This is a genomic window from Burkholderia sp. FERM BP-3421 (assembly GCF_028657905.1).
Classification (GTDB): Bacteria; Pseudomonadota; Gammaproteobacteria; order Burkholderiales; family Burkholderiaceae; genus Burkholderia.
In genome coordinates, this window is the sequence record NZ_CP117782.1 from 453,838 (window position 1) to 511,508 (window position 57,671).

41 protein-coding genes, 1 tRNA gene, 3 pseudogenes and 1 riboswitch (1 of these 46 running past the window's edge) are annotated in these 57,671 nt (G+C 70.1%); of the genes and pseudogenes, 27 read left to right on the top strand and 18 right to left on the bottom strand.

All coding sequences use genetic code 11. The features are described 5' to 3' along the window. Together Bsp3421_RS18280 and Bsp3421_RS18285 are read right to left on the bottom strand one after the other, a co-directional pair. A protein-coding gene (locus Bsp3421_RS18280) for an amino acid permease (protein WP_274002208.1) crosses the window boundary here: on the bottom strand, positions 1–528 show its beginning. Its footprint begins 837 nt before the window's first position; 528 of the gene's 1,365 nt are visible here — the first part of the coding sequence; it begins with the start codon at positions 526–528; the stop codon falls past the left edge of the window. 226 nt (positions 529–754) lie between these two features. After that, the gene (locus Bsp3421_RS18285) at positions 755–3,043 is read right to left on the bottom strand and encodes an FUSC family protein (protein WP_274002210.1); all 2,289 of its coding nucleotides are present in this window, start codon (positions 3,041–3,043) and stop codon (positions 755–757) included. 191 nt (positions 3,044–3,234) lie between these two features. Here Bsp3421_RS18285 and recC point away from each other — a divergent pair, with 191 nt between their 5' ends. From recC to arfB, 4 genes are read left to right on the top strand one after another with little or no spacing between them, the layout of a single operon-like run. Further along, positions 3,235–6,567 carry an exodeoxyribonuclease V subunit gamma gene (recC, locus tag Bsp3421_RS18290; protein ID WP_274002211.1) on the top strand — a complete coding sequence of 1,111 codons (3,333 nt, stop codon included), beginning with the start codon at positions 3,235–3,237 and terminating at the stop codon, positions 6,565–6,567. After that, on the top strand, positions 6,564–10,319 hold the full coding sequence (gene recB / locus Bsp3421_RS18295) for an exodeoxyribonuclease V subunit beta (protein WP_274002214.1): 3,756 nt from the start codon (positions 6,564–6,566) through the stop codon (positions 10,317–10,319). Before recC ends, recB begins: the two co-directional genes overlap by 4 nt. Next, complete coding sequence (locus Bsp3421_RS18300) at positions 10,316–12,709, top strand: AAA family ATPase (RefSeq protein WP_274002217.1); 2,394 nt, start codon at positions 10,316–10,318, stop codon at positions 12,707–12,709. The genes recB and Bsp3421_RS18300 overlap by 4 nt, the downstream gene beginning before the upstream one ends. Continuing rightward, positions 12,706–13,107 carry an alternative ribosome rescue aminoacyl-tRNA hydrolase ArfB gene (arfB, locus tag Bsp3421_RS18305; RefSeq protein WP_274002220.1) on the top strand — a complete coding sequence of 134 codons (402 nt, stop codon included), beginning with the start codon at positions 12,706–12,708 and terminating at the stop codon, positions 13,105–13,107. Before Bsp3421_RS18300 ends, arfB begins: the two co-directional genes overlap by 4 nt. A gap of 87 nt (positions 13,108–13,194) precedes the next feature. Here arfB and Bsp3421_RS18310 read toward each other — a convergent pair whose 3' ends face one another. From Bsp3421_RS18310 to Bsp3421_RS18330, 5 genes are all read right to left on the bottom strand, one after another. Then, positions 13,195–14,475 (bottom strand): sensor domain-containing phosphodiesterase, encoded by a 1,281-nt coding sequence (locus tag Bsp3421_RS18310; RefSeq protein ID WP_274004265.1) that lies wholly within the window; start codon positions 14,473–14,475, stop codon positions 13,195–13,197. 261 nt (positions 14,476–14,736) lie between these two features. Beyond that, a complete protein-coding gene (locus Bsp3421_RS18315; RefSeq protein ID WP_274002222.1) occupies positions 14,737–15,663 on the bottom strand; it encodes a DMT family transporter in 927 nt (308 codons plus the stop codon). A 147-nt stretch (positions 15,664–15,810) separates the two neighbouring features. Continuing rightward, entirely contained in the window at positions 15,811–16,083 is a 273-nt protein-coding gene (locus Bsp3421_RS18320) for a hypothetical protein (RefSeq protein WP_274002224.1), read from the bottom strand. Positions 16,084–16,238: 155 nt separating this feature from the next. Then, positions 16,239–16,451, bottom strand: coding sequence for a glycine zipper 2TM domain-containing protein (locus Bsp3421_RS18325; RefSeq protein WP_274002227.1), 213 nt, complete (start codon positions 16,449–16,451; stop codon positions 16,239–16,241). A gap of 171 nt (positions 16,452–16,622) precedes the next feature. Then, the gene (locus Bsp3421_RS18330) at positions 16,623–17,825 is read right to left on the bottom strand and encodes an MFS transporter (protein ID WP_274002230.1); all 1,203 of its coding nucleotides are present in this window, start codon (positions 17,823–17,825) and stop codon (positions 16,623–16,625) included. A gap of 147 nt (positions 17,826–17,972) precedes the next feature. On the opposite strand from Bsp3421_RS18330, the gene Bsp3421_RS18335 reads away from it, so the two are divergent. After that, positions 17,973–18,581, top strand: coding sequence for a TetR/AcrR family transcriptional regulator (locus Bsp3421_RS18335; protein WP_274002232.1), 609 nt, complete (start codon positions 17,973–17,975; stop codon positions 18,579–18,581). A gap of 53 nt (positions 18,582–18,634) precedes the next feature. Here Bsp3421_RS18335 and thiC read toward each other — a convergent pair whose 3' ends face one another. Beyond that, entirely contained in the window at positions 18,635–20,566 is a 1,932-nt protein-coding gene (gene thiC / locus Bsp3421_RS18340; protein WP_274002233.1) for a phosphomethylpyrimidine synthase ThiC, read from the bottom strand. Positions 20,567–20,724: 158 nt separating this feature from the next. Beyond that, a riboswitch (TPP riboswitch) is annotated at positions 20,725–20,843 on the bottom strand. 158 nt (positions 20,844–21,001) lie between these two features. On the opposite strand from thiC, the gene Bsp3421_RS18345 reads away from it, so the two are divergent. The 4 genes and pseudogenes from Bsp3421_RS18345 to Bsp3421_RS18360 all read left to right on the top strand — a co-directional run bounded on the left by Bsp3421_RS18345 (position 21,002) and on the right by Bsp3421_RS18360 (position 24,760). Further along, positions 21,002–21,280 carry a pentapeptide MXKDX repeat protein gene (locus Bsp3421_RS18345; RefSeq protein WP_274002234.1) on the top strand — a complete coding sequence of 93 codons (279 nt, stop codon included), beginning with the start codon at positions 21,002–21,004 and terminating at the stop codon, positions 21,278–21,280. Positions 21,281–21,435: 155 nt separating this feature from the next. Beyond that, positions 21,436–22,020, top strand: a pseudogene (locus Bsp3421_RS18350) (cytochrome b/b6 domain-containing protein); the annotation flags it as partial. A 14-nt stretch (positions 22,021–22,034) separates the two neighbouring features. Continuing rightward, on the top strand, positions 22,035–22,826 hold the full coding sequence (locus Bsp3421_RS18355) for a molybdopterin-dependent oxidoreductase (protein WP_274002237.1): 792 nt from the start codon (positions 22,035–22,037) through the stop codon (positions 22,824–22,826). Between the two features lie 1,001 nt (positions 22,827–23,827). Then, positions 23,828–24,760, top strand: coding sequence for an EamA family transporter (locus Bsp3421_RS18360; RefSeq protein WP_274002239.1), 933 nt, complete (start codon positions 23,828–23,830; stop codon positions 24,758–24,760). An 85-nt stretch (positions 24,761–24,845) separates the two neighbouring features. On the opposite strand, the gene Bsp3421_RS18365 is transcribed toward Bsp3421_RS18360, so the two are convergent. The 7 genes from Bsp3421_RS18365 to Bsp3421_RS18395 form a co-directional block, all read right to left on the bottom strand. Then, complete coding sequence (locus Bsp3421_RS18365) at positions 24,846–26,045, bottom strand: MFS transporter (RefSeq protein WP_274002240.1); 1,200 nt, start codon at positions 26,043–26,045, stop codon at positions 24,846–24,848. A 352-nt stretch (positions 26,046–26,397) separates the two neighbouring features. Further along, a complete protein-coding gene (locus Bsp3421_RS18370) occupies positions 26,398–27,222 on the bottom strand; it encodes a phosphodiesterase (protein WP_274002242.1) in 825 nt (274 codons plus the stop codon). Between the two features lie 24 nt (positions 27,223–27,246). Further along, positions 27,247–28,275, bottom strand: a complete 1,029-nt coding sequence (locus Bsp3421_RS18375; RefSeq protein WP_274002244.1) for an ABC transporter ATP-binding protein — start codon at positions 28,273–28,275, stop codon at positions 27,247–27,249. Positions 28,276–28,309: 34 nt separating this feature from the next. Beyond that, entirely contained in the window at positions 28,310–29,188 is an 879-nt protein-coding gene (locus Bsp3421_RS18380; protein WP_274002245.1) for an ABC transporter permease, read from the bottom strand. Positions 29,189–29,198: 10 nt separating this feature from the next. Next, positions 29,199–30,026 carry an ABC transporter permease gene (locus Bsp3421_RS18385; protein ID WP_274002247.1) on the bottom strand — a complete coding sequence of 276 codons (828 nt, stop codon included), beginning with the start codon at positions 30,024–30,026 and terminating at the stop codon, positions 29,199–29,201. A 10-nt stretch (positions 30,027–30,036) separates the two neighbouring features. Next, positions 30,037–31,089, bottom strand: coding sequence for an ABC transporter substrate-binding protein (locus tag Bsp3421_RS18390; RefSeq protein WP_443111563.1), 1,053 nt, complete (start codon positions 31,087–31,089; stop codon positions 30,037–30,039). A gap of 35 nt (positions 31,090–31,124) precedes the next feature. After that, on the bottom strand, positions 31,125–32,156 hold the full coding sequence (locus Bsp3421_RS18395; RefSeq protein WP_274002248.1) for a substrate-binding domain-containing protein: 1,032 nt from the start codon (positions 32,154–32,156) through the stop codon (positions 31,125–31,127). A gap of 228 nt (positions 32,157–32,384) precedes the next feature. On the opposite strand from Bsp3421_RS18395, the pseudogene Bsp3421_RS18400 reads away from it, so the two are divergent. After that, a pseudogene (locus tag Bsp3421_RS18400) lies at positions 32,385–32,740 on the top strand (cytochrome P460 family protein); the annotation flags it as partial. A 197-nt stretch (positions 32,741–32,937) separates the two neighbouring features. Here Bsp3421_RS18400 and sbnB read toward each other — a convergent pair. Together sbnB and sbnA are read right to left on the bottom strand one after the other, a co-directional pair. After that, positions 32,938–34,008 (bottom strand): 2,3-diaminopropionate biosynthesis protein SbnB, encoded by a 1,071-nt coding sequence (gene sbnB, locus Bsp3421_RS18405; protein ID WP_274002249.1) that lies wholly within the window; start codon positions 34,006–34,008, stop codon positions 32,938–32,940. Further along, the gene (sbnA, locus tag Bsp3421_RS18410) at positions 34,001–35,002 is read right to left on the bottom strand and encodes a 2,3-diaminopropionate biosynthesis protein SbnA (protein ID WP_274002251.1); all 1,002 of its coding nucleotides are present in this window, start codon (positions 35,000–35,002) and stop codon (positions 34,001–34,003) included. Before sbnA ends, sbnB begins: the two co-directional genes overlap by 8 nt. Before the next feature lie 450 nt (positions 35,003–35,452). Here sbnA and Bsp3421_RS18415 point away from each other — a divergent pair, with 450 nt between their 5' ends. The 7 genes from Bsp3421_RS18415 (at position 35,453) to Bsp3421_RS18445 (ending at position 49,011) form a co-directional block, all read left to right on the top strand. Next, complete coding sequence (locus tag Bsp3421_RS18415) at positions 35,453–35,980, top strand: hypothetical protein (protein WP_274002252.1); 528 nt, start codon at positions 35,453–35,455, stop codon at positions 35,978–35,980. A gap of 67 nt (positions 35,981–36,047) precedes the next feature. Beyond that, positions 36,048–42,803 (top strand): non-ribosomal peptide synthetase, encoded by a 6,756-nt coding sequence (locus Bsp3421_RS18420; protein ID WP_274002253.1) that lies wholly within the window; start codon positions 36,048–36,050, stop codon positions 42,801–42,803. After that, positions 42,800–46,063, top strand: a complete 3,264-nt coding sequence (locus Bsp3421_RS18425; RefSeq protein ID WP_274002254.1) for an amino acid adenylation domain-containing protein — start codon at positions 42,800–42,802, stop codon at positions 46,061–46,063. The genes Bsp3421_RS18420 and Bsp3421_RS18425 overlap by 4 nt, the downstream gene beginning before the upstream one ends. After that, positions 46,060–46,275 carry an MbtH family protein gene (locus tag Bsp3421_RS18430; RefSeq protein WP_274002255.1) on the top strand — a complete coding sequence of 72 codons (216 nt, stop codon included), beginning with the start codon at positions 46,060–46,062 and terminating at the stop codon, positions 46,273–46,275. Before Bsp3421_RS18425 ends, Bsp3421_RS18430 begins: the two co-directional genes overlap by 4 nt. Further along, positions 46,272–47,129, top strand: coding sequence for a formyl transferase (locus tag Bsp3421_RS18435; protein WP_274002257.1), 858 nt, complete (start codon positions 46,272–46,274; stop codon positions 47,127–47,129). Before Bsp3421_RS18430 ends, Bsp3421_RS18435 begins: the two co-directional genes overlap by 4 nt. Beyond that, positions 47,126–48,238 (top strand): asparaginase domain-containing protein, encoded by a 1,113-nt coding sequence (locus Bsp3421_RS18440; protein WP_274002258.1) that lies wholly within the window; start codon positions 47,126–47,128, stop codon positions 48,236–48,238. Before Bsp3421_RS18435 ends, Bsp3421_RS18440 begins: the two co-directional genes overlap by 4 nt. Positions 48,239–48,276: 38 nt before the next feature. After that, entirely contained in the window at positions 48,277–49,011 is a 735-nt protein-coding gene (locus Bsp3421_RS18445; protein ID WP_274002259.1) for a hypothetical protein, read from the top strand. Positions 49,012–49,296: 285 nt separating this feature from the next. On the opposite strand, the pseudogene Bsp3421_RS18450 reads toward Bsp3421_RS18445, so the two are convergent. Next, positions 49,297–49,605: pseudogene (locus tag Bsp3421_RS18450) on the bottom strand (alpha/beta hydrolase); the annotation flags it as partial. A 293-nt stretch (positions 49,606–49,898) separates the two neighbouring features. Between Bsp3421_RS18450 and Bsp3421_RS34455 the strand changes: the two are divergent. The 10 genes from Bsp3421_RS34455 (at position 49,899) to Bsp3421_RS18495 (ending at position 57,564) form a co-directional block, all read left to right on the top strand. Further along, on the top strand, positions 49,899–50,195 hold the full coding sequence (locus Bsp3421_RS34455; protein ID WP_443111591.1) for a DUF1176 domain-containing protein: 297 nt from the start codon (positions 49,899–49,901) through the stop codon (positions 50,193–50,195). A gap of 449 nt (positions 50,196–50,644) precedes the next feature. Then, positions 50,645–50,923, top strand: coding sequence for a hypothetical protein (locus Bsp3421_RS18455; protein ID WP_274002260.1), 279 nt, complete (start codon positions 50,645–50,647; stop codon positions 50,921–50,923). Positions 50,924–50,987: 64 nt separating this feature from the next. Continuing rightward, positions 50,988–51,440 (top strand): hypothetical protein, encoded by a 453-nt coding sequence (locus Bsp3421_RS18460; protein ID WP_274002261.1) that lies wholly within the window; start codon positions 50,988–50,990, stop codon positions 51,438–51,440. A 175-nt stretch (positions 51,441–51,615) separates the two neighbouring features. Continuing rightward, positions 51,616–51,735, top strand: a tRNA-OTHER gene (locus tag Bsp3421_RS18465). Positions 51,736–52,349: 614 nt separating this feature from the next. After that, positions 52,350–52,742, top strand: coding sequence for a DUF3592 domain-containing protein (locus Bsp3421_RS18470; RefSeq protein WP_274002262.1), 393 nt, complete (start codon positions 52,350–52,352; stop codon positions 52,740–52,742). Positions 52,743–52,758: 16 nt separating this feature from the next. After that, positions 52,759–53,328, top strand: a complete 570-nt coding sequence (locus Bsp3421_RS18475) for a hypothetical protein (RefSeq protein ID WP_274002264.1) — start codon at positions 52,759–52,761, stop codon at positions 53,326–53,328. 386 nt (positions 53,329–53,714) lie between these two features. Then, on the top strand, positions 53,715–55,826 hold the full coding sequence (locus Bsp3421_RS18480; RefSeq protein ID WP_274002266.1) for a type VI secretion system Vgr family protein: 2,112 nt from the start codon (positions 53,715–53,717) through the stop codon (positions 55,824–55,826). 195 nt (positions 55,827–56,021) lie between these two features. Continuing rightward, positions 56,022–56,441, top strand: a complete 420-nt coding sequence (locus Bsp3421_RS18485) for a hypothetical protein (protein ID WP_274002268.1) — start codon at positions 56,022–56,024, stop codon at positions 56,439–56,441. Beyond that, positions 56,438–57,004 (top strand): transglycosylase SLT domain-containing protein, encoded by a 567-nt coding sequence (locus tag Bsp3421_RS18490; protein ID WP_274002269.1) that lies wholly within the window; start codon positions 56,438–56,440, stop codon positions 57,002–57,004. The genes Bsp3421_RS18485 and Bsp3421_RS18490 overlap by 4 nt, the downstream gene beginning before the upstream one ends. Continuing rightward, positions 57,001–57,564, top strand: a complete 564-nt coding sequence (locus Bsp3421_RS18495; RefSeq protein WP_274002271.1) for a hypothetical protein — start codon at positions 57,001–57,003, stop codon at positions 57,562–57,564. The genes Bsp3421_RS18490 and Bsp3421_RS18495 overlap by 4 nt, the downstream gene beginning before the upstream one ends. Positions 57,565–57,671: the final 107 nt, after the last annotated feature.

Consider the following 57,671-nt stretch of genomic DNA (forward strand, 5'->3'; position numbering starts at 1 on the left):
GCCGCCGAGCGCCACGCCCGCGACCAGGATCGCGACGCCGCCGCCGATCATCGCGACGATCGCGCCGACCTTCACGATCGACAGCCAGAACTCCAGCTCGCCGAACACCTTCACGTGGCACAGGTTCAGCCCGCAGATCAGCGCGACCACCGCGAGCACCCAGATCCACTGCGGCACGTCCGGAAACCAGAAGCCCATGTAGATGCCGAACGCGGTGACGTCGGCGATCGCGACGATCACCATTTCGAGCGTATAGGTCCAGCCGGTCACGAAGCCCGCGAACGGGCCGAGGTTGTCGGTCGCGTACTGGCCGAACGACCCCGACACGGGCTCGCGCACCGCCATCTCGCCGAGCGCGCGCATCACCATGTAGACGGCCGCGCCGCCGAGGATGTACGCGAGGATCACCGCGGGGCCGGCCAGCTGGATCGCGGTCGCCGACCCGTAGAACAGCCCGGTGCCGATCGCCGAGCCGAGCGCGAGAAAGCGGATATGGCGCGCGCTCAGGTGGCGCTGCAAATTCTTCATGGTGTCTCCTGATGACGAGGATCGCGCGCCGCGCGCCATCGCGCGGCGGGTGCCTCGTTCGAGTTGTCTATACAACTTGATGCGGGAATGATCATATCAATCGGGGCGCGCCGACAATAGTCGGGAATGTCCCGACTGCAACCGGACGCGCGCAGGGCTAACAGGGATAAGGTGGGCGGCCTGGGCGGGGCGATCCGCACGCCACGGATGGCCGCCCCGCGGAGCCTTACTCGGGCAGGCGGATCACGCCGGCGTCCTTGCGGATCAGCAGCGACGACGCGAGCATTTGCTTGCACTGGTGCGCGAGCACCTTGAGGTCGTGGGTCAGGTCGGCGCTCGCCGCGTCCGACTGCTCGGCCGCGACCACCATCGCATCGAGGTCGCGGGTGACGCGCTTGCCGGCGTCCAGGTGGTCCGCGGCGGGGGGCGAACCGGCCTCCGCCTGTTCGAGATTATCCCGGATTGCGGCGAGACAGCGCTCGAGCGCGTCGAGATCGACCCGGGCGTCCTGCGTATACGCATGGCGCAGCAGCGGCGCGGCGGCCGTGATCTGCGCGCCGAGCACGTGGGTCTGCACGAGCAGGTCGTTCAGCTCGGGCACGAACTTCTGGTGCGCCTTCGGCTCGATCATCATGCGCTGGAACGCCTGGCCCAGGTTCGCGAACGCGATGTGCACGTTCTTGCGCGCGAGCCGGTACGGGTAGTCGCCTTCGAGCGGCGGCAGCGCCGCCTCGATCGCGACCGCCACCGCCGGCACGGCCGCCGCGCCGTCCGCCGTCGGCACGACGGGCGCGGGCATGCCGCGCCCGATGCGCGACGCGGCCTCGAAGTACTTGCGCAGCGTCGCGAGCATGTCGCCGACCAGCTTGCCCATCGCGCGGTATTCCCAGTACGGGAACAGCCGGCTCGCGGCGATCGCGATCATGCAGCCGACCACGGTGTCGATCGCGCGTTCGCCGATGATCCGCATGTTGCCCGGCGCGAGCAGGTGGAACATCAGCAGCACGTAGGCCGAGGTGAACACCACGCTCGCGCCGTAGTTGAACAGCAGCAGGCTGTAGCTCATCACCATCGAGCCGAACATGATGATGATCAGCAGGTGCGGCTCCTGGACCGTGTAGATCAGCGCGAGGCTGGCCGCGCAGCCGATCAGCGTACCGATGATCCGCTGCGCGTTGCGCTGCTTGGTCAGCGAATAGCCGGGCTTCAGGATGATGATGGTCGTCATCACGATCCAGTACGCATTGGTCAGCGGCAGCAGCCGGCCGACCCAGAACCCGACCGCGACCGCGATCGTCATGCGCAGCGCGTGGCGGAAGCTCGGCGAGCGCAGGTTCAGGTTCGAGAACAGCAGCAGCGGCGACATGCGCCGGCGCTGCAGGAAGCGGGTCAGCGTCTTGTCGATCTTCAGCTCGGTCTGCTGGCCGTCGGTGCGCTCGGACAGGCTGCGGCGCATCTTGTCGATCAGGCGCGTCGCGCTCCAGATCCGCCGGAACGTGGTGAGCACCGCCGCGTACGCTTCCGCGTTGCCGGCCGGGAAGTTCTTCTTGCGCATCAGCTCGATCTCGTACTCGATCGCGCGCAGTTCCGCCTTGACGCTGATGCGCGTGTGCGGCCGGCGGTTCTCCAGCACCGCGAGGCCGATTTCCTCGAGGTCGGAGGCCGCCTTGCGGATCAGGTCGCGGTAGAAGATCATCAGGTCCGAGCCGCCGAAGGTGTTGCGCACGAGCGGGTAGTCGGTGTGCGCGCCGACGAACAGCTCGTGCAGGTCGACGCTGTTGATGAACAGGTTGAACATCATCGTGCGGCTCGGGTCGAGCTTGCCCTGGCGCAGTTTCGGCAGGTTGCGCAGCACGATGTCGCGCGCGGTTTCCTGGGTCTCCACCGCGGTGATCTGCTTCGCGACCAGGTTGCGGTAGCACTCGTCGAGATCGGAATCGAGATCGTAGAAATCGGCGCGCGCGAGCAGGTAGGTCGCGCACGCGAACAGGCTCTCGGCCAGCGCCTGCTGCTCGATGCGGTGCGCCTGCCAGCGCGACACGAGGGTCGCCCAGTAGGTGTACCAGAGCCCGCCCACGAGGATCCACGAAGCATTGACGAGCGCCTGCAGCGGCGTGAAGCGTTCCTCCAGCGTCATCACCATCATGAACAGCGTGGCGAAGCTGATCTGCGGCCAGCGGTTGCCGTACACGACGATCAGCGACAGCACGAACGTGAGCGGCACGATCGTGAACCACAGCGCGAAGATGTTCGGCGTCGCGAGCCCGGTCGCGAGCGCAGAGAAGAAGCCGATCACGCTGCACGCGAGCATTTCGTTGTGCTTGTACTTCAGCGGGCCGGGCATGTCGACCACGCAGGCGCCGAGCGCGCCCGTCGCGATCGTGAAGCCGAGTTCGCGATTGTCAAATATGATCAGGAACAGCACCGCCGGCAGCGACACCCCGACCGCGATCCGCAGACCGCCGAAAAAATACTGGCTGTAGAAAAACTTCCGGAGTTCGACGGAATAGCGCATCGATGGGATGAATGGCAGACGAGGGGCGCGTGCGCGCGCCGATTGGCGAGGAGTCTATCGTATTTCCACGGCCGCGCCGGACGCAATCGGCGTCAACCCGGCGCGCGCCGGTTCTCGCCGTCCGATGCGTTTGCTATCCTTGGCGCTTCGACCGCGCGGGCCCACCCGCGCGAGACTTTCGCGCAGGTTTCATGCTCCACCTTTTCTATTCGAACCGTCACGAGACGCTCGCCGCCGCGCTGCTCGCCGATCTTGAGTCGGCGCCCGGCGGGCCGTGGGCCGCGCAGCAGGTGATCGTGCCGAGCGCGGCGCTGCGCCGGCGGCTCGAACTCGACATCGCCGGCCTGCACGGCGTCTGCGCGAACGTGCAGTTCACCTATCTCGCGCAATGGCTGTGGGCGCGGATCGGCGAGGTGCTGACCGTGCCGCCGCGTTCGCCGTATGCGCCCGACCGGCTCGTGTGGCGCTGCTACCGGCTGCTGTCGGACGAGGCCGACGCGCCGTGGCGCGCGTCGCCGCGACTGTCCGCCTACCTCGCGGCGGCCGATGCGCCGATGCGTCACGAGCTGGCGCAGCGCATCGCGATGGTGTTCGACCACTACCTCACGTACCGGCCGGAGTGGCTCGCGCTGTGGCGCGACGGCGCGTCGATCTTCGAACGCGAGGGCGCGCCGCGCCACGGCGCGGACGCCGCGCGCGACGACGAGGCGTGGCAGGGCGCGCTGTGGCGCGCGCTGCTCGCGGAGCTGAGCGACAGCGGCGTGCCGCCCGCGCACCGTTTCCTCGACGAGGTGAAGACGCGCGATCCGGCCGCGCGCGCGCCGTGCTGGCCGGCGTCGGTCAGCGTGTTCGCGCTGCCGACCATGCCGCCGCTGCACGTGGCGCTCCTGCGCGAGCTGTCGCGCTGGATCGACGTGCGGATCTACGCGCTCAATCCGTGCCGCGAATTCTGGTTCGACATCGTCACGGCCGCGCGCGCGGAATCGCTCGACGCGGCCGACCAGCTCGACTACCAGCAGGTCGGCCATCCGCTCCTCGCCGAGTGGGGCCGGCAGGCCCAGGCGCAGCTGCACATGCTGCACGAGCTGACCGAGAGCGCGGCGGCGGGCGATGCGTCGCTGTACGTCGACAATCCCGCGCCGACCTGGCTCGCGCGGGTCCAGAACGCGATGCTCGCGCTGCAGCCCGAGGCGGAACTCGGGCCGCCGCCCGCCGAGGCGGGCGTCGAGGTGCACGTGTGCCACAGCCTCGCGCGCCAGCTCGAAGTGCTGCACGACCGGCTGCTCGCGTGGTTCGACGCCGATCCCGGCCTCGCGCCCGCCGACGTGCTGGTCGCCGTCGCGGATCTCGCGGCGGCCGGGCCCTTGATCGACGCCGTGTTCGGCACCTCGGCGCCGCACGACGCGCGCCGCATTCCCTATCGCATCACGGGGCTGCCGCCGTCGCAGGCGAACCCGGTCGCGCGCGTGCTGCTCGACTGGCTCGCGCTGCCCGAGCGCAGCGTCGGCGCGCCGGAGCTGATCGAATGGCTGCGCGTCGACGCGGTCGCGGCCCGCTACGGCATCGACGCGGCCGCGCTCGAAACCGTGCAGACCTGGCTCGCGGCCGCCGGCGCGCGACGCGGGCTCGCGGCCGAGCCGGGCGAGGCGCCCGCCGTGCCCGCGCCGCGCCACACTTTCGCCGATGCGCTCACGCGCCTGTTTCTCGGCTATGCGATGCCCGACGGCGCGGCGCCCGTCGAGTCCTGGCTGCCCGTCGAGGGCGCGGAGGGCAGCGAGGCCGAGCTGCTCGGCCGGCTCGCGCGCTTCACCGACGATCTCGACGGCTTCGCGCGGCGGCTCGCCGACAGCCATGCGCCGCAGGGCTGGAGCGAGCTGTTCGCGGACACCCTCGCGCGTTTCTTCGATTCGGGGCCGGCCTATGCCGACGCGCTGTCGGGCGTGCGCGACGCGCTCGACGCGATGCTCGCGGCGATGGCGGAGGGCGCGCTCGACGCGCCGCTGCCGGCCGCGGTGGTGCGCGCCGGCTTCGCGTCCGCGCTCGACGATCCGGCGCGCGGCGGGGTGCCGTGGGGCGGCGTCACGTTCTCGTCGCTGACGAGCCTGCGCGGCCTGCCGTATCGTGTCGTGTGCCTGCTCGGCATGGACGACGGCGTGCTGCCGAGCCTCACGCGCGCGGACGAGTTCGACCTGATGGCGGTGTTCGCGAAGCTCGGCGACCGCCAGCGCCGCGACGACGAGCGCAACCTGTTCCTCGACCTCGTGCTCGCGGCGCGCGATCGATTGTTGATCGCCTATACGGGGCGCAGCATCCGCGACAACGCGCCGTTGCCGCCGGCCGCGCTCGTCGATGAACTGCTCGACCACCTCGCGGCGATCTCGGCGGGCGAGGGCGCGTCGCCGGCCGAGGTGGACGCCGCGCGCGCGGGCTTCATCGTCGAGCATCCGCTGCAGCCGTTCTCGGCCGACTATTTCAGCGGCGCGCGCGGCGGCGCGCGTGCGCTGTTCAGCTACGACAGCGAACGCGCGACGCTCGCCGCGCAGCTCGCGCTCGACGACGCCCGGCCGGTCGCGCCGTTCTTCCCCGCACCGCTGCCGGCCGAGCCGGCGACGCCCGTCGCGTTCGGCGATTTCGAGCGTTTCTGGCGCCACCCGGCGCGCGCGCTGCTGCGCGAGCGGCTCGGCATCGTGCTGGCCGACGCGCAGGCGGAGTTGCTCGACACCGAGCCGTTCGCGCTCGACTACGCGGGCAGCGACGCGCTCGCCGCGCGCGTGCTGCCGCTGCTCGTCGACACGGACGACGCGGTCGCGCACGACCATGCGCTGCGCGTGGCCGACGCGAGCCCGGAACTGCCGGGCGGCGCGACGGGCGCGGTATGGCGCGACCAGGCGCTCGATGCGCTCACGCAGCTCGCGGGCAAGGTGCGGCACGCGCTCGCCGACGGTGCGACGCGCCTGCCGTTCACGCTCGACGTGACGCCGCGCTGGCCGGACGGCGAGCCCGCGTGGTTCGGCGTGCACGATGCGGCGCTCGCGCGCGACGCGACGGCCGCGCCGTTGCGGCTGCACGGCACGCTGAACCGGCTGACCCCGGCCGGCCAGGTGATCTACCGCTACGCGCGGCCGGGCGCGCGCGACTACCTGTCGGCCTGGCTCGCGCATCTCGTGTATTGCGCGGTCGCGCCCGACGGCCCGCGCCGCACGCTGTGGTTCGGCAGCGGCGAGACATTCGAATTCGCGCCGGTCGCCGCGCCGGGCGGGCAGCTGGCGCCGCTTGCCGCGCTGTTCCGCGCGGGCCGCCGCATGCCGCTGCGCTTCTTCCCGCGCAGCGCCTGGGCGCTCGTCTCGGAAGGCGAGGCGAAGGCGGCGGGCGTGTGGATCAACGAGCGGGTCGCGAGCGAGGCCGACGATCCCGCGCTCGCGATCGCGTGGCGCGGCGCGAACCTGTCGCTCGACGCGCCGTTCGGCGTGCTCGCGCATGCGGTGTTCGATCCGCTCGTCGAGCATCTGCGGAGGCCGGCATGAGCGCGACGCCCCCCTTCGCGCGCGAGCTGGACGTCTTCGCGTGCGCGCTCGACGGCGTCAACCAGATCGAGGCGTCGGCCGGCACCGGCAAGACCTGGAACATCTGCGCGCTCTATGTGCGGCTGCTGCTCGAACAGGATTTCAGCGCGGACCAGATCCTCGTCGTCACCTTCACCAAGGCCGCGACGGCGGAGCTGCACGAGCGCATCCGCGGCCGGCTCGCGCAACTCGCGCACGCGCTCGAGACCGGCGACGACGATGGCGATCCGTTCATCGCGCAGCTGTTCGAGACGACGCTCTCGGCCGACGGGCTCGACGCGGAAACCGCCGCGAAGCGCGTGCGGCGCGCCTTGCGCGCGTTCGACCAGGCGGCGATCCACACGATCCACGCGTTCTGTCAGCGCGCGCTGCAGGAAGCGCCGTTCGCGGCGGCGATGCCGTTCGCGGTCGAGATGGAGGCCGACGACGCCGGCCTGCGCTTCGAGCTGGCGGCCGAGTTCTGGCGCACCCGCGTCGAACCGCTCGCGGCCGCGCATCCGGCGTTCGCGGCGTGGCTCGTCGAGCGCGGCGCGGGGCCGGAGGCGCTCAACGCGCAGCTCGCGCGGCGGCTCAAGAAGCCGCTCGCGCGGCTGCGCTGGGATGGGCTGGAACTGCCGGAGGCCGATCCCGAGGCGGCCGCGCATGCGTGCTTCGCGGCGGCCGCCGCGCTGTGGCGCGAGCAGCGCGACGCGATCGCCGGCTTGCTGGCCGCCGCGCAGGCATCGCTGAACCAGCGCTCGCACAAGCCGGACGCGGTGGCCGAGGCGCTCGACGCGTGGGCCGCGTGCGCCGCGCAGGCCACGCCGCCCGCGAGCTTGCCGCGCGCGACGCTGCGGCTCACCCAGGCGGCGCTCGCGAAGGCCACCAAGAAGGGCGGGGCCACGCCGCAGCATGCGTTCTTCGCGCAGCTCGACGCGCTCGACGCGGCGCTCGCCTCGGCCGAGGCCGCGCAGCGCGCGCGCTGGCTGAGCGTGCTCGCGCAGTGGCTCGACTACGCGCCGGCCGCGCTCGCCGAGCGCAAGCGCACGCGCCGCGTGGTGTCGTTCGACGATCTGCTCGCGAACCTGTACCGCGCGCTGCATGCGCACCCCTGGCTGGCCGAGACGCTGCGCGCGCGCTATCCGGCCGCGCTGATCGACGAATTCCAGGATACCGATCCCTTGCAGTTCGCGATCTTCGACCGGATCTTCGCGCCGGCCGGGCCGCTGTTCCTGGTCGGCGATCCGAAGCAGGCGATCTACAGCTTCCGGGCGGCGGACCTGCATACCTATCTCGCGGCGCGCGACCGCGCGACCGCGCGCTACACGCTCGCGGTCAACCAGCGCTCGACGCCGCCGATCGTCGACGCATGCAATCGCGTGTTCGGCGCGAATCCGCGCGCGTTCGTGCTCGACGGCCTCGACTACCAGCCGGTGCGCGCGGGCGCGCGGGTTCGCCCGCCGCTGTACGACGGTACGGATCCGTCGGGCGGCGATCCGTCGGGCGGCGCTCCGTCGGGCGGCGCGGGCGATTTCCGCGTGTGGTGGCTGCCGGATGGCGAGGCGGCGCTTGCCAAGCGCGACGCGCAGCGCCAGTCCGCGCAGGCCTGCGCGGCCGAGATCGCGCGCCTGATGCGCGGCGCGCGCGAGGGCGCGGTGCGGCTCGGCGACGTGCCGCTGTCGCCCGGCGACATCGCGGTGCTCGTGCAGACCCACAAGCAGGGCAGCCTCGTGAAGCGCGTGCTCGCGAACTGGGGGATCGGCGCCGTCGAACTCGCGCAGGCGTCGGTGTTCGCGACGGTCGACGCGGAACAGCTCGAACGCGTGCTGGCGGCGGTCGACGCGCCCGGCGACTTGCGCCGCCTGCGCGCCGCGCTCGCGGCCGACTGGTTCGGGCTCGACGCGGCCGCGCTGTGGCGGCTCGAACAGGGCGAGGCCGATGCGAGCGACGAGGCGGCGGCCGACGCCGGGACGGCCGCGGCATCGGCTGCCGCAGCATCGGCTGCCGACGCGATGGGCTGGGTCGAGCGCTTCTCGCGCTACCGCCTGTTGTGGCGCGAGCGCGGCTTCGCGGTGATGTGGCGCACCTTCTCGCGCGAGCTGAGGATTGCCGAGCGTCTGATGGCCGGGCCGGACGGCGAGCGCCGCGTGACCGACGTCAATCATCTCGCGGAGCTGACGCAGGCGCGCGCGGCCGCGCAGCCGGGCATCGCGCCGACGCTGCGCTGGCTGGCCGCGCAGCGTATCGACGGCGGCGGCGAGGAGGCCCAGTTGCGGCTCGAATCGGATCGCAACCTGGTGCAGATCGTCACCGTGCACAAGTCGAAGGGGCTCGAATATGCGCTGGTGTTCTGTCCGTTCCTGAACGACGGCGCGTTGCGCGAGCCGCCCGCGTCGGGCCTGCCCGATGCGCGCGAGTATCACGACGACGCGGGCGACGCGGTGCTGCACTACGGCTGCGACGACGCGGCCGCCGAGCATGCGGCGCGGCAGGCGCAGCGCGAGCAGGCGGCCGAGCGCGCGCGGCTCGTGTATGTCGCGCTGACGCGCGCCGTATACCGCTGCTACGTGGTCGCGGGCGCGTACCTGTCGTCGCGCTCGACGCGCGAGTCGCGCCGCAGCGTGCTGAACTGGCTGGTCGCGGGCGCGGGGCAGGCGTTCGACGACTGGCTGAAGGAGCCGCCCGAGGAGGCCGCGCTGGCGGAGCGCTGGGGCGCGCTCGCCAACGGTCCGATCACGCTCGCGCCCTTGCCCGGCGCGACGGCGCGCACCCCGCTCGCGGCGGGTCACGATGCGGCGCAACTGCAAGGCGCGCGTCGCGCGTCGCGCGTGCTGCGCGATGCGTGGCGGATCGCGAGCTTCAGTTCGCTGACGGCGTCGCTGGCGCGCGAGGAGGCGGGCGTCGCGCCGCCGCCCGACGACGCGCTGCGGCCCGATCACGACGCGCTCGCCGCGGCGCCGGCGGCCGACGGCGCACCCGACGCCGCCGGCCCGGCCGAACACGACATCCTGGCGTTCCCGCGCGGGGCGGCGGCGGGCGAATGCCTGCACCGCCTGTTCGAACTCAGCGATTTCTCCGCGCCGGACGGCTGGCCCGAGGCGGCGCGGCGCGCGCTGCACGAGCGGCCGGTCGAGGCGGAGCCGGCGCTGGCCGAGCGCCTGCCCGCGATGATGGACGCGCTCGTCGCCGATCTCGCCGCGACCGAGCTGGTGCCCGGCATGCGGCTCGCGGCGCTCGATCCCGCGCGCCGCCTGACCGAAATGGAATTCCTGTTTCCGGCGCCCGCGCTCGATTTCAATGCACTGCGCCGCCTGCTCGCGGCGCACGGCTATCCGGACGTCGCGTTCGACGCGGGCACGCTGGCCGGTTTCATCAAGGGATTCATCGACATGATCGTCGAGCACGATGGCCGCTTCTGGATCATCGACTGGAAGTCCAACCATCTCGGCACGACGCCCGACGCTTACGGGACGCGCGCGCTCGAGGTCGCGATGGCGCAGCACGCATACCATCTGCAGGCCCTGATCTACACGGTCGCGCTGCATCGCTACCTGGCGCGCAGGCTGCCCGACTACGACTACGACTCGCATATCGCCGGCTACCTGTACCTGTTCGTGCGCGGTGTGCGGCCCGGCTGGCGCAGCGGCGGCGCGCCGGCCGGCGTGCACGCGCGGCGGCCGGCGCGCGCGCTGGTCGAGGCGCTCGACGCGCTGATGCGCGGGGAGGCCGCGTGAATCCGGCGCCGGAACTGTATCCGTTCACGGGCGGGCTGGCTGCCCGGCTGCCCGAACCCGCCGATTTCGGGCTCGCGCTGGCCGAAGGCTTCGCGCGCCGCATCGGTCTGCTCGCGCGGCGCGGCGGCGCGTCCGCCGAGGCCGCGCGCTGGGCCGCGCGCGCCGCGTTCGCGGCGAGCCGGGCAACCGCGGCGGGGCACGTGTGCGTGGCGCTCGGCGCGCTCGCGCAGCGCTACGACGCGCAGCCCGACGAGGTCCGGCAGGCGCTCGCGGCCAGCGGCGTGACCACCTTCGGGCACGGCGCGCGCGGCGCGGAACGGCCGCTCGTCGTCGATCGCGACGACCGGCTCTATCTCGCGCGCTATTTCGACTACGAGTGGCGGCTCGCGCGCGCGCTCGTCGCGCAGGCGCACGCGGGCGAGGCGGGGGACGTCGCGGCCGACGGCTTGCGTGAACGGCTCGGGCGTTATTTCGGGCCGCCGCGCGACGACGGCATCGACTGGCAGCGCGTCGCCGCGATCGTCGCGCTCACGGGCCGCGTGACGATCGTGAGCGGCGGCCCGGGCACCGGCAAGACGACCACGGTGGTCGGTGTGATCGCCTGCCTGCTCGACCTCCACCCGGACCTGCGGATCGCGCTTGCGGCGCCGACCGGCAAGGCCGCGCAACGCATGCAGGAAGCGCTGCATGCGCGCGCGGGCGACTTGCCGGCCGAGCTGGCCGCGCGGCTGCCGCAGACTTCCTATACGCTGCACCGCCTGCTCGGCGGCGGGCCCGGCGGGCGCTTTCGGCACGATCGCGACAATCCGCTGCCCTACGACCTGGTGGTGGTCGACGAGGCGTCGATGATCGACGTCGCGCTTGCCGCGCATCTGCTCGATGCGCTCGCGCCGGGGGCGCGGCTCGTGATGCTGGGCGACAAGGATCAGCTCGCGGCGGTCGAGGCCGGCGCGGTGTTCGCGGAACTCAGCGCGCGGCCCGCGTACAGCGCGGCCGGGCGGGCGCGCATCGCGGGGGCGCTCGGCGTCGAGGTCGCGGCGTTCGAGGCGGCGCTGCCGGCGGCGGCGCGTGTGGAGACGGCGGCCGCCGCGCCGGCGCCCGACGCGGCGACGCCGCCTTCCATGACGTCTGCTTCTCCCACGACATCCGCGATGCTCGCGACATCTGCTGCGCCCGCGACGTCCGCGACGCCTGCCGCGTCCACGTCGTCGCGCAACGGTCGGCGGCGCGCGAAGCGCGTCGATGAGGCCCAGGCTTCGTTGTTCGATTTCGATGACGATGCGGGCGCGTCCGCGCCCGCATCCGTTCCAGCGCCAGCGCTTGTTTCGACACCGATCGAAAACCCGCCGCCGCCCACCCCGGACGAATCCCCCGATGCGTGGATCGACGCGGGCGAACTGGCGTGGCTCGACGACATGCGGCTCGATGCCGACGACGCGGCGCTGGCCGTCGCGCTCGCCTCCCATCCGGCGGGCGACGTGGCCGCGCGCGCGTCGGTGCCCGCGGAGGCGCGCATGCAGGCAACTGTCGCAGCGTCGCCCGTCGATTCCGCCGCCGCGCCCCTGACCGATTGCGTCGTCTGGCTCGAACGCAACTACCGCTTCGGGCTCGATTCGCCGATCGGCCGGCTGTCGCTCGCGATTCGCGCGGGTGCGGCGAGCGAGGCGCTCGATGCGCTGTCGACGGCTCCGGACGCCGCCGCCCGTTTCCACGACGATGCCGGCGACACCCTGTCGACCGCGATGATCGAGCGGCTCGCGCACGGGTTCGCCGCCTACGTCGAGGCGTTGCGCGCCGCGTTCGCCGATCCCGCACCCGGCCCCTTGCCGTTGTTCGATGCGCTGAACCGGTTCCGCATCCTGTGCGCGACCCGCGCGGGCGCGCGCGGCGCGGACCAGGTCAACGCGCTCGTCGCCGCGCAGGTGCGCCGCGCGGTGCGGGTGTCGCTCGGCGTCGGCGCGCAGTGGTTCGCGGGGCGGCCCGTGATGGTGACGCGCAACGATTACGCGCTCGGCTTGTTCAACGGCGACATCGGCATCGCGCTGCCCGATGCGCAGGGCGCGCTGCGCGTGTGGTTCAAGGGCGCCAACGGCCTCGCGCGCGCGGTGTCGCCCGCCGCGCTGCCGCCGCACGACAGCGCGTTCGCGTTGACCGTGCACAAGTCGCAGGGCTCCGAATTCGACGAGGCCGCGCTGATCCTGCCGGCCTCGTTCAGCCGCGTGCTGTCGCGCGAGTTGATCTATACCGCGATCACGCGCGCGCGCGCGCGGGTCGAGGTGATCGGCCCGCGCGCGGTGCTCGCGCAGGCGATCGCGACGCGCACGCAGCGCGATTCCGGGCTGGCCGCGCGGATCGACGAGGCGCTTTGCGCCGCGCGGGAGGACGCATGATCCGCTACACGCTGCGACCCGAGGAAGTGGAGCTGTCGGCGGTGCGCGCGCAGGGCGCGGGCGGACAGAACGTCAACAAGGTGTCGAGCGCGATCCATCTGCGCTTCGACATCCGCGCATCGTCGTTGCCGGAGATCGTGAAGGCGCGCCTGCTCGCGCTGTCCGACCAGCGCATCACGCGCGAGGGCGTGGTGGTGCTGAAGTCGCAGGAGCACCGCACCCAGGAGCGCAACCGCGAGGCGGCGCTCGCGCGCCTCGACGCGCTGATCGGCAGCGTCTGCGTGACGCCGCGCGCGCGGGTCGCGACGCGGCCGACGCGCGCCGCCAAGGAGCGTCGTCTCGACGCGAAGAGCCGGCGCGGGAACGTGAAGGCCGGGCGCGGCAGGATCGTCGAGTAAGGCGGCGCGTCGAGCCGGGCGGCCGCTTCGCGTGCGGGCCCGAACCCGGGATCGGCGGGCCGCGCCGGATCGGCGGCGCGCGCCGCCTCAACGCATGATCGTGCTCGCGCCGTCGAGCGCGAAATCCGCGCAGAACACGATGGTTTCGCCCTCGACCTCGATCGCGATGGCCGCCGTGTAGCAGTCGCGCCCGTCGGTCAGCGAGAAGTGCGGCCCCATCAGCGCGACCCGGCCCGGCGCGGCGAGCGCGCGCTGGAAGTACGGCCGGCGCGACCAATTGCTGTGGGTTTCCGGAAACAGCGGCGCGAGCCGGCCGTGGGCGGCGGCGGCGGCGATCGCGGGCGACGTCACGGACGGCGCGTGCTGCTCGCCGCTCGCATCCGCGATGAACACGCGGCGCGCGCTCGGCTCGGCCAGCACCTGCTGCGCGGCGGCGTGCAGGTCGCGGTCGCGCGCGTAGTGGGCGGCCGCCGCCCGCACCAGCCGTTCGAGCACGTCGAAGCACGGCTGCGCGCAGTGCGCGCGCGCCTGGCGTCGCGCGGCGAACTGCCGCCACGCGTCGTCGAGCAGGGCGGGCGCGCCCGCGCAGCCGCGCGCGATCGATGCGTCGGGCTGCCCGAAGTGGAAGCCCTGCACGAAGTCGACGTCGGCCTCCATCAGGATCTGCAGCGCCTCGTCGCTTTCGACGCCCTCCGCGAGCACCATCGTGCCCGACTGGTGCAGCATCGTGACCAGGTGGTGAATGATCCGGTGCGCGTCGTCGGCCCTCAGCGTGCGCTCGACCAGCGAGCGGTCGAGCTTCACGATGTCGGGCTTCATCTGCCAGATGCGGTCGAAGTTCGAGAATCCCGTGCCGAAGTCGTCGATCGCGACGAGGAAGTCGCGATGCTGGATCAGGTCGATCGTGCGGCCCAGCGCCTCCTCGTCGCGCGACGGCTGTTCGACCACTTCGAGCACGATGCGCGTGGGCGGCAGCTGGAAATGCGCGCACAGCGCCTCGATGAATTCGCGCTGCGCGCTGCCGGAATCGAGCACGAGCGGCAGGATGTTGAGGAACAGCCAGCCGACCGGGATCCCCTGCGCGGCGAAATTGGCGGTGTGCATGCAGCGCGTGAGCCGGTCGAGCACGACCGCCTCGCCGCGCGCGTGGGCGCGCGCGAAGAGCGCGCCGGGCGAGACCGGCCGGTCGGTGGCGTCGGTCGCGCGCACGAGCGCCTCGTAGCCGACCACGCGCCGATGGGTGATCGACAGCACCGGCTGGAACACGCTCGACAGCGTCGCGCCGTGATAGTCCGCGCACCAGCCGTCCGGGCCGCGCACCAGGAGCGGCAGCAGGCTGTCGAGCGGGAGAGGGCGGGCCGGCACGATGTCAGTGCGGCGCAAGGCGGCGGCGTGGCGGACGCGCGACGTCGGGAGAAACGAAGCGGGTCACGCTTGCCTCCGGCGGGTGGATTGCAGTCGAGTGTAGCGAAAGTCGACACGCTGCGCGTATCAGGGTAACTCCAGACTCAAGTCCGATGAATCGGGGTCGATGCGGGGGCGGGCGGATTTGCGCGGGCGCGAACGATGCGCGGATCGCGCGCATCGTTCGCCGGGGACCGGGTCAAATGAACGAAGGCAGGGTGGCGCTCAGGTCGAACGGCGCGCGCCGAGGCCCGGCACGCGCTTGATCACGCCGGTGGCGAGCGCGGTGCCGAGCAGCACGATCGCGCAGCCTTCGAGCATGCCGGGCGACACGCGTTCGTCGAGGAACAGCGCGCCCCACAGGATCCCGAAGATCGGGATCACGAAGGTGACGGTGATCGCGCGCGCCGGCCCGATATGCGTGATCAGGTAGAAGAAGATGAAATACGCGACGCCCGTGCAGGCGACGCCGAGGCAGGCGACCGCGCCCCACGCGCCGGCCGACACGGGGCCGGCGGGCCAGGTGGCGAGCGCGAACGGCGCGAGCAGCAGCGTGGCGCCGATCATGCTGCCGGTGGCGTTGATCAGCGGGTCGACGCCCGTCAGCTTGCGCTTCGTGTAGTTCGCGGCGATCCCGTACAGCAGCGTGGCGCCGAGCGCGGCGCCCGACGCGAGCAGGGTCGGGCCCGGCGCGGCGGCGTGCGCGCCGTGGGGCGCGAACACCTGGTCCCACACCAGCGCGAGCACGCCCGCGAAACCGATCGCGAGGCCGAGCGCGCGGGCGGCGGAGAGCTTGTCCTTGAGCCACAGGTAGGCGACGAGCGCGCCCCACAGCGGGGTGGTCGCGTTGATCACCGAGGTCACGCCCGCCGACAGCGTCAGTTCGGCGAACGCGAACAGGCAGAACGGCAGGGCGGAATTCAGCGCGCCGACCACGAACAAGGGGCCGGCGCGCTCGCGCAGCTGCGCGTAGAGCGCGCGCGGCGGATAGCGCGTGAGCGCGAGGCCGACGAGGAACAGCGCGCCGATCGCGACGCGCAGCAGCATTAGCGGCGCGACGCCGAAATCGGTCACGCCGATGCGGATGAACAGGAAGGACGCGCCCCACAGCGCGGCGAGCACGATCAACAGCGAGATGTTCTTGGCATTCATCGGAGGTATGGCGAGCGGTGGAGAGAAGAGGCGAGTGCATCTTACCTCCGCGCCTGCGCGCAACGTTTCACGCTGCGATGAAATGGCAAGAAAAGACGATGAGACCGCAACAATCGGAGTACGCGCCGGGCGTGCTCCGATTGACGGTCAGTGATGCCAGTAGCCGCGCCGGTAGCCGCCGCGATAGCCGAAGTTCAGCGACACCGACGGTCCCCACCAGCCCCACGCGGGCGCGTAGGCCGGGGCCGGGTAGTAGGTCGGATAGGCGGGATAGGCCGGATAGGCGGGGTACGCGTACGGGGTCTGCTCGGTTTGCACGGGCGCGGCCGCGTAGTAGCCCGTCGGGTAGTAGCCGTACGGGTAGTAGCAGCCGGCGAGCGCGAGGCTCGCGAGTGCGACCGTGGCGAAAGTCCTGATCATGATGATTCCCCGATGCGAGGGGCGCGGTGAGGCGTCGATGCGTTGGAGCTTAGCCGGGGGGCATATGAAAGGCTGTGTGAAACGGTAACGGATCATTTCGCCGGCGTGCGCCGGGCGAAGCGCGAACCGGGCGCGCGGCGGCGCGCCCGCCGCGTTTACTTGCCGACCTGGTTGCCGATCAGGCCGCCGGCGGCTGCGCCGCCGAGGGTCGACAGGGCGCTGCCGCCGAGCGCCGCGCCGGCGACGCCGCCGACGCCCGCGCCGATCGCGGTGTCGCGCTGACGGGTGGTCATGTTGTCGCAGGCCGACAGGCTCGCCATCGCGGCGACGATGAGCGCACAGGCTCCGATGCGTCGAATCGAGTTCATGATGCCGTCCTCATAGGATGGGAAGCAGGCGCGGCGACGCCGCGCCCATGCAGACCAATCTACGCGGCGCATCGAGAGGCTGCTGTAAGGACTTGTGAGCGTCTGTGGGTTTCGTAATCAAATGTTTCGTTTCGATCGGGCGTCGCGCATCCGACCCCGTGCGGCGCGGCGTCAGGCGTTGCACGCGAGCGGGTCGCGCGTGCGGCGCTGATTCCACAGCGCGGCGAGCAGCGCGACGCCGCCCGCGCCGAGCGCGACGCCGAAGCCCGCGCGCGTGCCGAAGCGGTCGACCACCTGGCCGGCGAGCGCCGCGCCGAGCGCGACGCCGGTGTTGAGTCCGGCCAGCAGCCAGGTGATGCCTTCGGTCAGGCGCGCGGCCGGGACCGCGCGTTCGATCAGCGACATCGCGACGATCACGGTCGGCGCGAAGAACAGGCCGGCGGCGAACACCATCGCCGCGAGGCTCGCGACGCCGGTCGCGAACGGCAGCGGCAGCGTCGCGGCCGCGGTGGCGAGCGCGCCGAGGCCGAGCAGGCGGGGCAGCGGCGTGGCGAGCCCGAGCGCGCCGAAGGCGAGGCCCGCCAGGCACGAGCCGGTCGCGTAGACCGACAGCACGAGGCTCGCCGAGGCCGGGCTGCCGGCCTGCCGCGCGAACGCGACGCTGGCGATGTCCACCGTGCCGGCAATGACGCCCATCGCGGTCATCAGCATGAGCAGCAGGCGCACGTCGCCGAGCCGCAGCAGGGAGCCGGCCGCGTGCGCGGCCGCATCGCGCGCGCCGGGCACGGGCTCGCTGCCGCGCTGCGCGGCCAGGGCCGCGACGCCGCCGACGAGCAGCGCGGCCGCCGCGAGCGGGCCGGCGGGCGCGGCGAGCGCGACGCACAGGCCCACCGACAGCGGCGGCGCGGCGATGTAGGTGATTTCATCGACGACGGTCTCGAACGAATACGCGCTGGCCAGCAACGCGGGGCGCTCGCGCAGCGCGGCGCTCCAGCGCGCGCGCACCATCGCGCCCATGCTCGGCATCGCGCCCGCGAGCGCCGCGCATGGGAACAGGGTCCACGCCGGCGCGCGCCAGGCGGCGCAGGCGACCAGCGCGACGAGGCCGCTCGCGCCGATGCCGGCCGCGAACGGCAGGACCCGGCGCTGACCGAAGCGGTCGACCTGCCGCGACGTGAACGGCGACAGCGCCGCATAGGCCAGCATGAAGGCGGCCGCCACCGCGCCCGCGAGACCGTAGCCGCGCCCCAGTTGCACGAGCATCGTGATGATCCCGATGCCGATCATCGGCAGCGCGAGGCGGGCGATCAGGCCGGCCGCGCAGAAGCCCCGCGCGCCGGGCGTCGCGAACAGTTCACGGTAGGGATTGGGCATCGTCGCGGGTTCCTCGTGGTCGGGCGGATTGTGCCCGCTGCGGGGCGCGTGGAATAATACGTACAGTGCGTATGAATAATGATCGTATATACCTACGCGCTGAATGTAAACAATCGCAGGCGCCGACGGACAGGAAGGAGAGCAGGCATGGTGCGACGAACCCGCGTCGAGATGGAGGCGACCCGCGCGACGCTGCTCGCGACGGCGCGTCGCGTGTTCGGCGAAGCGGGCTACGCCGAGGCGTCCATGGACGACCTGACGGCGCGCGCGGGCCTGACGCGCGGCGCGCTCTACCATCATTTCGGCGACAAGGCCGGGTTGCTCGCGGCGGTGGTCGAGCAGATCGACGCGGAATCGGATGCGCGGCTCGCGGCCGTCGAGGCGGCCGCGCAGGACGGCTGGCGCGGTTTCCGGGCGCGCTGCCATGCGTATCTGGAGATGGCGCTGGAGCCCGAGATCCAGCGCATCGTGCTGCGCGACGCGCGCGCGGCGCTCGGCGGCCCGACGCGGGATGCGCAGCGGCAATGCGTGGCGTCGCTGGAGCGCCGGGTGGCGGCGCTGATCGACGCGGGCTGCCTGGCGGGCGCGCCCGCGCCGGCCCTGGCGCGGCTCGTCCACGGCAGCCTGACCGAAGCGGCGCACTGGATCGCGGAAGGCGAGGGCGAGGCGGGCGCCGAGCGGCTCGCGGCCGCGCGCGTCGCGCTCGATCACCTGCTGGCGGGCCTGCGCGCGCGCCGCACTGACGCGACGACGTAAAAAAGCCCGCGCGAGGCGGGCTCTTGACCAGGCCGGAAAGCCGGACGCGCGGCTTACTGGCGGTGGTAGATCTCGGCGCCGCTCTTCACGAACTCGACCGCCTTCACTTCCATCCCCTTCTTCAGCGCATCGGTTTCGGACATGCCTTGCTGCGCGGCGAATTCGCGCACGTCCTGCGTGATCTTCATCGAGCAGAAGTGCGGGCCGCACATCGAGCAGAAGTGCGCGACCTTCGCCGAATCCTTCGGCAGCGTCTCGTCGTGGAATTCGCGCGCCTTGTCCGGATCGAGGCCGATGTTGAACTGGTCTTCCCAGCGGAACTCGAAGCGCGCCTTCGACAGCGCGTTGTCGCGCACCTGCGCGCCCGGATGGCCCTTGGCCAGGTCGGCCGCGTGCGCGGCGAGCTTGTACGTGATGATCCCTTCCTTCACGTCGTCCTTGTTCGGCAGCCCCAGGTGCTCCTTCGGCGTCACATAGCACAGCATCGCGGTGCCGAACCAGCCGATCATCGCCGCGCCGATGCCCGACGTGATGTGGTCGTAGCCCGGCGCGATGTCGGTCGTGAGCGGCCCGAGCGTGTAGAACGGCGCTTCCTTGCACCACTCGAGCTGCAGATCCATGTTTTCCTTGATCAACTGCATCGGCACGTGGCCCGGGCCTTCGATCATCACCTGCACGTCGTGCTTCCACGCGATCTGGGTCAGCTCGCCGAGCGTCTTCAGCTCGCCGAGCTGCGCTTCGTCGTTCGCGTCGTAGATCGAGCCGGGGCGCAGGCCGTCGCCGAGCGAGAAGCTCACGTCGTAGGCCTTCATGATTTCGCAGATCTCTTCGAAGTGCTCGTACAGGAAGCTTTCCTTGTGGTGCGCGAGGCACCACTTGGCCATGATCGAGCCGCCGCGCGACACGATGCCCGTCATGCGGTTCGCGGTCAGCGGCACGTATTGCAGGCGCACGCCCGCGTGGATCGTGAAGTAGTCGACGCCTTGCTCGGCCTGCTCGATCAGCGTGTCGCGGAAGATTTCCCAGGTCAGGTCCTCGGCCTTGCCGTTGACCTTTTCCAGCGCCTGGTAGATCGGCACCGTGCCGATCGGCACCGGGCTGTTGCGGATGATCCATTCACGGGTTTCGTGGATATGCTTGCCGGTCGACAGGTCCATCACCGTGTCGCCGCCCCAGCGGATCGCCCAGGTCATCTTGTCGACTTCCTCGCCGATCGACGACGTCACGGCCGAGTTGCCGATGTTCGCGTTGATCTTCACGAGGAAGTTGCGGCCGATGATCATCGGCTCCGATTCCGGGTGGTTGATGTTCGCCGGGATGATCGCGCGGCCGCGCGCGATTTCGTCGCGCACGAACTCCGGCGTGATCTCGGCGGGCGCGCCCGTGCCGTAGGCGGCGGCGCCGAACGCCTGGCCCGGATGCTGGCGGCCCATCATCGCGGCGAGCTTCGCGCCGTTCGGGCCGCTTGTCTTCAGGTTTTCCAGGTACTCGGCGCGGCGCTGGTTCTCGCGGATCGCGATGTATTCCATTTCCGGCGTGATGATGCCCTGGCGCGCGTAGTGCATCTGGGTGACGTTCTTGCCCGCCTTGGCGCGGCGCGGGTTGCGGTGCAGGCCCGGGAAGCGCAGCTCGGCCGTCTTCGGGTCCTGCGCGCGTTCGAGGCCGTATTCGCTCGTGAGGCCGTCGAGCGCCTCGGTGTCGCCGCGCGACTCGATCCAGCCCTGGCGCAGCGCGGGCAGGCCCGAGCGGATGTCGATCTTGGCGTCCGGATCGGTGTAGGGGCCGGAGGTGTCGTACACATAGATCGGCGGGTTCTTCTCGCCGCCGAAGCCGGTCGGGGTGTCGGCCTGGGTGATCTCGCGCATCGGCACGCGGATGTCCGGCTGCGAGCCCGCCACGTAGATCTTGCGCGAGTTCGGCAGCGGGGCAATGGCGGCGGCGTCGACGCGCGCATCGGCGGAAAGGAACTTGGGGTTGGCGTTCATGCGATCTCCTGTGTCGATCCGATCGAGCGCTGGGCGCTGGCTCGGGTGCAGGACCCGGGCCGGCGCTTCAGTACTTGCCCGGATCCCATGCAAAGCGAATGTGGGGCGCTAAGCAGGAGACGAGACTCGCGACGCGACGGGATTCATCTGAAGAACGACGGTGAAACCCGGACGCTTCCCTGCGCTGGCATTATCCAGATCAGGTTCAAAGGGTATTTCTCACCCGCCGCGCACCAAATGTCTGATCTGGCGCAAGGCAGGACCCCCGCGTTAGCAAGCGCACAAGATACACCGGGTCGGCGGCGGTTTCAACCGGGGACAGATCTTAAGTGCGGCGGCGGGGTGCGGCCGCGAAAATAATTTCATGGGCGGCTGTCAGATCGCGCGGTGTGCGCCGACCAATCGACTCCTCTAACAAGATGACGGAGTCATCCCATGAAACATTCCCTGTTGGCCGCCTGCCTCGCCGTGTTCGCGTTCTCTGCCGCAGGCGTCGCCTATGCGCAGAACGATGCGATGTCGAACGGCGCGATGGCGAAGGACGCCATGGCGAAAGACGCGATGTCCAAGGACGGCATGAAGAAGGACGCGATGTCCAAGGACGGTATGAAGAAGGATGCGATGTCCAAGGACGGTATGAAGAAGGATGCGATGTCGAAGGACGGCATGAAGAAGCCGATGAAGGACGACAAGATGAGCCCGATGTCGAACTGAGCGCCCGCGCGCTCCCCGCTTGGCCTTGGCCGTCCGCGCCCCCGCGCGGGCGGCGCTTTTTCGGGCCGGGGCGCGCGGGGCCGCCGTGACAGCCAGGAGGTCACGCGATGCATGTTTCCCATTCCCCCATGCGGCCGCCCGCGGCGCGCCGCGAACGCGTCGTCCACCCGGTCTGGGTGCGGGTCTGCCACTGGCTGAACGCGCTGGCGGCCGTCACGATGGTGCTGTCCGGCTGGCGCATCTACGACGCCTCGCCGATCTACGCCGGCTTCACGTTTCCGCACGGGCTCACGCTCGGCGGCTGGCTCGGCGGCGCGCTGCAATGGCATTTCGCCGCGATGTGGCTGCTGTTCCTCAACGGGCTCGGCTATCTCGCGCTGGGCGTCGCGACGGGACGCCTGCGCCGCAAGTTCTGGCCGCTGTCGCCGCGCGCCGTGCTGCGCGACGCGTGGGCCGCGCTGCGCGGACGGCTGTCGCACGACGATCTGTCGGTTTACAACGCGGTGCAGCGCGCCGCCTATGTCGCGGCGCTCGCGGATCTCACGCTGCTCGTGTTGTCCGGGCTCGTGATCTGGAAGTCGGTGCAGTTTCCGCTGCTGCGCGAGGCATTCGGCGGTTATGACCGCGCGCGCGTCGTGCATTTCTGGGCGATGGCGTTTCTCGTCGCGTTTTTCGTCGTGCACGTCGCGATGGCGCTGCTGGTGCCGCGCTCGCTCCTCGCGATGCTGCGCGGCCGTTGAAAGGAGTTCCGATCATGTCCATCCAGGACGACCCACCCGCGCGCAAGGCCGCGCCGCGGATCGATCGCGCCGCGCTCGAGATCGACGTGCGCAAGACGCTCGAACAACCGGCCCGTCGGCTGTTCGGCCGGCGCGTGCTGACGCTGGGCGGGCTCGCGATGCTGACCGGCTGCTCGCTGCAGGACGACGCGTCGGTCAACGATTTTCTCGACAAGGTGTCGCGCGCGAACGATCGCGTGCAGGCCTGGCTGTTCGGGCCCACGCGGCTCGCGCCGACCTACACCGAGGCCGATCTCACGCGGCCGTTTCCGTTCAACGCGTTCTACGGCATCGACGAGGTGCCGCGCGTCGATCCGGCCGGCTACCGCCTCATGCTGTCCGGGCGCGTGACCGGGCAGCGGGTGTGGACGCTGCCCGAGCTGTATGCCCTGCCGCACGCGGAGCAGATCACGCGCCATATCTGCGTGGAAGGGTGGAGCGCCATCGGCCGCTGGGGCGGCACGCCGTTCGGGGCGTTCCTGCGGCGCGCGGGCGCGGACCTGAACGCGAAGTACGTCGGGTTCAAGTGTGCGGACGACTACTACGAGAGCATCGACATGCCGACGGCGCTGCATCCGCAGACCCTGCTGGCGTTCGAGTACGACGGCGCGCGCCTGCCGGCCGAGTACGGCTTCCCGATGAAGCTGCGGATGCCGACCAAGCTCGGCTACAAGAATCCGAAGCACATCATGGAGATCTTCGTGACCGATGTCTTTCCGGGCGGGTATTGGGTCGATCAGGGCTACAACTGGTTCGGCGGCTCCTGAGGGGCGGCGTCGCCCGCGGCGGGCGGTGGATGTGGCGGCGGGGGCGGGGCGCATCCGCGCGTCGCCGGAGCCGGCCGGCGACCCGTGGGTCGCCGGCCGCCGCGACCCGCCGCGACCCGCCGCGACCCGCCGCGACCCGCCGCGACCCGCCGCGACCCGCCGCGACCCGCCGCGACCCGCCGCGACCCGCCGCGACCCGCCGCGACCCGCCGCGACCCGCCGCGACCCGCCGCGACCCGCCGCGACCCGCCGCGACCCGCCGCGACCCGACCGACCGACCGACCGACCGACCGACCCGACCGACCGACCGACCCGACCGACCGACCGACCGACCGACCGACCGACCCGACCGACCGACCGACCCGACCCGACCCGACCGACCCGACCGACCCGACCCGACCGACCCGACCGACCCGACCCGACCGACCCGACCGACCCGACCGACCCGACCGACCCGACCGACCCGACCGACCCGACCGACCCGACCGACCCGAACGACCCGAACGACCCGAACGACCCGAACGACCCGAACGACCCGAACGACCCGAACGACCCGAACGACCCGAACGACCCGAACGACCCGAACGACCCGAACGACCCGAACGACCCGACGGACGCTGCGCGCGTCCGTCGGGTCTCGCTTCGCCAAACTGCGACGCTGCTTGCCGCTGCCGCTGCCGCTGCCGCTGCCGCTGCCGCTGTCGCCGCCGCTGTCGCCGCGCCCGCGAATGTCGCGCCGAAACGTCAGCCCAGTCTGATTCGTCGCGTCCCGACATTCGTCTTACAGCCGTTCATGCATAATGCTGACGGTGCGCTCCACGGGGCGCACCGCGCAGTTCAGATCCATTCGAACCTACCGACATCCCCGGTTCCCTATCGTCGCCGCACGTTCCGACATGCCGTTCCGCCCGCTCTCGCCCGCCTTCGCCGCGCGCTCGCCGCTCCCTGGATTCCCGCCTTCCGCCGGCCCCGGCGCACGCCCCGCGCCGCGAGACTGACCGATGACCCCGTTCGACCGCTTGCTCGCCTTTCTCGGGCGGCACCCGATCCGCCTGCCGCAAAGCCGCGGGGGCCGCATCGCGCTGGCGCTCGGGTTCATCTACATCGTGTGGGGCTCGACCTATCTCGCGGTGCACGTCGCGCTCGGGTCGTTTCCGCCTTTGCTGATGTCCGGGCTGCGCAACCTGCTGGCCGGGACCGGCCTGTTCGTGTTCGCGATGCGCCGCCGGCCGGCCCGGCCGACGCTCGTCGAGATCCGCAACGCGGCGCTCGTCGGCACGATGCTCGTCGCGCTGTCGTCGGGCCTGATCGCGCTCGGCATGCGCACGGTCAGCAGCGGCTCGGCGGCCGTGATGGTCGCCACCGTGCCGCTGTTCGCGACCGTGATCGCGGCGGTCGCGGGCCGCCCGATCTCGAAGGGCGAGTGGGTGGCCGTCGCGCTCGGCATGGTCGGCATCGTCGTGCTGAATTCGGGCGGGCCGTCCACGCCCGGCTCGACCCTCGGCAGCATCACCGTGCTCGCGGGCGCGCTGTTCTGGGCCGGCGGCGCGCATCTGGCCGCGCGCCTCAAGCTGCCGTCCGACCTGTTCCTGTCGACCGCGCTGCAGATCGGCCTCGGCGGGCTCGTGTCGACGCTCGTCGCGTGGTTCCTCGGCGAGCGCATCGAGCACCTGGCTTTCACGGCGACCGTCGCGTTCATCTACCTGATGGTGGCGGGCACGATGGCGGCTTACGTCGCCTACGGCTACCTGATCCGCCACACGAGCCCGATCATCTCGAGCAGCTGCATGTACGTGAATCCCGTCGTGGCGGTCGCGCTCGGCGCGCTGCTGCTCGGCGAGCCGGTCACGACGGCGACCGTCGTCGCGACGCTCGCGATCCTCGGCAGCGTCGGGCTGTCGTTCGTGTTCGACCCCGCGCGCAAGCAGGTCTAGGCGCCGCGGCGCTCGTCGGGCAGGTAAAAAAGCCCGTTCCACTGCGCGGTGGAACGGGTTTTTTGCATCGGGCCGCAGCGCGCGGTCAGCCGCGCCGGCCGCGCGCGTGGATCAGCGCGGCGAGCAGCGAGAAGCCGAGGCCGACCGCGCAGACGCCGGTCCAGCCCGCGACGCGCCAGGCGATCACGCCCGCCGACGAGCCGAGCGCGCCGCCGATGAAGTAGCAGACCATGTACACGGTGTTCACGCGGCTGCGCGCTTCGGGCTTGAGCGCGTAGATGCGCGACTGGTTGGAGATCTGCGCGGCCTGGACGCCGACGTCGAGCACGATCACGCCGATCACGAGCCCGACGAGGCTCGCGCCCGACACCGCGAAGATCAGGTAGGACAGCGCGAGCAGCGCGATCGCGAGCGTGATGATCGCGCGCGGGCCGCGCTTGTCGGCGATGCGGCCCGCGTAGGGCGCGGCGAGCGCACCCGCCGCGCCGACCACGCCGAACAGGCCCGCGACCTGCGGCCCGTAGTGGAACGGCGCGCCGGCAAGCAGCAGCGTGAGGGCCGGCCAGAACGCGCTGAACGCGGCGAACACCGCCGCGCCGGTGGCCGAGGCCTCGCGCAGCCCGCGCAGCTCGGTCGTGAGATGCCACATCGACGCGAGCAGCTTGCCGTACGGCAGCATCGAGGTGGGGGCGCTGCGCGGCAGCCGCGCGACGATCACGGCGGCGAGCACGACGAGCGCGCCCACCGACGCGCCGAACACCGCGCGCCAGCCGAAATACTCGGCGACGAAGCCGGCGGCGGTGCGCGCGAGCAGGATGCCGAGCAGCAGGCCGCTCATCACGGTGCCGACCGCCTGGCCGCGCGCGTTCGCCGGCGCGATCTCGGCCGCGAACGGCACGGCCTGCTGCGCGATGGTCGCGAGCACGCCGATCGCGAGGCTCGCGAGCACGAGCACCGGCAGCGTCGGCGCGGCGGCCGCGGCGAGCAGCGCGAGCGACAGCCCGACGAGCTGCAGCAGGATCAAGCGACGCCGGTCGAAGCGGTCGCCGAGCGGTGCGAGCAGCAGCATGCCGGCCGCGTAGCCGAGCTGGGTCGCGGTCGGCACAGCGCCGATCCACGATGCGCCGTCGGGAAACGAGGCGCGGAAGCTGTCGAGCAGCGGCTGGTTGAAGTAGATGTTGGCGACCGAGACGCCCGCGATGGTCGCGAGCAGCAGCAACAGGCCGCGCGAATAGTGCTGCGACGCAGGCTGGGCTGTGGGGGCGGGAGCGGATGAAGCGGACATGATCGTTGAACCAGGGGGCGAATCGAGGCGCGTGGCGCGGCGGAGCTGCCCGGCGCGCCGGGCAGCTGACGATCATACCGGAGCGCCGGCCGGTCTGCCGACGTCGGCGCGTTCAACCGCTTGAGTGCCAGACCGCCAGACCGCCAGACCGCCAGACCGTCTAACGGACTAACGGACTAACGGACTAACGGACTAACGGACTAACGGCTCATCGGCTCATCGGCTCATCGGCTCATCGGCTCAACCGCCCAACCGCCCAACCGCCCAACCGCTCAACCGGCCAACCGCTCAACCGCTCAACCGCTCAACCGCTCAACCGCTCAACCGCTCAACCGCTCAACCGCCCAACCACTCAATCGATCAAATCGCCGTCCGGCTCGAAGAACGGATAGGGGCCGTCGCCCGCATCGACGTACACGTGATGCGAGGTCAGGCCGGCCTCGGGCGTGTAGCGATGCACGGCGAACGCGGGCGCCTCCATCGAGAACGACGAGGGCGCGTCGTCGCGCAGGTCGAACGTGACCTGATGCGCGGGCGCCGGCACGGCCGCCGCGATCGTGCCGCCGAAGCGCGTGTACATCGCGCGGTGCACGTGGCCGCACAGCACCCGCTCGACGTTCGGATGCGCGCGCAGCAGCGTATCGAGCCGCGCGGCGGCGTCGGGGGCGAGGCGCATCGCGTCCATGTGGTCGATCCCCGAGACGAACGGCGGGTGATGCAGCGCGACCACGACCGGCCGGTCGCGCGCGGCGTCGAGCTGCCCGGCGAGCCACGCGAGGCGCGCCTCGCACAGCGTGCCGCCGCTCGTGCCGGGAATCTGCGAATCGAGCGCGAGCACGCGCAGCGGCCCGAGGTCGAGCGCGTACTGCACGAACTCGCCGTGCTGCAGTTCGTCGCGTTCCGCGAACACGCGTCGCAGCGCCGCGCGCTCGTCGTGATTGCCGACCAGCAGGTAGTAGGGGATTTCCAGCGGCGCGAGCAGCGCCTTCAGGTGCCGGTATTCCTCTTCATGGCCGAAATCGGTCAGGTCGCCGGTGACGAGCACCGCGTCCGGACGCGGCGCGAGCGCGTTCAGGCGCGCGACGCAGCGCGCGACATGCGCGGCGGTGTCGACGCGCTGGTACGCGAGCGCGCCGGGTCGCTTGATGTGGAGGTCGCTGATGTGGGCGAGCAGCATGTCGTGTCCTTGCCGGTGGGGGCGTCAGTCGAGTGTGATCAGGCCGGCCGCGTCGATCGCGAGGCCGACCGCGGTGCCGCGGGCCAGCTCGATGCGGCCGGGCACGTCGACCACGAGCGGATCCGGGGCCGCCTGCTCGATGGTAAGGCGAGTCCGGTCGCCGAGGAAAGCGCAGCCGGCGATCGCGCCGCGCAGCGCGGCGTGCGCCGGGTCGGCGAGGCGCGCGTCCTCGGGGCGGAAGAACACCTCGTCGGCCGGACGTTCGAGCGCGAGCGCGCCGCCCTCGGTCACGAGCGCGCCGTCGCGCCACGCGCCGGCCACGCGGTTCAGCGTGCCGATGAACTGCGCGACCGTGCGGTTCGCGGGCCGGTAGTAGATGTCGCGCGGCGTGCCGACCTGCTCGATGCGGCCGGCGCTCATCACGACGATCCGGTCGCCGAGCGCCATCGCCTCGGCCTGGTCGTGCGTCACGTAGACCGTGGTCACGCCCAGCTCGCGCAGCAGCGCGTCCATGTCGCGGCGCAGCGCGTCGCGCAGCTTCGCGTCGAGGGCGGTCAGCGGCTCGTCGAGCAGCAGCACGCGCGGCTCCACCGCGAGCGCGCGGGCGAGCGCGACGCGCTGCCGCTGGCCGCCCGACAACTGGTCGATCGATTTGTCCGCGTGCGCGTCGAGCCGCATCATCGCGAGCAGCGCATCGACGCGGCGGCGCAGCGCGGCGGCGTCAGTGCGGCGGATCCGCAGGCCGTAGCCGACATTGCCGCGCACCGACAGGTTCGGGAACAGCGCGTAGTTCTGGAACACCATGCCGACCTGGCGGCGCTCGATTGGCAGCGTGGTCACGTCGTCGTCGCCGAAGCGGATCGCGCCGCCCGCGTCGGGCGTGTCGAGCCCGGCGAGCAGGCGCAGCGTGGTGGTCTTGCCGCAGCCGGACGGGCCGAGCAGCACGAGCGTCTCGCCCGCGCCGATCGACAGGTCGAGCGGTTCGAGCACGCGCACGCCGCGGAAGGTCTTCGCGCAGCGCGTGATGGCGATGGGTACGGAATCGAGTTTCATCGGGGAGCGGGAACGGGAGCGGACGGACGGGACGTCAAGCGCGCCGCCGGGCGCGCCGCCGCGCGCCGGACGGATCGACGCCGAGCCACTGCATCGCGATCAGCAGCGGCAGCGTCATCAGCAGGAACAGGATCGTATAGGCGCTGCCGACTTCGAGGCGCAGCGACGCATAGGTGTCGGCGAGCCCGACCGGCAGCGTCTTGGTGTCGGGCGTGTGCAGCATCCAGGTCAGGTTGAATTCGCCGATCGACAGCGTGAGCACTGTCAGCGCGCCCGCGACGATGCCGGGCAGCAGGTTGGGCAGCACGATCGTCGCGAAGCGCGTCGCGAACGAGGCGCCGAGGCTCGCCGCGCCTTCTTCGAGCGTGCGCAGGTCGGCGCCCGCGGCGACGGCCGCGACCGAGCGCACCATGAACGGCAGCGTGAACACGACGTGGCCGGCGACGATGAACCACGCGCTCAGGCGAAACGCGGTCCAGCCGCCGTAGACCACCAGCAGCGCGAGCGCCGAGGCGAGGCCGGGCAGCGCGACGGGCAGCACCAGCAGCTCCTCGACCACGCGCGCGGCGCGGCCGCGGCTGCGCGCGAGCGCATAGCCGGCGGGCACGCCGACCAGCAGCGTGACCGCGAGCGTGGCGAGCGCGATGCCGAGCGAGAGGAACACCGAGTCGTGATACTGGGCCCAGACCTGCGCGAGCCAGCGCAGTGTCAGGCCGCTCGACAGCCCGCGGAAGTAGTTGACGGTCAGCCCGGCGAGCACCGACATCACGACCGGGATGATCATGAAGGCGGCGAGCAGCAGCGTGACGGCCCACTGGAGCGCGGCGAGCCAGGCGGTCGACGCGCCGGCGCGGCGGCGTGCGGGCCGGCGCGCGGACCGGGCGGGCGAGGCGGAGGCGGGGGAGGCGTGCATCGGGCGATCCTCAGGCGGCGGCCACGGCCTGACCGCTGAAATGACGGGCGAGCGCGAGCGCCGCCCAGGTGACGACGCCGAGCACGATCGACAGCCCGGCCGCCGTCGCGACGTTCGCGTTCAGCGTGAACTCGGTGTAGATCGCCATCGGCAGCACGTTGAGGTCGGTCGCGAGCGTGAACGCGGTGCCGAACGCGCCCATCGAGGTCGCGAAGCAGATCGCGCCCGCCGCGACGAGGCCGGGCGCGAGCGCGGGCAGCACGATGTCGAGCAGGATCCGCCACGGCGATGCGCCGAGCGAGCGCGCGGCCTCTTCGAGCGAGGCGTCGAGCTTCGACGCCGCCGCGATCACCGTGACGATCACGCGCGGAATCGAGAAGTACAGGTAGCCGACGAACAGGCCCGCGACCGAATAGGCGAACACCCACTTGTCGCCGGTGAGGCGCGCCGTGAGCAGGCCGATCAGGCCCTGGCGGCCCGCGAGCATGATCACCATGAAGCCGACCACGACCCCGGGAAACGCGAGCGGGAAGGTCAGCAGCGCGATCAGCACGCGCTTGCCGGCGAATTCCCGGCGCGCGAGCAGCAGGCCCGCGAGCGTCGACAGCACGAGCGTGACGAGCGTGACGGCCGCCGACAGCGCGACCGTCGCGCCGAGGCTCGACATGTAGCGCGGATTCGACAGCAGCGCGGCGTAGGTGTCGACGAACGCGCCGTTCGCGGACACCTGCGCGAGCGCGGCCATCGGCAGCAGCCAGAACGCGGCGAACACCGCGAGCGCCGGCGCGACGAGCGCGACGCGCCAGCGCGCCGGAAAGGTGAGGTCGGAGCGGCTCATCGGGCGGCCGTCACTGCATGGTCTGCAGATAGCGCAGGCCGAACGCCTGCTGGCCCGCCGCCATCTTGCCGAAGTCGACCGTCTTCGCGCGCGCGTATTCGCTCGCGGGCAGGAACTTCGCGGCCAGCTCGGGGCTGACGGCCTGCGCGCGCACCGGCCGCAGATAGGCGTTCGCCCACAGCCGCTGGCCTTCGTCGGACAGCACGAAATCGAGCACCTTCCTGCCGTTCGCCTCGTGCGGCGCGCCCTTGACGAGGCTCATCACGTATGGCACCGCGATCGTGCCTTCCTTCGGGATCACGAACTCGACGTTCGCCTGGTCCTTGTATTTCGCGCGGTAGGCGTCGAAGTCGTAGTCGAGCAGGATCGGGATCTCGCCGGACAGCACGCGCGCGTACGCGGTCTGCTTCGGCACGATCGGCTGGTTCGCCTTCAGCTTGCGGAACCAGTCGAGCGCCGGCGCGAAATTGTCGAGCGTGCCGCCGAGCGCCTGGTTGACCGCGACCGCGCCCGCGTAGCCGACGAACGCGCTCGACGGATCGAGGTAGCCGACCATCCCCTTGTATTCGGGCTTGAGCAGGTCCGCCCAACTGCGCGGCACGGGCTTGCCGTCGAGCGCGTCCTTGTTGACGAAGAAGCCGAGCGTGCCCGAGTGGATCGTGAACCAGTAGCCCTGCGGATCCTTCAGGTTCGCGGGGATGTCGTTCCAGTGCGCGGGCTTGTACGGCGCGATCACGCCCTTGTCCTTCGCCTGATAGGCGGACGACACGCCGAGGTACACGACGTCGGCGACGGGGCTCTTCTGTTCGGCGATCAGCTGCGCGATCGACTGGCCGGAGTTCTTGTTGTCGAACGGCACGCGGATGCCGGTCTTGTCCTTGATCGCGGCGATCTGCGCGGCCCAGTCCGCCCATTCGGGCGGGCAGTTGTAGCAGATCGCGGTTTCGTCCGCGTAGGCGGCCGGCGCGAGCGACACGAGCGCGGCGGCGCACACGAGCGGCGCGACGAACAGGCCGCGGACGGCGGCGAAGAGGCGCGAGCGGGAGGCGGGGCGGTGGTTCACGAGCAGGGTCTCCTGGAGAGGCGGGGCGGTGCGGGTCAGGCGGGACGGGGTTCGGCGCGCGCGCCGAGCCGGGGCGATGCGATCGACGCGCCGTCGCGCACGGTGTGCGGCAGCGTGAGCGCCGCGCGCGGGTGCTGGATGCCGCTGATCCGTTCGACGAGGCGCTGCCACGCGGCGCGGCCGATCTCGCGATTCGGGGTGGCGACGCTCGCGAGCGGCGGCGCGAGCAGCTCGCCGATCGCGAGGCCGTCGAAGCCGAGCACCGAGACGTCGTCCGGCACGCTGAAGCGCGCGGCGCGCAGGCCGCGCATCACCACCATCGCGAGCAGATCGTTGCTGCAGAAGATCGCGGTCGGCCGCGTCGCGCGCGCGGTCAGGTGCGCGAGCACAGCGGCCGGCAGCGCGGGCGCGTTGAAGTCGACTTCGAGCGCGGGCAGCGGTTCGAGCCCGCCGTCCTCGAGCGCCTGCGCGTAACCGCGATGACGCAGCCGAGCGCGGTCCGAGGCCGCGAGCGCTCCCGCCAGCATCAGCACGCGCCGGTGGCCGCGCGCGATCAACAGGCTGACGCCGTCGTAGGCGGCCTGCCGGTTGTCGACGGCGACCGACGGGCGGCGCAGCGTGTCGTTGTGCATCAGCACGTAGAGCGGCCCGTCGTGGTCGAGGGCGTCGAGGAGCGGATGGGCGTCCGCGTCGGCGACCGTCAGGATCAGGCCCTCGACGCGTTGCGCGCGCAGCGTTTCGATCGCGTGGCGCTCGCGCGCGGCGTCGTACTCGGTGGTCATCACGATCAGCTTGAAGCCCGCGAGCGAGGCCAGCTCGTCGATGCCTTGCAGGCATTCGGCGAACACCGGGTTCGCGAGCGTCGGCAACACCACGCCGACGAGCTGGGTGCGCTCGCTGCGAAGCTGGCGCCCCAGCGGGTTGGGGCGGTAGTGCAGCGTCTCGATCGCGGCGCGGATCGACGCGAGCGTCGAGGGGCCGACGGTGTGCGGCGCGTTCAACGCGCGCGAGACGGTGGCGATCGAGAAACCCGAGAGGGCGGCGACATCCCTGATGGTCGACGGCATGGTGCGTAGCGTGGATGTAAACGTTTTCGTCGAGGCGGATTATCGGCAGCGACTGTGAAGTTTCGATGACGCGGCGGGCCGGTATCCGTGTGTCTCGGAGGCCGGTGCGGATACGCCGCGCGGCCCGGGCGGACATGTTCTGGATACGTGTGCCGGTTCCAATCAAGCGAGGCGGCCGACGCGCTCGCGCGGCCGCGCCCGGGCGGGCGCGAACCACCCAGATTCGATATGACCCGCATGCGCGCCGCGCTCCTGACGATGGCGACGGCCGAACCGGCGGCGGTCGGCGCGGCGTCGCCGATCCATGGTGTGACGATCCGGACGGCTGTCGCCGATGGACGCTGATCGCGCCCGCCGAGGAAGCCGCGCCGCTCGACGAACTGCGCGTCGTGCTCGGCAATCCGACGGCGGTGCGCGCGGTCGAGCGTGCGACCGCGCCGTTTCCGGACGGGACGGTGCCGGTCAAGCGCGCATGGAAGGGCGCACCGCCGAAGGGCGCGCCGAGCGCCACGGTGCCCGGGGCCGCGACGACCGTGCAGGTGAGGGTCAAGGACGCGCAGCGCTGCGCGGCGACGGGCGGCTGGTGCGTCGACGACCCGCTCGACGGGCCGATGATGAAGGCGTGTCGCACCGAGCAGGGGGCGGACGTCGCGTTCTCGACCTTCCGCGTGCGGATCGGCGGCATCTTCGACCCGGCCGGCGTGAGGCGGGGGCGCTCTCCACCCGGCGGGCCCGAGGACGCGGGACGGAGCGGCGCGCGCCGCTCCGTCGACGCCGCGGCTTACCAGCGCGAGCGTTCCGCGAAGAACCCCGGGATGTCGACGACGCGCCCCGCGCGCCGCGCCGCCGCATGCACGTGCTGGCCGACCGCCAGATCCAGGATGCCCATGCCGAACGGCGAGTAGATCACGGGCCGCGCCGGATCGACGCGGAACGCGCCCTGGACCGCGCCGGCGATCGTGCCGGTGATGAAGCGCCGGTGGCCGACCTGCTGTTCGGCGAGGTGCGGGGACGTGTCGGCCTGCAGGCAGTGGTCGACGTCGTCCACGACGTTGTCGGCGGCGAGGATGACTTCGGGCGCGAGATCGCGCAGCGAGATGTTCAGCACGACGGGCGCATGCGCGAACCAGCCGGGATCGAGCACGTGGGGGCGCGGCGCGGTCGTGGCGAATATCACCACGTCGCTGTCGCGTATCAGCGTCTCGATCGAGGACGACGGCTCGGGCGCGGCGACCGGGCCGACATGATCGAGCAGACGCCGCGCGTCGTCCCGATTGAGGTCGAACGCGGCGATGACGGCGGGCCGGGCGCCTTGCGCGAGGATCATGTCGACGATGTAGCGCGCGATCACGCCGCAGCCGATCACGCCGATGCGCGGCTGCGCCGGCAGCCGGCCCGCGCCGAGCTCCCGCAGCCCGAGCGCCGCCGACGCGGCGGTGCGCGCCGCGCTGATCGTGGACGCCTCCATCACGCACAGCGGGTAGCCGGTGTCGCGGCGATTCAGCACGAGCAGCGCGGACGCGCGCGGCATCGACCGCTCGACGTTTTCGGGCCAGCTCGCGATCCATTTGATGCCGGCGAGCCCGACATCGGGACCGAGATCGGCCGGCAGCGCGATGATCCGGTCGCGCGGGCGATCCGCGAAGCGCAGGAAATGGCTCGGCGGGTTGTGCGCGACGCCGAGCGCATGCGCGAGATAGGCGTCGCGCACGATGTCGACCAGTTCCGGAAAGGACGCGGCGACGATCTCGCGCACCGTGTCGCCGGCGATGACGGAGAACGCGAACGGGTCCGCGGCGGGATCGCCGCCGGCCCGCGACGCGGCGCGTTCGCGCGTGAGAAGGTCAGCCATGGTGGCGCTCCCAGAGAAGAGGGGCGGCGGAAATCGTCCTGCCGCAGCGTTCGAGCAGGCCGGCGAAGCGCGACTCGACCCAGGTGTTGTCGTAGATCGTGTCGACGTAGCGGTCGCCGAGATCGGGCGAGACGGCCACGACGACGGCGTCGGGCGGGATGCATTCCGCGTAGCGCGCAACGGCCGTGAGCACCGTGCCCGTCGAGCCGCCGACCAGCAGGCCCTGCGCGGCGAGCCGGCGGCACATCACGATCGTGTCCGCTTCCTCGATCATCTCGAGGGCGTCCATCGTGCAATCGTCGGCGATCGGCGGGCGGCAGCTCGTGCCGAGTCCCGCGATGTAGCGCCGGCCCGACGGCAGGCCGAAGGTCACGGAACCGACCGAATCCACCGCGATCAGCTTCGTCGCCGGCGAATACTGCCGCGCGTAGTGCGAGATGCCGCCGAGCGTGCCGGTCGTGCCCGCGCCGACGAACAGGAAATCGATGCGCGGAAAGGCCGAGAAGATCTCGGGGCCGGTGAAGCGCAGATGCGCGCCCGCGTTGTCGGCGTTGGCGTACTGGTTGAGCCACACGAGCCCGGCATCCTCCTCCAGCCGCTGCCGGATGTACGCGATGCGCGTGCCGAGGTAACCGCCGTTCGCGTCGTGCTTCTCCACGATCACGACTTCCGCGCCGAACGCGAGCATCAGCTTGTGGGTCTGCGGAGACAGATTCGGATCGCTCACACAGGTGAAGCGATAGCCGCGCTCGGCGGCGATCATGCTGAGCGCAAGCCCGAGATTGCCGGACGAACTTTCGATGAAGCGCTGGTCCCGATGCGCGTGGCCGCGCGCCTCGTGTTGATCGAGCATATGGCGCGCGGTCTTGGTCTTGATCGAACCGCCCGAGGTGAACCCCTCGATTTTCAAATGCACGGTTCCCTTCGGAACGATGCCGCGAAGACGGATGAAGGCATCCCCGACCATCAGCTCGCTCGGCTTGTCAGCAAACATTCGATAACTCCCCAATTAAGAGAATCGATTCGATAGGCATGCAAATTAATTAACCGATGAATTGTTTCGTATCGGAAGGAATGTTTGATTCGGTGGATTTCTGGTTGGTATTTGATTGGAATTTTATTTATCGAAAAGAAATTGATAAAAATCATACGAATAGGATTTCCATTCCGGCACTAAACAGTACTATACGCAACCGAAGAGTCAAGCAATCGGCGGAATGTGGTCATAGCCGTGCTTCGGCATGGAAGCGGCTTTCGGCGTGCCGAAAGCACATGCAAAGCCGGATATCGTTGCGAGGCGATGAACGATCCTCGCGCGTTATTATGAGTGGTTATTTGTGTCGTTTTCGGGTCCGATTAAATATCAAATTAAAGAGTTGCATAAAATTTCGTGCGTACTATATATAAGCATCGATTTACGTGCGCCGATAAAGGAGGCCGAATCATGTCTGATGGGGAAGATAAAACGGGCGAGAATGCCGCCAGCCGTCGCGAATTGCCGGATGGCGGCACCGGGACGCCCGGGCCGTACAACGGCAACGGGACGGCGATACCGGTCTCCGCCGCGCACGTGACGCTTCCCAGCAGCAGCGGGGCGCCGTCGATCGCCGATGCGATCGCCACGGCGTACCGCGACCTGTACGACAAGCTCGCCACCGCGTGGCATTCGGTGGAGATTCGACAGGCCATCGCGGAAGCCGACTACGAACTGCAACAAAAGCTCGCGGCGCTGTCCTCGCCGGGGCAGACGCTCGAACGTTGCGAGCTGGTCGCCGACTACCTGCGTACGGTGCGCACGCTCGGCGCGCCCGAGCGCCAGCAGGCAAAGATCGCGTTTGCGTATTCGCGCTATCTCGACGAAGTGAAGGTCATCTGGTCGCGGCACGACATTCACGACATCGATCCCCGCCAGCTCTCCGCGTTCGGCGAGAGCATCGCGTGGGCCGGCTATTACGCCAGCCTGCGTCCCTGACTATTTCGCAATCATCCGGCCCGGGCGCATCGCGCCCAGGCCGTTTCGCCGGAGCGGTGACTCGACGATGACGGATCTCCAGGATGTCTTTGCGGCGGGCGGCGCGCGGCCGGCGACGCTCACGAGTGAACAACGCCAGGCGCTGGAACAGCGGTTGATGGAGCGAGGCGGCGAAGCGCGGGGCGCGATTCCCCGCCGCGGCGGGACGGATGCCGCGCCGCTGTCGTTCGCGCAGGAGCGGCTGTGGTTCTTCGATCAATTGCATCCGGGCAGCGCGCTGTACAACGTGCCGTTCGCGCTGCGGGTCCACTCGGCGGTGCGGGTGGCCGTGCTGGAGCAGACGCTGAACGAGATCGTGCGACGTCACGAGACGCTGCGCACGCGCTTCGAGGCGCATGGCGGCAAACCCGTGCAGCGTATCGTGGAAGCGGCGTCCGCGCCGGTCGCGGTGAGTGATCTGCGCGGGCTGCCGGCCGGCGAGCGGGAGGCGGCGGCGCAAGCGATCGCGGCGCAGGAGGCGGAGCGGCCGTTCGATCTCGGCCGCGCGCCGCTCGTGCGGGCGCGCCTGGTGCGGCTGGGCGAGGCAGACCATCTGATTCTGCTGACGCTTCATCACATCGTGTCGGACGGCTGGTCGATGCACGTGCTGCACCGTGAGTTGGGCGCGCTGTACACGGCGTTCGATGCGGGCCTGCCGTCGCCGCTGCGGCCGCCGTCGATCCAGTACGCGGATTTCGCGGTGTGGCAGCGGGACTGGCTGCAGGGCGAGACGCTCGCGGCGCAACTGGACTACTGGCGCGGGCAGCTGGCGGGCGCGCCGGCGGTGCTCGCGCTGCCGACGGACCGGCCGCGCCCCGCGGTGCAGCGCTATCGCGGCGGGCTGCTGCCGTTCGTGATCGACCGCGAGACGACGGCCGCGCTGCGCGCGCTCGCGCAGGCCGAGGGGGCCACGCTGTTCATGGTGCTGCTCGGCGCGTTCGCGCTCCTGCTCGCGCGGATCAGCGGCCAGCCGGACATCGTGACCGGCACGCCGATCGCGAACCGCACGCGCGAGGAAACGGAGGACCTGATCGGCTTCTTCGTGAACACGCTGGTGTTGCGCACGCGAATCGACGGGAACGCGTCGTTCCGCGCGCTGCTCGCAGATGTGCGGGAAACCACGCTCGCCGCGTACGCGCATCAGGATCTGCCGTTCGAGCGGCTGGTCGAGGAATTGCAGCCCGAGCGCAGTCTCGCGTACAACCCGCTGTTCCAGGTGCTGTTCGCGTTGCAGACCGACGGCGAAACGCGCGCCGGCTCGGGAACGGCGTCCGCGCAGCCCGTCGAACCGGCGGTGCCGCGCAACGGGATGGCGCGCTTCGATCTGTCGCTCGCGATCACGGACCAGGGCGCGGGGCTCGGCGGCGTGTTCGAGTTCAGCCGCGACCTGTTCGACGATGCGACCGTCGCCGGGCTGGCCGGCCAATTGCAGATCCTGCTGGCGGCGCTCGTGCGGCAGCCGGATCTGGCGGTCCGACGGCTGCCGTTGCTGTCGCCGGCGCAGCGGCACGCGCTGCTGTACGACTGGAACGGCCCGCGTCATCCCTATGATCCCGACCTGTCGGCGCCCGATCTGATCGCGTACCTGGCCGGGACGCTCCCGGAGCGCCCGGCGGTCGAGGCGCCCGACGGTCGGCTCAGCTATCGCGAACTGATGCGGCGCGCGCAGGGCGTCGCCGCGGCGTTGGTCGCGCGCGGCATCGGCGCGGAGGACCGGGTCGGCGTCTGTCTGCGTCCGTCCGCGGCGCTCGCGGTCGCGTTCCTCGGCGTCCTGCAGGCGGGCGCGGCGTACGTGCCGCTCGACCCCGCGTTGCCGTGCCGGCGGCTCGCGCACATCGCGCGGGAAGCGTCGCTGCGCGTCGTGCTCGGCGATCCGGGCGACGGGCACGACTGGGTGCCCGGAGACATCACGCTCGTCGACGTCGCGCAGGCGGCGTTCACGAGCGCGCCGTTCGTCTACCGGCCGCGGCTCGCGCCGGCGCAGTGCGCGTACGTGATCTTCACGTCCGGCTCGACCGGCGAGCCGAAGGGCGTTGCCGTGACGCACCAGGGGCTCGCGCGCGTCGCGTTCGGCCAGCGCGCGCTGTTTCGGCTCACGCCGGCCGATCGGGTGCTGCATTTCGCCGCGATCGGCTTCGACGCGTCGATCTTCGAAATGCTGCTCGCGTGGACGGCGGGCGCCTGCCTGCATTTCGCGCCGGCCGACGCACGCGCCCCCGGCGCGCCGCTCGCCGCGCTGCTGCGCGCGCAACGCATCACGGCCGCCGTGTTGCCGCCGGCGGCGTGCGCGATCACGCCCGACGCCGGGCTGCCCGACCTGGCGTTGCTCATGATGGTGGGCGAGGCTGTCGAGCCCGCCGTCGCGGTGCGCTGGGCCGCCGGACGGCGCTTCATCAACGGCTACGGGCCGAGCGAGACCGCGATCTGGGCGGCGACGGGCGGCTACGATCCGGCCACCGGCCGGGTGCCGATCGGCCGGCCGTGCATCAACACCCGGCTCTACGTGCTCGACCCGCATGGCGAACCGACGCCGCCGGGCGTCGCCGGCGAGCTGTACATCGGCGGTGACGGACTGGCGCGCGGCTACCTCGGGCGGCCCGATCTGACCGCCGCGCGTTTCGTGCCCGATCCGTTCTCAGGCGAACCGGGCGCGCGTCTGTACCGATCCGGCGATCTCGTGCGCCTGCGCGCGGACGGCATGCTCGATTTTCTCGGGCGGACCGACGAGCAGGTCAAGATCCGCGGCTTCCGCATCGAGCCCGGCGAGATCGAGGCGGTGCTGAGCGCCGCGCCGGGCGTCGGCGGCGTCGCGGTCGTCGCGCGCGGCGAGGGCGCGGCGCGGCGGCTCGATGCGCATCTCGCGCCGGCCGGCGCGTCGCTCGACGTGGACGCGGTGCGGCGTCATGCGCAGGAGCATCTGCCCGGCTACATGGTGCCGTCGGCGCTGTACCTCCATGCGGCGCTGCCGCTGACGCCGAACGGCAAGATCGATCGCGCGGCGCTCGCGGCCGCGCCGGTTCAGCCCGAGCAGACCCCCGCCGATGCGCGGCCGCGCAGCGAGGCCGAGGCGGCCGTCGCGGAGATCTGGTCCGGGCTGCTGGAGACCGACCAGGTCGGCATTCATCGCAACTTCTTCGAGATCGGCGGGCATTCGCTGCTGGCGACGCAGCTCGTGTCGCGCCTGCGCGAGCGCTTCGGGCTCGAGGTGCCGCTGCGCACGATCTTCGAGACGCCGACCGTCGCGGGTCTCGCGGCGCTCGTCGAGCGCGCGCCCGCGGGCGGCGCGCCGCGCGCCGGGGCGGCGGAGGTTCCGGGCGCACCGGTCCCGCGCGCGCCAGCCGAACTGGCCGACGTCGTGCTCAATGATCTGTTGTGCGCGCTGGCGACGCCCGACGGCGCGGACGCGGTCGACGCCGCGATCGACGCGGCGCTGCGCCGCCAGCCGGCGGATGGCGCAACGGCTTCGCTCGACGACCTGACGCCGGTGGACAAGCGCGCGCTGCTCGCGAGACTGTTGTCGGGGCCCGCGCGCGCGGCCGCCGAGTCGCGCGTCGCGCCGCTGTCGTTCGCGCAGGAGCGGCTGTGGTTCTTCGATCAGTTGCATCCGGGGAGCCCGCTGTACAACGTGCCGTTCGCGCTGCGGATCCGCGCGCCGCTGAGGGCGACGGTGCTGGAGCGCGCGTTGAACGAGATCGTGCGGCGTCACGAGACGCTGCGCACGCGCTTCGACGCGCGGGAAGGCAAGCCGGTGCAGCGGATCGCGGGCGCCGCGTCGGTGCCGTTCGTCGTGGACGATCTGCAAGGGCTGCCGGAGGGCGAACGGACGGCGGCGGCGCAGGCGATCGCGGCGGAGGAGGCGGGGCGGCCGTTCAATCTGGGTGAGGCGCCGCTGATGCGGGCGCGGCTGGTGCAGTTGGGCGAGGCGGATCATCTGGTCCTGCTGACGCTGCATCACATCGTGTCGGACGGCTGGTCGATGGGCGTGCTGTACCGCGAGCTGGGCGCGCTGTACGAGGCGTTCGACGCGGGCCGTCCGTCGCCGCTGCGGCCGCTGTCGATCCAGTACGCGGCGTTCGCGGCATGGCAGCGGGATTGGCTGCAAGGCGACACGCTCGCGGCGCAGCTGGACTATTGGCGCGGGCAGTTGGCGGGCGCGCCGGCGGTGCTGGCGCTGCCGACGGACCGGCCGCGGCCGGCGGTGCAGCGATATCGCGGCGGACTGCTGTCGTTCGCGATCGACCGTGCAACGACGGCGGCGCTGCGCGCGCTCGCGCAGGAAGAGGGCGCGACGCTGTTCATGGCGGTCGCGGCCGCCGTGAAGCTGTTCCTGAGCCGTTGCAGCGGTCAGCGCGACGTCGTCGTGGGCACGCCGATCGCGAATCGCACGCGCGCCGAATTCGAGGACTTGATCGGCTTCTTCGTGAATACGCTGGTGCTGCGCACGCGGATCGATGACGATGCGTCGTTCCGCGCGCTGCTCGCGAACGTGCGGGAGACCACGCTCGCCGCGTACGCACATCAGGATCTGCCGTTCGAGCGGCTGGTCGAGGCGCTGCAGCCCGAGCGCACGCTCGGCCACAACCCGCTGTTCCAGGTGATGCTGCTGTTCCAGGCGGCCGCCGGCACGTCGAGCGAGCCGGCCGCGCCGGCCGACGCGCCGCCGCCCGAGGCGCTGGGCGGCACCTCGAAGTTCGACCTGACCGTGGCGTTCGCCGAGACGGGCGGCGCGCTGTCGGGTGCGATCGAATACGCGAGCGATCTGTTCGATCCGGCGACCGTGGCGACGATGGCGGACCATCTGGTCAACCTGCTGCGCGCGATCGTCGCCGAGCCCGATGCGAGCGTCGCGGCGCTGGAGCTGATCGGCGCGGACGAGCGCGCGCACTTGCTGACGGGCCTCGCCGAGCCGGCCGAGGCGTTCGAGCCGGGACTGACGCTCGACGTGCGCGTCGCGCGCCAGGCGGCGAGCGCGCCCGGCGCGCCCGCGCTGGCGTTCGCGGACGCGACGCTCAGCTATGGCGAACTCGACGCGCGCGCGAACCGGCTGGCGCGGCTCTTGCGCGCGCGGGGCATCGGCACCGACGCGCGCATCGGGCTGTGGCTCGATCGCTCGGCGGCGCTCGTCGTCGCGATGCTCGCGGTGTGGAAGGTGGGCGGCGCGTTCGTCACGCTCGACACGCGCAATCCGCCCGAGCGGCTCGCCTCGATGCTCGCCGACGCGGGCGTGGAGCTCGTGCTTACGGCGGGCGGCGTCGAGGCGCCGCTGCCGGACGGCATGGCGCAGCTCGACCTGGACGCGCAGGCCGGGGCGATCGCGGCGCGTTCCGCGCAGTCGCTCAAGACGCGCAACGCGCCCGCCGGGCTCGCGCAGATCATCTTCACGTCCGGTTCGACCGGCAAGCCGAAGGGCGTGATGATCGAGCACCGTCAATTGTCGTGGCTGCTCGACGCGATGCACTCGGCGCGCATCGCGCCCGAGGATCGTGTCGCGCAGAGTTCGAGCCCCGCGTTCGACGTGATGGCGTTCGAATGCTGGGGCGCGCTGAGCGCGGGCGCGTGCCTCGTCGGCATCGAACGCGACGCGCTGCTGGTGCCCGACCAGCTCGCGGCGACGCTGGCCGAGCGCCGCGTTAGCGTGCTGTACCAGACGGCCACGCTGTTCAACCAGACGGCCGCGCATCGCCCCGACGCCTATCTCGGCGCGCGCCTGCTGCTCGTCGGCGGCGACCAGGTCGATGCGGCGAAGGTGCGCGCGGTGATGCAGGCGTCGCGGATTCCGGTGTTCAAGCACACCTATGGTCCGACCGAGACCACGGTGTTCTGCTCGATCCAGACGCTGACCGCGCCGCCGCCCGAAGGCGCGCCGCTGTCGCTCGCGCCGGCGCTGCCGCACGCGACGCTGTACGTCGTCGACGCGGCCGGCCGGCTCGCGCCGACGGGCACGATCGGCGAAATCCTGATCGGCGGGGCGTGCGTCGCGCGCGGCTATGTCGGCCGCCCCGACCTGACGGCCGAGCGCTTCGTGCCTGATCCGTTCGGCGGCGCGCCGGGCGGGCGGCTGTATCGCACGGGCGATCTCGCGCGGCTGCGCGCGGACGGCACGCTCGAATTCCTCGGCCGCGCCGACGGACAGGTCAAGATCCGCGGCTACCGGATCGAGCCGAGCGAAGTGGACGCGGCGCTGCGCGAGCATCCGGCGGTGCGGACGACGGTGACGGTGTGCCGGGGCGGTCCGGACGACCGGCAGCTGGTTGCCTACGTGGTGGCTGCCGACGCGGCCGCGCCGCCTGACGACGACACGCTGCGCCGTCATTGCAAGCGGCTGTTGCCCGACTACATGGTGCCCGCGCATTTCGTCGCGGTCGACGCGATTCCGCTGACCGCGAACGGCAAGCTCGATCGCGCGGCGCTGCCCGCGCCCGGCGAACGGCCGGCCGGCGGCGCGCCGGGCGAGCCGCCGCAGAGCGACACGGAGCGGGCGGTCGCCGCCATCTGGAGCCGGATTCTCGGCATCGAACGGATCGCGCGCACGGATCATTTCTTCGACATCGGCGGCCATTCGCTGCTGGCGACCCAGGTGATCTCGCGGCTGCGCGACGAACTCGGCGCGGAGGTGTCGTTGCGGACGATCTTCGAGATGCCGACCGTCGTCGATCTCGCGCGCGCGGTCGACGAGCTGCGCGCGAACGGCGCGCCGGCGTCGTCGGTTCCCGAGCTGGTCAGCGTGCCGCGCGCGGCCTATCGGGCGCGACGCGGCGGCTCCGCGCGCGGTGACGCGCAATGAGCCCGCTCGACGTCGCCACGCCGCCGGAGACCACTGAACAGGACGTGTACGTGTTTCCGGCGTCCTTCGCGCAGGAGCGGCTGTGGTTTCTCGAGCAGCTTCAGCCGGGCCAGGCGATCTACAACATGTACGACATCGTGCCGTGGCGCGGCGCGCTCGCGTGGGGCGCGCTGGAGCGCGCGCTCGACGCGTTGATCGCGCGGCACGAGACGCTGCGCACGCATTTCGACGTCGAGGACGGCCATCCGGTACAAGTCGTCGCGTCGACGGTGACGCTGCCGCTCGCGCTCACCGACCTGAGCGCGCTGCCCGAGGCCGAACGCGCGGCGGCCGCGCAGCGGTGCGCGGTCGACGAGGCGGCGCGGCCGTTCGATCTGGACGCGGCGCCGCTGTTGCGACTGCGCGTGATCCGGGTTGCGCCCGACGAGCACCTGCTGGTGCTGACGATCCATCACATCATCGCCGACGGATGGTCGATGCGCGTGTTGTATCGAGAATTCAGCACGCTGTACGCGGGATTCGCCGACGGCCGGCCCGCGACGCTCGCGCCGCTGCCGATCCAGTACGCGGACTTCGCGGTGTGGCAGCGCGACTGGCTCGACGGCGACGCGCTCGAGCGCCAGCTCGCGTTCTGGCGCGGCCAGCTCGACGGCGCGCCGGCCGCGCCGCTCGATCTGCCGTTCGACCGGCCGCGCCCGGCGGCGCCGAGCTATCGGGGCGCGCTGCACAACTTCTCGCTCGACGCGGCGACGACGCGTGCGGTGCGCGCGTTCGCGCAGCGCGAAGGCGCGACGCCGTTCATGGTGTTGCTGGCCGTGTTCAAGCTCTTGCTCGCGCGCTGCAGCGGACAGTCCGACGTGGTGGTCGGCACGCCGATCGCGAACCGGACCCGCGTGGAACTGGAAGGCTTGATCGGTTTCTTCGCGAACACGCTCGTGTTGCGCAGCCGCGTCGACGACACGCGCGGATTCCGCGCGCTGGTGGGCGCGGTGCGCGAGACGACGCTCGCCGCGCATGCGCACCAGGACTTGCCGTTCGAACGGCTCGTCGAGGCGCTTCGGCCGCAGCGCGCGCTGAATCACAACCCGCTGTTCCAGGTGATGTTCGTCCTGAACGCGTTCGACGATCGCGGCCGTCCGGCCGAGGACGACGGGCACGACTACCGCGAGATCGGCATCGGAACCGCCAAGTTCGATCTGCATGTGTCGATGATCGAAGTCGGCGGCCGCTTGCGGGGCATCGTCGAATACGCGACCGACCTGTTCGACGCGCCGACGATCGAACGGCTCGCGCGCCACTTCACGACGCTGCTCGGCGCGGCGCTCGCGTCGCCCGACCAGCCGATGGGCGCGCTGCCGCTGATGGACGCCGCCGAGCACGCCGCCGCGCTGGCCGCTGCCGCGTCGCCGTGGCCGGCCGAGGCGACGCCGCCGCTCGTCCATGAACGCGTCGCGGCCCGGGCGGCGGCGACGCCGGACGCGATCGCGCTTCGGCAGGGTGAGCGCGCGCTGACGTACGGCGAGCTGGCGCACCGCGCCGAGCGGCTCGCGCACGCGCTCGCGGCGCGCGGCGCCGGACCGGACGCGCCGGTGGGTATTTATATCGACCGTTCCATCGAGCAGGTGGTGGCGGTGCTCGCGGTGCTGCAGGCGGGCGCGTGCTACGTGCCGCTCGATCCGGTCTATCCCGAGCAGCGGCTCGCGGCGATCTGCGCGGACGCGCGGCTCGGGCTCGTGGTCACGGCGGGCGCGGCGCCCGCATTCGCCGGGCCCGCCTGCGTGCCGGTGGACGCGGACGCCCCGGCGGCGCGCGAGGCGCTGCCGGCCGCCCGGCGCGACAGCCTCGCCTATCTGCTCTATACGTCGGGCTCGACGGGGCGGCCGAAAGGCGTCGCGATGCCGCACGGGCCGCTCGCGAACCTGATCGCGTGGCAGCACGCCGCCGCGCCCGCGCCGGCGCGCGTGCTGCAATTCACGTCGCTGAACTTCGACGTGTCGGCGCAGGAGATCTTCTCGACGCTGGGCGCGGGCGCGACGCTCGTGCTCGCGAGCGAGGAGGAGCGCCGCGATCCGGCCGCGCTGCTGCGCCGCCTTGCGGCCGACGGCATCGAACGGCTCTTCGCGCCGGCGGCCGCGCTCCAGGCGCTGGCCGCGACGGCGGCGGACGACCCGGCGGGCCCGGCGCTGGCGTTGCGGGAGATCATCACGGCGGGCGAGCAGTTGCAGGTGTCGCGGCCGCTCGCGGATTTCGTGCGCCGCCATCGCATCGCCGCGTTGTCCAACCAGTACGGCCCGACCGAGACGCACGTCGCGACCGAGTGGCGTCTCGCCGGCGCGCCGGACGACTGGCCGGAACTGCCGCCGATCGGCCGCGCGATCGCGGGCGCGCGGGCCTATCTGCTCGACCGCCTCGGCGCGCTGGTGCCGGACGGCCTGCCGGGCGAGCTGTGCATCGGCGGCTGCCTGCCCGCGCGCGGCTACCTTGGCCAGCCGGCGCAAACGGCCGAGCGCTTCGTGGCCGATCCGTTCTCGCCGACGCCAGGCGCGCGGATGTACCGCACCGGGGATCTCGCGCGCCGCCGCGCCGACGGCGCGCTCGTGTTCCTCGGCCGGCTCGACCGGCAGATCAAGGTGCGTGGCGTGCGGGTCGAACCGGGCGAAGTGGAGGCCGTGCTGCGCGACGCGCCGGGCGTGCGCGAGGCGGTGGTGGTCGACGGGCCGGACCCGGCGGGCGGCCGTCGCCTGATCGCGTACGTGAACGCCGCGCGCAGCCAGGACGGCGCGGCCGACGCGGCTGCGCTGCGGCGTCACTGCCGCACGCGGCTGCCCGAGTCGATGGTGCCGGCGCTGTTCGTGCCCGTGACGGCGATGCCGCTCACGCCGAGCGGCAAGATCGACCGCGCGGCGCTGCCGGATCCGGAGCCGCCGCGCGCGGCCGCGTCGTCGGACGCGCCGCCCGGCACCCCCGTCGAGATCGCGCTGGCGGCGATCTGGAGCGAGGTGCTGAAGGTCGAGCCGGTCGGCCTGCATGACAATTTCTTCGACCTGGGCGGCCATTCGTTGCTCGCCACCCGGGTGGCCGCGCGCATCCGCGCGCGGCTCGGCGTCGAACTGCCGCTGCGGCGGCTGTTCGAGGCGCCGACCATCGCCGAGCTGGCCGTCGCGATCATCGACGCCGAGCTGGCGCGCACCGCGCCGGCCGAACTTGCCGCGCTGCTCGGCGAGACGGCCGCGCGCGATTTCCAGGGAGATCGCCGATGACACGAGACGAGGACGACACGACGCGCTACCAGGTCGTGGTCAACGAGGAAGAACAGTATTCGCTGTGGGCCGCGCACGCGACGCCGCCGCTGGGGTGGCGCGAGACGGGCTTCGAGGGCGACCGGGACGCGTGCCTCGCGCGCGTCCGCGAGGTCTGGACCGACATGCGGCCGCTGTCGCTGCGCCGCGTACTGGGAGGGGACGCCTCATGAGCGAACAGCCAACACAGCTGCGCATCGCGCTGCTCACGTCGGACGACGCGCATCACCGCTATCTCGCCGCCGAACTGCATCGCCGCTTCGGGCTCGCCGCGCTGGTGGTCGAGCCTTCCGATTGCCAGCACCGGCGGCTGTGGCGGCGCAGGCGCTGGATCGACTGGGCGGCGCTCGGCTATCACCGCTGGCGTCGCACGCTGGTCGGCTTGAATGCCTATCGCCGCGCGTATTTCGCGCTGCCGCCCGACGCGCCCGAATGGCCGACGCCGCCGAGCCTGACGGTCGACTGGATCAATCGCGACGAGGTCGTCGCGCTGCTGGAGGAGACCGCGCCCGACGTGACCGTCGTGATCTGCACGAGCATCCTGTCGCGCCGCACGCTGGCCGCGACGGGCACGACGATCAATATCCACGGCGGTTTCCTGCCGTGGTATCGCGGCAATCAATGCTTCTTCTTCGCGCTCTACGACCGCGCGTTCGACCGGATCGGCTCGACGATTCATTTCGTCGACGCCGGGGTCGACACGGGCGACCTCATCACGCGGATCACGCCGCCGCTGTACGCGGACGACACCGCCGAGAAGCTGTACTGCCGCGCGGAGAAGGCGGCCATCCACCGGCTCGTCGAACTGCTCGCGGATCTCGAGGCGGGCGTGCCGCTGCCGCGCGCGCCGCAGTCGCCGGTCGGACGGCAATACCGCAATCGCGACCGCAATGTGTTCCATGACCTGCGGCTGTTCTTCCGGCGCAAGCGCGGCGCGCTGGGCATTCCGACCGCGGCCGCGGCCGCGGGCGCGAGCGCGCGCGTCGCGCCCTCTGAGTTCCTGCGTTCCGAAGGAGAATCGCGATGAGCCATGTCTACGTGCTTTACACCGGCGGCACGATCGGCTGCATCGGCACGCCGCTCGCGCCGATGCCGGGGCCGCAGTTCCAGGCGCTGATCGAATCGATGCCGGGGCTCGCCGGCGGCGAGGTGGCGGGCTATCCCGACCTGAGCTACACGGTCGCGTGGTTCGACACGCCGCTCGACAGTTCGAACATGACGCCGGCCGACTGGATCACCATCGCGCAGTCGCTCGCCGAAGTCTACGACGACTACGACGGCTTCGTGGTGCTGCACGGCACCGACACGATGGCGTTCAGCGCGGCCGCGACGTCGTTCCTGCTGCAGGGGCTCGCGAAGCCCGTCGTGTTCACGGGCTCGCAGGTGCCGCTCGCGACGACGCTCAACGACGCGCTGACCAATCTGATCGGCGCGATCGTGATCGCCGGCACGACGGGCATTCCCGAGAGCCTGCTGTACTTCGATTCACTGCTGCTGCGCGGCAACCGCTCGGTCAAGGTCAACGCGAATCAGTTCGCGGCGTTCGCGTCGCCCAATTTTCCGCCGCTCGCGACGGTGGCCGCGCAGATCACGATCAACACGGCGTTGCTGCTGCCGCCGCCGGACTGGAGCGTGTCGCTCGACAACCCCGCGAACCTCGCCGCCGCGAAGACGCGCCTGAGCAGCCAGTCGCAGGCGCTGCGGAATTTCGCGGCGATCGTGATGACGCTCTATCCGGGCATCGGCGCATCGGTCGCGAACGCGATGATCAACGAGAGCGCGCCCGCCGTGCGCGGCGTCGTGATCGAGGCGTTCGGGGAAGGCAACGGCCCGTCGGCCGCAGACTTCCTGCAGGTGCTGTCGACCGCGAACAAGGCGGGCGTCGTGCTGATGGACAACACGCAGGTGCTCGCGGGCACGGTCAACATCGGGGCCTACGAGACGGGCTCCGGACTCGCGGAAGCGGGCGCGATCAGCGCCTACGACATGGTGCCCGAGGCATCGCTCGCCAAGCTCGTCAGTCTGATCAGCGTGGGCATGGCGCCCGCCGAGATCCGCAAGACGATGCAGCGCAGCCTGGCGGGCGAGATCACGCCGCCCGAGAGCGCGGCCGTGAGGACGCTGCCGGGCCACTGAGGCCGCCGCCGATTCACTCAACCCGAAGGAGACAGAAAATGCTGATGAAACCTTATGCGCGTTACCGGCTGAGCGGGATGATCCACGAAGACGACCCGCGCTATGCGGTGCTCAGTCCGGGGATGGAGCTGGCGTCCAACCAGCAGATCGCGCCGAACTACGTGACCGTGCCAGGCGGCAAGCGGGTGCCGCAGTACGCGCCCAGCGTGGTCGGCACGTCGATCGCCTACGATCCGGCCGCCAACTGCGAAGGCTGCTTCATGTCCTACAAGTTCCAGGTGAACAACAACTGCTACAACTACTCGACGAACATCGCGTCGAACTCGTTCGCGCAGCCGGGACGGATGCACGGCTATTTCCTGACGTCGCCGCCCACCGGTCCCGACGTGGTCAAGGGCGCGGAACTCGACGGGCTCGTCAACCTCGGTTCGTCGACCCGCGAGGACATGGCGCAGCATGCGCGCGCGCAGGGCGGCGTCGGCCACTACGTCGCGCTGCTGATTTCGCCGGGCGACGCGTCGGTCGGCTGGCCGGGCGACTATCACTGGGTGCGCTGCGACTCGACGTCGAAATTCGATACGTGGTCGCAGAAGGACGGGGGCGACCAGGTCACGAACTTCGATTTCGCCGGCAACCCGATCAGCTGGCCGCCGACGGCCGACTGGGTGGTGAACCAGGGGCCGCTGATCCAGGGCAATCCCAACGACATCGTCGTGTCGTACAGCTTCTACTGCTTCATGTACGTACCCGCCGCCGGCATCTCGGTGATCTGAGCCGGATGCCTCTGCGCGCCTCGGCGGCGAGGGTTCGCCGTCCGGCGCGCGGGTTTCGCCGCGCCGCGCGGGCAGCGTGGGCCGCCGGCCGCGCCTCGGCGAGACAACCATGGAGCCTGAGAGGACCGCGCGCGGGACGGTGTGATGCTGTCCGCCGCCATCCCGCCATCCCGCCATCCCGCCATCCCGCCATCCCGCCATCCCGCCATCCCGTCATCCCGTCATCCCGTCATCCCGTCATCCCGTCATCCCGTCATCCCGTCGCGGCCCCGCAGTCCTGCGGCCTCACAGCCGCGCGACGTCGGCGATCGCGTCCACGAACGCGCGCGGGGCTTCCTGAGGCAGGTTGTGACCGATGCCGCCCGAGATCGTCCGGTGCGCGTACTTGCGCGCATAGACGGCGGGTTCAGGATGGGGCGCGCCGTTCGCATCGCCTTCGAGCGTGATCGACGGCACGGTGATCGGCGGCGCGGCCGCGAGCCGCCGTTTCAGCGCGCCGAAGCGCGATTCGCCCTGCACGAGCCCCAGCCGCCAGCGGTAATTGTGGATCACGATTGCCACGTGGCCGGGATTGTCCAGCGAGGCGGCGGAGCGCGCAGATCAAGGCCTGCGACGGCGATATCGATGACGACGCGCGCAAGCGGGCGCGCTTGGGCAACCGCGCCGCCGCGCTGTCCGCCGGCGAGGCGCGGGTGTCGATCGGATGCGGAGAAGGTGGCGCGTACAACGATCTCAGTCGCGGGTATCGGCTGCGCCGCGTGGGGCCGTTGTCCGGCGATCCGGTTGAACCGGAGGGGGCGGGGCGCGACGATGCGTTGCAGCCGGCGAATCAACGGGCGGGCGCGGGATAGACGGCGGAGCAGCAGCGCTTGTCCAGTTTCGATCGCGTGCGCGGCATCGGAGACTGCGGCGACCAGACGGACTGGGACGTCGACGGGACGCGGTTCGTGCGGGAGCGCGAGCGCCTGGAAAGCGCCTGCGCGGGTATAGGCGTGGCGGCGTGGCCCCGGCTCTATCGAACGAAGCGGGAGTCGTTGACCCGGCGTTTGTTTTGCGTGCGCGCGTGGCGGCGGTGCGCGGGCGGCGAGCGGGAAAGCGGGTTGCGGGGCCGGACCGATGGTAGAATGCCGTCCGCCCTTGCCGGGGTGATGAAATTGGTAAACATAGCGGACTTAAATGTTTGAGTGCCCGGTTGGAAACGGCCGGTGTAGAACCCTTCAAATTCGGTGAAACCCCTGATGCGCGATGCATCGAGGCAACGCCGAGCCAAGCCTTGGCGTTGCCGAGGAAGGTGTAGAGACTAGACGGGGGGCGCCTAAGATCCGGCGCGGCGCGCATCGCGCGCGCCGAACGGAAGATGGCGAAGGCATAGTCCAGCGCACGAACGGGCTGCGCACGCAGCATCGGCTTCGAAAGAAGCAGTGTGATGAAAATCCGCCGCCTTAACAGGCTTGCCGGTTCAAGTCCGGTCCCCGGCACCAAGCACCCTCTACGTAATTTCCCAAAGAAGTAGAACCTAGTGGAATCAAGGGGTTGGAGGGGTTTTCTTATTGAATTCCTTTTCACGTTTCCCATGTTCGGGTCGTAAAGTGCGGGCTCAATTCCCCACTTCCTCCCCACGTCACTCCCCATCATGGCATCAGTCACGCCGGTTAATGGAGGCTTTCGCGCCCAGGTGTATATCGCTGGTAAGGACGGTTCGAAGTCCCTCCGCGTCTCCAAGGTGCTGCGCACCAAGCGCGAGGCGACGAACTGCGGCGCTGCCCGAGAAGCGGCGCTTTTAGCGCAGCGCGATACGCCACCCGCAGACCTGCACACCCTCGAAGATGCGATGAAGCCGTACGCCGAACGCGTCTCGACGAAAAAGGGCGGAACGAAAGAAGACGCGATCCTTGGAATGAGCATTCGATAAGATCCATCAGACTGTCGCGGAATTCGTGCCTGCTAGAATTCGAGCGAATTCCTCTGGAGGCGATATGGCGAAATGCACGCGTTTCTATCAGGCGTTCAAATCGAATATGGACGCCTTGGGACTCTCGGCGCCTGCCAGCTTGTTCGGCTCTGTCCAGGCGGCTACGGGGACGCTGACGACGATTCTGGGCACGCTCAAGGCCCTCGGCCCCAATGCCACGGTCGCGGAGCTGATCGGCGCGACAACCGGACTTGAGCTGCTTGGTGTGGTCGCTGCCGGTGGCGCTGCATTCTATGCGGGCGCTGTAGTCGGGAGCCTCATCGTCGCGACCAACGCGTCGCTCTATTGCAGCAACAAGGTTGCGGCGGCGTCGAGCGTGCATCAATGGGCGTCGCGTCGCGGCATCTCGTTGCCGCCGAGCGTCTATCAGGCTATTCAGCGGCATCCGGAAGTCTTGCAACCCGGCAACGCGTCGCGCGCCTACGCTTTCCGCGCACAACTTCGGGCGGCAGCATGAGCCGGCTTGCGGATCGAGCGCTCCTCATCCTGGCGGCGGTGGTGCTTGCTGGCGGCGCGTGGGCGATGCTTCATTATTCTGGAGAGTGGTTTTTCCCGGCAGCTTCGCTCGTTGTGTTCGTCCTTCTGGTCGTACAAAATCATCGGCTCAGAAAGCGCCTGAAAAGCGGGGCGGTGCGGGAGGGCGAAAGGGCGGCGCGGCGACATTGAAATACGGTCTTTAACTACGCAATCATTACCCACGGAGGACGCGGAGCCGCTTCTGGCTTGCCGGTTCAAGTCCGGTCCCCGCACCATTTGCCTGCCACGCGCGTTGCACCGAAGCGGCTGCCGCGCGTCGCGCCGCCCAGGCGGGCGCAACTGGGCGGGAGCGCTCGAAGATCGGCCGGCACACTGCAATCGGCCATGGATTTGCTATTCTGGTTGTCGGCGTTTCGCACGCGATACCGTATCCATCGGGACGATCGAGCAGGCCCGGGTCGTCAATCTGTCTTTCAACATACCGAAGCATTGCTTGCCATATCCATACAGGTGGCGCTGAAGCGCGTGATCCGATTGGCTGGGGCGAGTTTCCGGCATTGACGTTTTGCACCGATATTCCGGCGACGCGGCCTGTCGCATGGGCCGATCGCGAACCCGTTAGTGAGTGATCCGCCGGACGCGCGTCGGTAGGCGGTTTCCCACCAACGTGCCGCGTTGATCCCGTGTCGGCCTCGCCGAGGCGCACCGATCGAATCATGCCGCTCATAGCCGGGCGCTTTGGGAATTCGGACGACCCGGGCAGTGCAGTCACGGAGCGCAAGCGTGTTTCCAGCGGGCCGATCAGGGGCATATAGACCAACCGGGACGGTAGAATCAGGCTCCCTGGCGGTTGAACCTGTTGCTGTCGGATCGAGGCGAACGAGCAAACATGACGAAGTCGGCCGATACGTTCAAAGCGATGTTTTTCTGCCTGCTGGGCTTGGCCTTGCTGGCGGGGATGGTGTATTCGATCGTCGACACGCGTTCGTTTCTGAAGGAAGCGGAGCGGGCGAGCGGGCAGGTCGTGGCTTTGAATGCGGGCGGCAGCCACCCTGAAATCGCATTCGTGACGTCCTCCGGCGAGCATGTGTCCTATGCGCAAGGCGGTCTCGTGTTGGGTATGAAAGTGGGGGATGCGGTGCAGGTGCGCTATCTGGCGTCTTCGCCCCGGACCTCGGCCACCCTGGATCGATTCCTGGCGATTTGGACCGTCCCGATCTTTCTGGGCTTTTTCGGTGTGAGCGCGGCGTTGGGAGGGGTGTTCAGCTTCCCTCGGCCCTGACTTCCGGGATCAATCCATGTCTTTGTTGCGGCGTAGCCATTGGGAATATCAGACCGGAGCGACATTCGGCGCGAGCGTCGAATTCGTCACGGGCTCGGGCGGCGAGATCCTGTTGAAGAATCCCGCTGGGCAGTTCCAGCGTTTCTGGTATGGCGGCCTGGGTGTTGGCGTGGGTTTCGGCGTCAAGCTTCCGAAGGTCAAGTTGCCGACATTCGCGATCAGCGGCAAAGCCCTCAGCGGCAGCGGTTCGGCCGAGGCATTGCCCAGCGCCGGCTGGATTTACATGACGCCGGCTTTTTCCGGCACGGAGCTTGAACGGGCCGACTTGCAGGGCGGCGCCGTTTATCTGGACGGAAGCGCTGAAATCATCCTCGCGGGCGGCGGCGGGTCGGTCATGTTGCTCGGCATCAACGCGGCCTTGCTTTCGCTCGCGATCAGCCAGATCACGATCAATCCCTTGCTGTTCGAATGGGTGCTGCAACACGCGAAGGCGCTCCTGATCATGGTGGGCGTCAATGCCGGCCTGAATGCAAACGGCAAGGGGTTCGGCGGCGGGGCCGGCATTCTCGCCGGATACGTCCACTGATCCGGATCGGGGCCCGCGTGCCGGGCGGGGCGTGCATCGCAGGCGGGCCAGCCGGCTTCCGCCGCCGCGACACGCCGGTGTCGCGGTTCGACCGGGCATGGGGACGGAAGAAGCGCACCATGACCGGGGCGAATCGATGCAGGCGGGCCATGCCGCGATGATGGGAAAGCGTCGAGCGAACCTTGCCGGATGACGTACCAGCACTCCGGCTTTACGTTTGTAATAGGCCGACAGGCGATTCATTTACGAATATCGATCGCGCATTAAAAGATATTCCGCCCCTTAATTTTATGGGGTTGAACGTCGAGTAAAGTGACAGGCGGTCATATTAGAATGGCCGCGCGGACAGAGAGACCGCCCCTCCGCCGAGAGACTCCGAGGCTATTATGCAAATGTCAGAAATTGCGAGCTTCTTCCAGCTCCAGAGCAATCGCCTGTTTACGATCCAAACGCCGCTCAAGGGGCGCTCGGATCTGGTGCTTGTCGATTTCCATTGCACGGAAGGGTTGTCGCGAAACTTTGAGATTCACGTCCGGCTTGCGTCGCAGGATCAGAAGATCGAGCTGAAGAAGCTGATCGGACAGCCGGTGAGTATCGCCTTGCAACTGACCGATGCGCCGATCAGTTCCGACGCGCGCTATTTTCACGGTTATGTCGCGGGGTTCTCGCATCTCGATACGGATGGGGGTTTTGCCATCTACAGCGCGACGATCCTGCCGTGGTTCTGGATGCTCTCGCGTCGGCAGGATATCCGGATTTTTCAGGAAGAGAATACCGAGGCGATTATATCGAGCGTGTTTCGCGAATACGGCAAGCTCGCGTCTTTCGAGTTCCAATTATCGAAGGGAACGAAGAACCGCAGTTACTGCACGCAATACAAGGAAACCGATCTCGCCTTCGTCGAACGGCTGATGCGGGAGGATGGTCTGTTCTATTACTTCGAGCATGCGAAGGACGGACACAAGCTGATCATCGCGGACAACTCGGTGATCGCGAAGCCGATAGACGGACGCAGCCCGTCGCTGCAATACAACCAGGGCGAGGCGATGGACGACCTCGCTGTCGTCACGTCGTTTCAGGCGCAGCGTCAGCTTGCGTCGGACACGGTCGGGCTGAAGACCTTCGACTACAAGATTCCGCATGCGCGGCGATTCGTTTCGGGCGGCACGGAAGTCAATCAAGGCGACGTGCCTTCCTACGAGATCTACGACTACCTCGGCGAGCATGGTTTTGCCGACACCGATCGCGGCGAGGAGCTCGCCCGCTTCCGGACCCAGGCATTGGCCGCCCATAGCAAGACGTTCGTCGGGGCCGCGACCAGCCGGCGGATGACGCCATGCCGATACTTCGAGCTGGACGACCATTACGATCACGCCGCCGGCAGCCAGGAAGACCGGCAGTTTCTGCTGCTGACCGTCTCGCACAGCGGCATGAACAACTATCAGGCCGGCGAGGGAAGCGCCGCGTACTCCTGCAGCTTTACTTGTATCCGCAAGAAGATCCCGTACCGTCCGGCTGTCGAGGGCGACCGCCCGACGATCGTCGGCCCTCAGACGGCGATCGTCGTGGGGCCGAAGGGCGAGGAGATCTATACGGATAGCCTTGGGCGCGTGAAGGTCCAGTTCCACTGGGATCGCCTCGGCAAGCGCGATCAGGGCAGTTCCTGCTGGGTGCGGGTGAGCCAGCCCTGGGCGGGGAGCGGATTCGGGATGATCCAGATTCCGCGTATCGGCGACGAGGTGGTCGTGAGTTTTCTCGACGGCAATCCGGACCGTCCGCTCGTGACGTCGCGCGTCTACAACGCGCAGAACATGCCGCCCTGGGTGTTGCCGGCCAACGCGACGCAGAGCGGCATCCTCACGCGCTCGACCAAGACCGGCAGCGTCAACACCGCGAATGCGATCCGCTTCGAAGACAAAAAGGGCGCGGAAGAGGTGTGGCTGCACGCCGAGAAGGATCAGCGCATCGAGGTCGAGCACGACGAGTCGCATTGGGTCGGTCACGATCGCGTCAAGAACATCGACCACGACGAAACCGTTCAGGTCGGCAACGACCGCACGGAGGCGGTCGGCCAGAACGAAACGATTGCGGTCGGTGCGAACCGGACGGAGACCGTCGGCGACAACGAGACGCTCCATGTCGGCGGCAACCGCAGCGAAACGATCGACGGGACTCAGAACCTGCTGGTCGCGCTTGCGTCGGCGGAGACCGTCGGGCTGGCGAAGGCGTTGACGATCGGCGGGGCCTACATCGTCACGGTTGCCGGGGCGATGAACACGGCGGTCGGTCTGGCCAGCGGCGAGGAAGTCGGGCTTTCGAAGACCACCCAGGTCGGCAAGACGTATACGCTCAATGTCGGCGATCGCATCGAGATCAAGGCCGGCAAGGCGAGCATCGTGATGACGAGCAACGGCGACATCATGATCAGCGGCGCGAATGTGAGCATCAAGGGTTCCGGATCGGTCAAGCTGGACGGCAACACGATCAGCAACAACTGATGCGCTGCCGATTGGCGTCGCGAACGAACCGATCACGAGCGACGCCGCGCGCGGCGCATCCGTCGGCCTTGACCTGCGCGGGTGGTCCGTTTTGATCGATGCCGGGAGCGAACCCTGTCCGCATCGTCGAACTGGATGGTCATGGCGCGACGACGGATTGATTCGACACAACACGTTTCAACCACGGGGCGGGATATGCCAACGGATCACAAGCCGGAAACCCATTGCGCGCTGCTGCACGGCATCTTGTCGCGGTTTCCCAACATGGCGAACGTGCCGGGCGCGTCGACCCTCGACGCAATGGGAAATCGCGTGCCCTTTGCCGCGATCCAATCCGAGTCATCCGGGTGTTCGATGCTGGGCACGCTGGGATACCACACGACATGCTCATGCTGGAGCCACGATCAATTCTTCCTGCTGACGGACGACTATACGGGGAAGCCTCTGGCCGACGTGCCGTACGAGATCGTGACGGCGGAGGGGGATAAGATCGAGGGCCGCACGGATGCCCAGGGGCGTACGAAGAAAATCTCGGATGATGCGGCTTCGTCGGCGACCCTCTACGTGTATGAAGAGTACACGCCGTTGAATCCGGACTGGGATCGGGGCGCATGAACACCAAGAAGAGGCTGGTCAAGAAACAGACGGCCCAACTGACGCCGAAATCCAAGACTGCGCCCGTGCCGGTGCCCGTCGACGACTCGGCGCGGCTGCGCGAGATCCGGGCGCTGGTCCAGGCCAACAATCATTCGACACTCGACGAGAACCTGATCATCTGCCAGATCTACATGGAGTCGCGATTCGACGCAAACGCGGCAGCGGGCGGCAGCAGCGCGAAAGGCCTGATGCAGATGACCTCGACCGCCACCAAGCAGGTGTTCAAGGAACGGTTGAAGAAGGATCTTGGCCACACGCCCAGCGACAAGCAGTCTCAAGAGGCCTTCCAGGATGCGGCGACCTTCCACGGAACCCCGCAGATCTTCGATGAGGCCACCAATATCCAGTTGGGCACCGAATACATGCAGTACTGGGTGGATTCGACTTCGTCGGTCGACGACGCCTACAAGAAATATCGCGGCGTCGCGAACGGGATCTACTATAAGAAAATCAACGCCTGCGCGGAAAAACTGAAAGGCGAGCCGGATTCGATGCAACTTCTGCGGGACATGGTCAAATGAAACACTGGGCTATTGCACTGGCATGCGTCGCAGCCGCGGGCTTGAGCGCGCCGTCGCACGCGAACGATGCCGGTTCGGGCAAGCTGCGCACGGTCACGTCCTGCACGCTCGCGGACGGCACGCACGCTACGCTGAAGGCGGAACCGCACGGCGAGGACGGCGAGGCGCTCTTCGTCGACGAAGGCGGGGAGGCGAAGCCCGCGTTTCTCGACATGCCGGATACCCAGTTCGTCGGCCAGATCGCGCTGGCGCGCTGCGTCGACGGCGTGCTGGTCTTTGCTCTGGCGTATGGGCCGCCCTATCTGAAAGGGGTGGCGATCCGCCGGAATCCGCAGACCCACGCGGATGAACGCCTCTATTTTGCGGAAAAGGCGCTGCCGAAATGGCTCTATCTCAGCGACAAGGAAATGCTTGTCGTGATCCCGAACATCGGGCACGAGACGGAGAAAAAGTATCTCGTCTATCGCTATGTCGCGGGGAAGGGGCAGCCTGACGAGAGCGCGGCAACCGATACGCTGCCGGCCTCGGCGAAAGCGCTGCTTCCGGTGCAATCGCGGTGAGGTTCGGGTTCAGTGGATAGAGATTGCGTGGCAGTTCAAACGATCTCTTGTTACGCGCCCGGAGACGCCGATCGTCAGTCGGCGGCAGCCGCGCCCCGTATCGCGAC

Bases quoted from the DNA above. Each gene is read 5' to 3' on its own strand.
- Bsp3421_RS18285 (WP_274002210.1), bottom strand. From the start codon at position 3,043: ATGCGCTATTCCGTCGAACTCCGGAAGTTTTTCTACAGCCAGTATTTT.
- recC (WP_274002211.1), top strand. From the start codon at position 3,235: ATGCTCCACCTTTTCTATTCGAACCGTCACGAGACGCTCGCCGCCGCG.
- recB (WP_274002214.1), top strand. From the start codon at position 6,564: ATGAGCGCGACGCCCCCCTTCGCGCGCGAGCTGGACGTCTTCGCGTGC.
- arfB (WP_274002220.1), top strand. From the start codon at position 12,706: ATGATCCGCTACACGCTGCGACCCGAGGAAGTGGAGCTGTCGGCGGTG.
- Bsp3421_RS18315 (WP_274002222.1), bottom strand. From the start codon at position 15,663: ATGAATGCCAAGAACATCTCGCTGTTGATCGTGCTCGCCGCGCTGTGG.
- Bsp3421_RS18320 (WP_274002224.1), bottom strand. From the start codon at position 16,083: ATGATCAGGACTTTCGCCACGGTCGCACTCGCGAGCCTCGCGCTCGCC.
- Bsp3421_RS18325 (WP_274002227.1), bottom strand. From the start codon at position 16,451: ATGAACTCGATTCGACGCATCGGAGCCTGTGCGCTCATCGTCGCCGCG.
- Bsp3421_RS18330 (WP_274002230.1), bottom strand. From the start codon at position 17,825: ATGCCCAATCCCTACCGTGAACTGTTCGCGACGCCCGGCGCGCGGGGC.
- Bsp3421_RS18335 (WP_274002232.1), top strand. From the start codon at position 17,973: ATGGTGCGACGAACCCGCGTCGAGATGGAGGCGACCCGCGCGACGCTG.
- thiC (WP_274002233.1), bottom strand. From the start codon at position 20,566: ATGAACGCCAACCCCAAGTTCCTTTCCGCCGATGCGCGCGTCGACGCC.
- Bsp3421_RS18345 (WP_274002234.1), top strand. From the start codon at position 21,002: ATGAAACATTCCCTGTTGGCCGCCTGCCTCGCCGTGTTCGCGTTCTCT.
- Bsp3421_RS18355 (WP_274002237.1), top strand. From the start codon at position 22,035: ATGTCCATCCAGGACGACCCACCCGCGCGCAAGGCCGCGCCGCGGATC.
- Bsp3421_RS18360 (WP_274002239.1), top strand. From the start codon at position 23,828: ATGACCCCGTTCGACCGCTTGCTCGCCTTTCTCGGGCGGCACCCGATC.
- Bsp3421_RS18365 (WP_274002240.1), bottom strand. From the start codon at position 26,045: ATGTCCGCTTCATCCGCTCCCGCCCCCACAGCCCAGCCTGCGTCGCAG.
- Bsp3421_RS18370 (WP_274002242.1), bottom strand. From the start codon at position 27,222: ATGCTGCTCGCCCACATCAGCGACCTCCACATCAAGCGACCCGGCGCG.
- Bsp3421_RS18375 (WP_274002244.1), bottom strand. From the start codon at position 28,275: ATGAAACTCGATTCCGTACCCATCGCCATCACGCGCTGCGCGAAGACC.
- Bsp3421_RS18380 (WP_274002245.1), bottom strand. From the start codon at position 29,188: ATGCACGCCTCCCCCGCCTCCGCCTCGCCCGCCCGGTCCGCGCGCCGG.
- Bsp3421_RS18385 (WP_274002247.1), bottom strand. From the start codon at position 30,026: ATGAGCCGCTCCGACCTCACCTTTCCGGCGCGCTGGCGCGTCGCGCTC.
- Bsp3421_RS18395 (WP_274002248.1), bottom strand. From the start codon at position 32,156: ATGCCGTCGACCATCAGGGATGTCGCCGCCCTCTCGGGTTTCTCGATC.
- sbnB (WP_274002249.1), bottom strand. From the start codon at position 34,008: ATGGCTGACCTTCTCACGCGCGAACGCGCCGCGTCGCGGGCCGGCGGC.
- sbnA (WP_274002251.1), bottom strand. From the start codon at position 35,002: ATGTTTGCTGACAAGCCGAGCGAGCTGATGGTCGGGGATGCCTTCATC.
- Bsp3421_RS18415 (WP_274002252.1), top strand. From the start codon at position 35,453: ATGTCTGATGGGGAAGATAAAACGGGCGAGAATGCCGCCAGCCGTCGC.
- Bsp3421_RS18420 (WP_274002253.1), top strand. From the start codon at position 36,048: ATGACGGATCTCCAGGATGTCTTTGCGGCGGGCGGCGCGCGGCCGGCG.
- Bsp3421_RS18425 (WP_274002254.1), top strand. From the start codon at position 42,800: ATGAGCCCGCTCGACGTCGCCACGCCGCCGGAGACCACTGAACAGGAC.
- Bsp3421_RS18430 (WP_274002255.1), top strand. From the start codon at position 46,060: ATGACACGAGACGAGGACGACACGACGCGCTACCAGGTCGTGGTCAAC.
- Bsp3421_RS18435 (WP_274002257.1), top strand. From the start codon at position 46,272: ATGAGCGAACAGCCAACACAGCTGCGCATCGCGCTGCTCACGTCGGAC.
- Bsp3421_RS18440 (WP_274002258.1), top strand. From the start codon at position 47,126: ATGAGCCATGTCTACGTGCTTTACACCGGCGGCACGATCGGCTGCATC.
- Bsp3421_RS18445 (WP_274002259.1), top strand. From the start codon at position 48,277: ATGCTGATGAAACCTTATGCGCGTTACCGGCTGAGCGGGATGATCCAC.
- Bsp3421_RS18455 (WP_274002260.1), top strand. From the start codon at position 50,645: ATGGCATCAGTCACGCCGGTTAATGGAGGCTTTCGCGCCCAGGTGTAT.
- Bsp3421_RS18460 (WP_274002261.1), top strand. From the start codon at position 50,988: ATGGCGAAATGCACGCGTTTCTATCAGGCGTTCAAATCGAATATGGAC.
- Bsp3421_RS18470 (WP_274002262.1), top strand. From the start codon at position 52,350: ATGACGAAGTCGGCCGATACGTTCAAAGCGATGTTTTTCTGCCTGCTG.
- Bsp3421_RS18475 (WP_274002264.1), top strand. From the start codon at position 52,759: ATGTCTTTGTTGCGGCGTAGCCATTGGGAATATCAGACCGGAGCGACA.
- Bsp3421_RS18480 (WP_274002266.1), top strand. From the start codon at position 53,715: ATGCAAATGTCAGAAATTGCGAGCTTCTTCCAGCTCCAGAGCAATCGC.
- Bsp3421_RS18485 (WP_274002268.1), top strand. From the start codon at position 56,022: ATGCCAACGGATCACAAGCCGGAAACCCATTGCGCGCTGCTGCACGGC.
- Bsp3421_RS18490 (WP_274002269.1), top strand. From the start codon at position 56,438: ATGAACACCAAGAAGAGGCTGGTCAAGAAACAGACGGCCCAACTGACG.
- Bsp3421_RS18495 (WP_274002271.1), top strand. From the start codon at position 57,001: ATGAAACACTGGGCTATTGCACTGGCATGCGTCGCAGCCGCGGGCTTG.